The organism is Pseudomonas sp. URMO17WK12:I7, from assembly GCF_003269045.1.
Taxonomy (GTDB): Bacteria; Pseudomonadota; Gammaproteobacteria; order Pseudomonadales; family Pseudomonadaceae; genus Aquipseudomonas; species Aquipseudomonas putida_J.
The window spans coordinates 55,596-112,087 of sequence record NZ_QLTL01000016.1; the positions used below are offsets into that span (position 1 = coordinate 55,596).

Below are 56,492 nucleotides of genomic sequence, written 5' to 3' on the forward strand. Positions count from 1 at the left end.
GAGGGCGTCGCTGCCCAGGGTCAGGCGTTCGCCCTCGACAGTGAGGATCTCGACCTTGAGCAGGTTGTGCACGGTCAGGCCGTATTTCAGGCAGTGCACGCCACCGGCGTTTTCCGCGACATTGCCGCCGATCGAGCAGGCGATCTGCGAGGAAGGGTCGGGCGCGTAGTACAGGCCATGGGGCGCGGCGGCCTGGGAGATGGCCAGGTTGCGCACACCGGGTTGCACCCGGGCGAATCGGCCTTGCGGGTTGACTTCAAGGATGCGGTTGAAGCGCGCCATCACCAGCAGGATGCCTTTGGCCAGCGGCAGCGCGCCCCCCGACAGGCCGGTGCCGGCACCGCGAGCCACCACCGGCACGCCACGCTGGTGGCAGAGCTTGAGCAAGGCCTGCACCTGTTCCAGGCGTTCGGGCAGCACCACCAGCAGCGGTACGGTACGGTAGGCCGAGAGGCCGTCGCACTCATAAGGCTTGAGGTCTTCCGCGCGGTGCAGGACTTCCAGGTCGGGGAGGGCATCACGCAGCGCCTGCAGCAGCGCGGGCAGATCCACGGCGGGCAGCGCTCCGTCGACACGTTCGTCGTAGAGAATGTTCATCGGGCTCACTCAGCGTCAGTTTTTGTTGTTGTTGGCAAACCGATCACCCTTGCAGCCTGCGCGCCTGGGCGGGATGGGTCGAGGCCTTGGGGTACTGGTCCTACCAGTTTTTCCGCGAGGTGCTGGCTATCCATGGGTTTGAGCGGCTAGATTGGAAGGGTCAATGGCAGTGGTCCTACCAGTTGGAGTCTGCACATGGGAGTTGAAGGCAAGGCCAAGGTCGCGGACCAGGTGGCCGAGCGGGTCGAGCGGCTGATCGTCGAAGGCGTGCTCAAGGTCGGCCAGGCCTTGCCGTCGGAGCGGCGCCTGGTCGAAAAACTCGGCTGCTCGCGTTCTGCGCTACGTGAAGGCCTGCGCATCCTGCGCGGGCGCGGCATCATCGATACCGAGCAGGGGCGAGGCTCGTTCGTTGCCGACCTTACCGGGCAGGCCAGCGGCACGCCATTGATGCACCTGTTCAGCTCACAACCGCGCACGCTGTTCGACCTGCTGGAGGTGCGTGCCTTGCTGGAGGCCGAGTCGGCGCGCCTGGCGGCCTTGCGCGCCACCGATATTGACCGCCTGCTGATCCGCCGGCGCTATGAAGACATGCTGGAGGCCCACGCTGCTGCCGAAACCCTCGACCCCCGCGAGCACGCGCGCCGCGACCATGCGTTTCACCGGGCAATCAGCGAGGCGTCGCACAACCCGGTGCTGGTGCATACCTTGCAGTCACTGAGCGACCTGACCTTGAGCACGGTGTTTGCCTCGGTCAACAACCTGTATTGCCGGCCGGCGCAGAAGCGCCAGATCGACCGCCAGCACGCACGGTTGTATCACGCGGTGATGGAGCAGTTGCCCGAGCAGGCGCAGCGGGCGGCGCGCGAGCATATCAACGGGATTGGCGACAGCTTGCGTGAGATCGAGCAGGAAGAGCAGCGCCTGGTCAGGGCGACGATGCGCATGGATGGTTGGGGTTGATACCAGCCTGTACCGGCCTCTTGCGGCTAAAGCCGCTCCTACAGGTCAAGCGCACCCCTTGCAGGAGCGGCTTTAGCCGCGAGAGGCCGGTACAGGCAGTGGATTACTGTGCCAGGTGCCTGATCATCGCCACGGTCAAATAAAGCCGCGGCGCAATGCTGCCCAGTTCGATGTATTCATCGTCCCCGTGCAACCCGGCCCCGACCACTCCCAGCGTTTCCAGCACCGCGGGCTTGTCGCTGCCCGGCACATAGGCATACCCGGCGTCGGTACCGAAACGCATGGCAATCGGCTCGATCTTGTAACCAGCCTCCGCGTACAGCCGCTGCGCTGTCTCGGCCAACGCGCTCGAAGCCTGGTTGCGTGCCAGCGGTGGTCGGCCTTTTTCGACCACGACACTGGCCTGGGTGTCGGCCACCAGTTGCTTTTTGACAATGCGCTGGGCGTCGGCCTGCACCCGGTCAGTTTCGCCCAGGTCCGAGTAGCGCATGTCCGCTTCGGCCGTGGCCAGTGCCGGAATGATATTGGCCTTTTCACCAGCCTTGGCCAGCGTCCAGTTCACCGTGGTGCCTTTGCTGGCATCGCCAAGGTCCTTGAGCTGGAGCAACTGGTGCGCGAGCTCGGTCAGCGCATTGCGACCTTCCTCCGGCGCAGAACCTGCGTGAGAGGCACGGCCCTTGACCTCGAGCTTGAGCCGGTTGATGCCGTTGGTGGCGACAGTCACCGCGTCTTTGTCCGGCGGCTCGTAAGAAAACACGTAGTCATGCTTGCGGGCCAGTTCGGCAATGATCTGCTTTGACCCCGCAGACCCCATTTCTTCATCCGGGTTGAACAGCACCGTGAGCGTGCGGTAGCCCTTGAACTGCTGATCGTTCAGTAACTTCAGTGCGTGCAGGATCATCGCTACCCCGCCTTTGGCATCGGCGACACCCGGGCCAAAGGCGCGTGTGCCTTCGACCCGGAAGGGGCGTTTGGCGACCGTGCCGGGCACGAACACGGTGTCGTAGTGCACCATCAGCAGGAAATCCTTGCTGCCGGTGCCTTTGAACGTACCGACGATATTGTCGCCCACAGAAGGTTTGGCGGGCCGTACCTGCACTTCGGCGCCCAGCGCCTTGAGGCGCTTCACCAGCTCGGCACTGACCTGCGTCAGGCCCGCTTCGGTTCCGGTACCGGTATCTACCGAGACCAGCCCCTGGAGGGTCTGCACGTACGCTGACTGTTCGTTTTCGGCCTGCTTGAGCAGGTCCTCGGGGGTGAATTCGGCGGCAGTTGCCTGGGTACAGGCGATCAGTAGCGCCAAGGCGATGGCGTGGGGAGGGCGAGGCAATGGCATGGGGTCTTCCTTGTCATGGTGAGTCCTTGAGCCTAGCCATCAAGCTCGATGTTGCCCATGGTCAATCCTCTTCCACAGGCACACCGGCGCTGTTGCAGCCGCAGGTGCGCCCGTGGTTGAGGTTCAATGATGAGCGATCGAGTCATCCTGGGACAGGATTGCCTGGGCCAGCTCTTCGTCACTGGCCTGCAGGCCAGGATTGTCCTTGCGGGCCTGCTCCAGCGCCGACTCCACGTAGGCGCCACGAATGGCACCGCCACTGGCAACGAATGCAGACAGCTCGTCACGGGCGGGGATGATTCGTTTATCGTCTTTGAACGTCGAATACAGCGAAGCGGAAACACCCGCCGAGGTGGCGACGTCGCCCGCATCGACGCGGGCCAGGGCAGCACCGGCAGGCAGCAGGAGCAGCAGCGCAGGGGCGAGGAGTAGGTGGCGCATGTCGTGTTCTCCAGTAACGTGAAGCACAAGGAAATAAACCACTCAGTGTTTAAGAGGGCGGGCGCGTGCTGGGAGTTCCCTGTTTTCTGCCGGAGCGTCGTTACGCCTTACACCTTGCTGCCCAGCAAGCGCTGCAACGAGGCGTCGAAATCACGCAGGGCATCAGCCTTGGTGGCCTGTTCATCGTCCAGCATCCGCGCCACATCGTTGACCTCCTTGTGCGCGCGCCCTTCGGCGCGGCCGATGTAGGTCAGCTGGCTGTCGAAGAAGCGCGCCACCACCCGGCTCTCGATGTCGGCCGTGGCCAGGCGGCTTTCGCTGTCCAGCAGCACGATCACGTCCGGATGGTCGGCGAGCAGGCTGTCCAGGTCTTCATAGAAGGCTACCTCGGCGAACTGCTGGGCCAGCGAGCGTGCCAGCCAGTCGTAGGCCTGGCTGCCACCGCTGAGGGTGGCCACTGGAATGCTGCGCGACGGCTGCCTGGTTGCCGCCTCGCCACGGTGCTGCTGCAAGTAGCTGAGGGTGCTTTCGGCATTGCGCCCGAGCAGCACGGCGACGTGCTGCCCCGGGGCCAGCGCGACGCTGGAAATGGCCGTGGCCGAGTAGAAGTGCCCGTAGGGCTGGGCACCCTGCTGGCTAGCCGGCGCGGCACAACCGCCAAGGGCAGCGAACAGGGCGAGCAGGGCAGCGAGCATGCCGGTTTTCATGGGTAGCGCCTCATCGATCAGTGAATGCCGCCATCTTCCGCCCGCAGCGGCGGCGGCGGAACTTGATGACATTCATGGTGGCTATCGATGAAGTCGATGAATCAGCTCGGGCGGGCCATGTACTGCAGGATGCGCTCGCGCAGCCAGCGTTCGGCCGGATCGTTGTCGTGGGCGCCGCTCCACACCATCGACAGCTCGGCCTCGGTGATTTCGAACGGGGCCGGGTCGGCGCGCAGGCTGCCATCGTCGGCCAGGGCGCAGGCGGCGTAGTCCGGCACGGTGGCGATCAGCTCGGTGTTGCGCAGCAGGGCACGCAGGCTGCCGAACTGCGGCACGGCCAGCACCACTTTGCGGCAGCGGCCGATACGCGCCAGGTCGAGGTCGATGTTGCCGCTCATGTCACCGGAGAACGACACCATCACATGGGGCCGCGCGCAGTACTCGTCGAGGGTCAGCGGGCCCGGGCGGTCGTCGGCGCGCAGCACGCGCACGCCGATATCGCGCAGTTTGCGGCGTTTGGCAGTGGCCGGCAGGTCGGTGGTGTAGCTCACGCCCACGGAAATCTCGCCACTGGCCAGCAGCCCCGGCATCAGCAGGAAGTTGGCGCGGCGTACCACCACGCTGATGTCGGGCGCTTCTTCGCGCAAGGCCTGCAGCAGGGCCGGGAACAGGCCGAACTCGGCGTCGTCCGAAAGGCCCAGGCGGAACTGGTTGCAACTGTTGGCCGGGTCGAAGTCGCGGGCGCGGCTGATGGCCGACGAAATCACGTCCATGGCCGGGCCCAGCTCGGCGAAGATCTGCATGGCCCGGGGGGTGGGTTCCATGGCCCGGCCGCTGCGGATCAGCAGCGGGTCGTCGAACAGCTCGCGCAGTCGGGCGAGGGCAGCGCTGACGGTGGACTGGGTGATGAACAGCTTTTCGCCGACGCGGGTCAGGTTGCGTTCGATCATCAGGGCTTCGAAAAGCACCAGCAGGTTCATGTCGACGCGGCGCAGGTCGTTGCGGTTCATGGGGCTTGGCTCACCGGGGGCAGAGGGGTTGGCGGTGTATTGAAGCACGGCGGCAGCCATTGCGCCTTGTATGGATGTGCCGGGGCTATCAACCTGGAAGAGCCACTCTATTAGAACTCTGCCCAAGCTCGACTAGTCTTTCCCTGGCCCTGCCAAACACACGTGCGGGCGGCGTGCCAGCACCTGGGTGCAAGACCACGCCGCGCTTGATGTGACAGCTTCGCAAGCCCCGTGTCGGTACGTGACCGACCCGACCTGATGAGGGGTAGGCATGAGCCCATGAGCTCGGCTGAAACAACACCTGGTATACACCGGAAATCTGGATAACCGACCCAAAGGTAACAGCAGATGTCGAACGAATCGAAATGCCCGTTCCATCAAACCGCAGGTGGCGGCACCACCAACCGAGACTGGTGGCCTGACCAGCTCAACCTGAGGATCCTCCATCAACACTCGTCAAAGTCCAGCCCTGACCCGGACTTCGACTACGCCAAGGCGTTCAAGAGCCTCGACTTCCAGGCCCTGAAAAAAGACCTGACCGCCTTGATGACCGACTCCCAGGACTGGTGGCCAGCCGACTTCGGCCACTATGGCCCGCTGTTCATCCGCATGGCCTGGCACAGCGCCGGCACCTACCGCATCGGTGATGGCCGTGGCGGCGCCGGCTCCGGCCAGCAGCGTTTCGCCCCGCTCAACAGCTGGCCGGACAACGTCAGCCTGGACAAGGCCCGGCGCCTGCTGTGGCCGATCAAGCAGAAGTACGGCAACAAGATCTCCTGGGCCGACCTGATCGTGCTCACCGGTAACGTGGCGCTGGAATCCATGGGCTTCAAGACCTTTGGTTTCTCTGGCGGCCGCGCCGATGTGTGGGAGCCGGATGAAGACGTGTACTGGGGCTCGGAAAAGGTCTGGCTGGGTGGCGACACCCGCTACGGCAAGGAGCAGCAGAAGGCCCAGCCGCCAGGCCAGGGTGACCTGGTGGCCGAACCGGCCAAGCACGGGGAAGAACAGAACCGCAACCTGCAAGCCGAGCGCAACCTGGAAAACCCCCTGGCTGCTGTGCAGATGGGCCTGATCTACGTGAACCCGGAAGGCCCCGAAGGCAACCCGGACCCGGTGGCGTCAGGCCGGGATATTCGAGAAACCTTCGGCCGCATGGCCATGAACGATGAAGAAACCGTGGCGCTGATCGCCGGCGGCCACGCCTTCGGCAAGACCCACGGTGCCGGCCCCGCCGACAACGTCGGCCCCGAGCCTGAAGCGGCAGGCCTGGAACTGCAGGGCCTGGGCTGGGCCAACAAGTTCGGCAGCGGCAAGGGCGGCGATGCCATTACCAGTGGCCTGGAAGTGATCTGGACGTCGACGCCGACCCGCTGGAGCAACGAGTACCTCAATAACCTGTTCAATTTCGAATGGGAGCTGACCAAGAGCCCGGCCGGTGCCAACCAATGGCGGCCGAAGGAGGGCAAGGGCGCGGGCACCGTGCCGGATGCTCACGACCCGGCCAAGAAGCATGCGCCATCGATGCTCACCTCCGACCTGGCCTTGCGTTTCGACCCGATCTACGAGCCGATTGCTCGGCGCTTCAAGGACAACCCGGACCAGCTGGCCGACGCCTTCGCCCGCGCCTGGTACAAGCTGATTCACCGCGACATGGGCCCGCTGGCGCGCTACCTGGGCCCGGAAATGCCCGATGAGGAACTGCTCTGGCAAGACCCGCTGCCCAAAGCCGACCAGCCCGCGTTGGGTGAGCAGGATATCACTGCGCTCAAGGCCAAGGTCCTCGGCTCGGGCCTGAGTGTCGGCGAGCTGGTGTCCACGGCCTGGGCTGCTGCTTCGACCTTCCGTGGTTCCGACAAGCGCGGCGGTGCCAATGGCGGCCGTCTGCGCCTTGAGCCACAGAAAGGCTGGGCGGCCAACCAAGGCACCGACAAGGTGCTGGCGGTGCTGGAGAAAATCCGCGCCGAGTCTGGCAACAAGGTCTCGCTGGCCGACCTGATCGTGCTGGCAGGTACCGCCGCCGTGGAAAAAGCCGCCAAGGATGCCGGCTTCAGTGGCAGTGTGGGCTTCCGCCCAGGCCGGGTGGATGCCTCCCAGGCGCAGACCGACGTCGAGTCGTTCGCCGCGCTGGAGCCCCTGGCTGACGGCTTCCGTAACTTCACCAAGGCCCGTTACAGCGTCAAGGCCGAGAAGCTGTTGCTGGACAAGGCCCAACTGCTGACCCTCACCGCCCCGGAAATGACCGTGCTGATCGGTGGCCTGCGCGTGCTCGGCGCCAACCATGGGGGCAGCAAGCAAGGCGTGTTCACCGACAAGCCAGGCACCCTGAGCAACGACTTCTTCCGCAACCTGCTGGACATGGGGGTGGAGTGGAAGCCGACCTCGGCGGACAACGAAAGCTTCGAAGGCCGCGATCGCAAGACCGGGCAGGTGAAGTGGACCGCTAGCCGGGTCGACCTGGTGTTTGGTTCGCATGCGCAATTGCGGGCATTGAGCGAGGTGTATGGCAGCAGCGATGGCAACGACAAGTTCGTCAAGGACTTCGTGGCGGCTTGGGTGAAGGTCATGGAGCTTGATCGTTTTGACTTAAATCGCGGGGTCTAGAGGTGATGTTGTCATAAAGCTGGCATTACTCGCGAAAAGTGCCTCTGCGCGCCCTCCGGCTCCCACGTCTGCGGAGGGCATCCAGCGACCATAAACCTTGGCGATCATGGTCCAGTCCTTGTGACCCATTTGCTGGGCTACCCACATCGGGTTTTCGCCAGCGCTGAGCATCATCGAGGCGTATGTGTGGCGACTCTGGTAAGGGCGGCGCCACCTTACGCCCGCTTTTTTCATGGCGAGAACCCATATCACGCGATAGATATAACCGGCGTGACGCCACGGCTCTCCAGTGATGGTGTTCAGGAACACATGCTTTCCGGCCAGGAAGGTCAGTTCAATGGAGAAGCGCACCTTCATCGGGATGATTGAGGCGGGATAACCCCTGTGGAAGGAGGCTCTGGATGCCATGCGGGCAAATCACCAGGCACAGGATGAAGGGAAGCCCGCTGAGGAGGTCGAGCGGCTGCACCTGCTGGCCGAGTCGCTATTCCAAGTGGTCTGCGATTACCAACTGCGGGTGGTGGCCAAAGCGCGCGGTAAAGATCTGCCACCGCCTCACTGAATTTGTTCAGCGGGTAGTCCGGCAAGCAGGCTACCCTGCTGGTGCCTAGAGTTTGTACTGGATGGTGTAGGACTCATCATCTCTAGGCTCTATGGTGATCGGCAAGCCGAATAGCTTCCCGCCACATTCACTGATTACGCAGCGGTATACGGCCCCCTGCTTGAGCTGAGCCCACAACCCTTCGTCGTGTATGACGATTCCGACGACCCGGTTTTGGGGATCCTCTCGAACTTGAGCAACTTGATAATCAAGGTCACACCCGAAATCAGGGGGAGTCAATTCTGGATCGTAACCGATCAGAACCCCATGTCGCTTCAGATCGTCCCTTATCCGCTCAACCACCTCATCTGCTTCTTGTTTTATCATGATCGTCACCTCGTGATAGCCCACTCAAGACTTTAGCTGACCTGGCTGGTTTTCGGGGGGGCATGAGCGAATCCAGCGACTTTCCCTCGTTCTTGACGCTACCCACCCTTGCGCGACACAAGGCCTCTCCCACAGCTCTTTGCACCTCTTTGGAAGGTGCTGAGGCCTGCGGGAGCAAATCTTTTGCCCAATTTCTCAAAGCTGGCGCGGCTTCCACCAGTACAGCGCACGCCGGAACGCCGGCGGTAGCGCCAATTCCAGGTCGGATAGATACAAAAGCGTCCTCGTCGGTTCTGTTGCAATGCTTTCCAGGCGGCCGGCCTGAACAGCGTGCTCACAACCACAAGGAACACCGACCATGCAAATGCCCCAGACCCTGAAAATCCGCAATGGCGAAAAGGTCAAACCGACCTTCTCCGCGCAGGAGTACGCCGCCCGTCATGCCCGCCTGCGGGCCTACATGGCCGAACAGGACATCGAGGCGGCCATCTTCACCTCGTACCACAACGTCAACTATTACAGTGACTTCCTCTACTGCTCGTTCGGCCGCCCCTACGCCCTGGTAGTCACCCACGACAAGGTGGTGTCGATCAGCGCCAACATCGACGGCGGCCAGCCTTGGCGGCGCACGGTGGGTACCGACAACATCGTCTATACCGACTGGCAGCGCGACAATTACTTCGTCGCCATCCAGCAGGCCTTGCCGCTGGCCTCGCGCATCGGCGTCGAATACGACCACCTCAACCTGCAGAACCACGCCAAGCTTGCTGCCTGCTACCCAAGGGCCGAGCTGCTGGACATCGGTGCCGCATGCATGCGCATGCGCATGATCAAGTCGGCCGAGGAACAGGCGCTGATCCGCCATGGCGCACGGGTTGCCGACATCGGTGGGGCGGCAGTGGTCGAAGCACTGCGTGACCAGGTGCCTGAACATGAAGTGGCGCTGCATGCCACACAGGCGATGGTCCGCGAGATCGCCCGCAGCTTCCCTGACAGCGAGCTGATGGACACCTGGACCTGGTTCCAGTCCGGGCTCAACACCGACGGCGCGCATAACCCGGTCACCAGCCGCAAGGTCAACAAGGGCGACATCCTCAGCCTCAACTGCTTCCCGATGATTGCCGGGTACTACACCGCGCTGGAGCGCACCTTGTTCCTCGACCATTGCCCGGACGATCACCTGCGCCTGTGGCAGGCCAACGTCGAGGTCCATGAGGCCGGCCTGAAGCTGGTGCGCCCGGGCATGCGTTGCTGCGACATCGCCCATGAACTGAACGAGATCTTCCTGCGCCACGACCTGCTGCAGTACCGCACGTTTGGCTATGGCCACTCCTTCGGCACACTGAGCCACTACTACGGCCGTGAGGCCGGGCTGGAACTGCGCGAAGACATCGACACGGTACTGGAACCGGGCATGGTGGTGTCGATCGAGCCAATGATCATGCTGCCCGAAGGGCGACCGGGGGCGGGTGGTTACCGCGAACATGACATCCTGATCGTCAATGAGAGCGGTGCCGAGAACATTACCAAGTTCCCGTTCGGGCCAGAGCACAACATCATTCGCAAGTAACCACCGGCGTGGCCTCTTTGCCGCCGCTGCAGCGAAGAGGCCAGCCTGCAAAACAACAACAATCCCTGTATGACCAACAGACCCTGCCTCCAATTAGAAGAATCAGAGGGTATTCGTCATGTCCAGCACCACCTTCAATGCTCCCACCCTCGACGGCGCCGCCCCCGGTGCCGAACGCCAAGCCCTGCGCAAGGCCGCACGTGCCAGTTTCATGGGCAACTTCGTCGAATGGTTCGACTACGCTGCCTACGGTTACCTCGCCACCATCATCGCCGCCACGTTCTTCCCGCAAACGGACAAGACCAGCGGCCTGCTGGCAACCTTCGCGGTATTTGCCCTGTCATTTCTGGTGCGCCCGCTGGGCGGCGTGGTCTGGGGCCACTTCGGTGACCGCCATGGGCGGCGCAATGCCTTGTCGTGGTCGATCCTGATCATGTCGCTTTCGACATTCTGCATCGGCCTGCTGCCGGGCTACGCACAAATCGGCTTGTGGGCGCCCTGCCTGTTGCTGCTGATCCGGCTGGTGCAGGGCTTTTCTGCCTCGGGGGAATACGCCGGGGCGGCGGCATTTCTTGCCGAATATGCGCCGCCAGGCCGGCGCGGGCTGTACACCAGCATCGTGCCGGCCAGCACGGCTGCGGGTTTGCTGTTTGGCGCGGCGTTCGTCGCGGTGCTGCATGAGCTGTTGAGCAACGAAGACCTGCAACGCTGGGGTTGGCGCCTGCCGTTTCTGCTGGCTGCGCCGTTCGGGTTGGTGGGCCGGTACATCCGCATGAGCCTGCAGGACTCGCCGAAGTTTCTGGAAATGGAGCAACGCCTGGAACGCAAGGCCTGCATGACCCCTGCGCCGATCCGCGAGCTGCTGGCCAACCACCGTCGCAGCCTGGCCATCGGCATCGGTGTCACCTGCCTCAATGCTGTGGCGTTCTACCTGTTGCTCAGTTACATGCCGACCTACCTGTCCAGCGAAATGGGCATGAGCGAGCGCGACTCGTTCATTGCCTCGACGGTGTCACTGGCCACCTACATCGGCCTGATCTTCCTGATGGGGCGGTTGTCCGACCAGTTCGGCCGCAAGGCCATGCTGGTGGTGGCTTCGTTGCTCTTTCTCGGCCTCACCGTGCCGCTGTTCAAGCTGCTGGATGGCCAATCGCTGTTGGTGATCCTGGCAATCCAGATCTTTTTCGGCGCAATGCTGGCCATGAACGACGGCACCTTGCCGTGCCTGCTCGCCGAAATCTTCCCGACCTCCGTGCGCTTCATTGGCTTTGCCTTGAGCTTCAACCTGGCCAATGCGCTGTTTGGCGGCACAGCGCCGTTCATTGCCACGTGGCTGATCCAGGCCACCGGCAGCAAGCTGGCGCCGGCCGGTTACCTGCTGGCGGCGGCGCTGGTGGCCTTGCTGGCGATGTTGATGTGCCGCGAGACAGCACATTCGGCCTTGGAGGATTGAGGCCATAAAGCCGTCAGTGCAACGAAGCCTGCCGCCGCTCGCCCAGCGGCGACAGGCCAAAGAAGCGGCTGTAGCTTTTGGAAAAATGTGCCGGTGAGCTGAACCCGCAGGCCAGTGCCACCTCGCGCACCTGCACGTCGCTGCGCAACAACAGTTCCCTTGCCCGTGACAGACGTAACTCCAGGTAATACTGGCTAGGGGTGCGCTGCAGGTATTTGTGGAACAAGCGCTCCAGCTGGCGCACGGTCACATCGTTGAGGCTGGCCAGTTCCTCCAGCCCCAGGGGTTCCTCCAGGTTCGCCTCCATGATCGCCACTACCTGGCTCAGCTTGGGCTGGGCACTGCCGAGCAAGGTTCGCAATGGCACACGCTGGCGCTCGCGCTCCCCCCGTACACGGTCGCACAGCAACAGCTCGGCGGCCTTGGCGGCAATGCCCTGGCCGCCAGCCTGACGGGCGACCAGCTGCAGCATCATGTCCATGGCCGCCACCCCACCGGAACAGGTGAAACGGTCGCGGTCCAGCTCGAACAGCTGGCTTGAAATGATGATGTCGGGGAAATGCTCCTGCAGCGCCTGCAGGTCTTCCCAGTGGATGGTGCAACGGTAGCCATCGAGCAGTTCGGCCTTGGCCAGCAGGTAGCTGCCGGTGCAGATTCCGCCCAACGGCAGGCGTTGGCGGGCCAGCTGGCGCAGCCAGTCGATCAGTGTCCGGGTGCCACTGCGGCTGCGGTCGATCGGGTTGGCGCCGACCACGAACAGGGCATCCAGCGCCGGGGCGTCTGCAATGCTGTGATCGGGCAGCACGCGCATGCCATTGCTGGCTACCACCGGCTCCGGGCTGGCGGCAATCAGCACGGTACGGTACAAGGGGAGGCGCGCTGCCAGGTTGGCCATGCGCAGGGTTTCCACTGCCGACGCCAGGCCAATCGTCGTGAAGTTGGGCAACACCAGAAATCCAAAGGTTCTGGTCGGGGGCGTTACGCTGGGAGTAGCGGGGTGGACCATTGCGATCTTCCTGTGCAAGCTGAGGCGTTGTTCGTCAGGGGCAGTGGAAAAACAGGCCTCGCGCGTTTCTTGTTGTTATAGGTCGTTGCCGGGCTGATCTTACACCCCGAGCGCAACGGCCAGGAATGGACCTGATTGCAGAGAGAAGGTGATCGTACGTGAACCCCGAATCCATGCTGGCGGCGCTGCCAGGCGTCGCCATTGCCCCTGAGGCGATCCAGGTGTTGCCCGATGCTGCGGCTTACCGCACCTGCCTGCTCGAACGCATCGCCACGGCGAGACGGCGCATCGTCATCGTCGCCTTGTACCTGCAGGAGGACGAAGCTGGCCAGGAAGTGCTCGATGCCCTGTATCAGGCCAAGGCCGAGCGGCCGAGCCTGGAAATCGTCATCGTGGTCGACTGGTTCCGCGCCCGCCGTGGCCTGCTGGGGGCCGGGCGCCAGCCGGGCAACGCCGCCTGGTACCAGGCCCAGCGCCAGTTGCGCGGGCTCGACGTGGTGATCCATGGCGTGCCGGTGCAAACCCGCGAGCTGTTTGGCGTGCTGCACCTGAAAGGCAGCGTGATCGACGATTGCGTGATCTATACCGGCGCCAGCCTGAACAACGTCTACCTGCACCGGTTCGACCGTTACCGGCTGGACCGTTACCACCTGTTCCAGTCGCCGGCACTGGCCGATGCCATGGTCGACCTGGTCCGGCGCCTGTTGCACCACACCGCCACGCCGCGCCTGGACCTGCCCGCGCCACCCGCTACCCGTAGCCTGCGCGGCGATATCCGGCGCTTGCGCGCCCGCTTGCGGCGCATGGCCTATGAGGCGCCCGCCGCCATGCCAGGGCAGGGGCTGCGGGTGATCCCGCTGCTTGGCGTCGGCCGTGGCAACCCGCTCAACCGTGCATTGTGCGCGCTGCTGGCTGCGGCACGTGCGCAGATCATCATCAGCACGCCGTACTTCAACCCGCCACGGGTGGTGATGCGCGAGATCGACCATGCCCTGGACCGTGGCGTACGCATCGAGCTGATCGTCGGCCACCGCACCGCCAACGATTTCTATATCGCCCCGGGCGAGCCGTTCAGTGCCAGCGGCGCCCTGCCGTACCTGTACGAGGACAACCTGCGCGCCTTTGCCCGGCGGCGCCACGCCGCCATTGCCAGTGGCCAGTTGCAGATACGGATCTGGAACGACCCGGGGCATACCTTCCACGCCAAGGGCGTGTGGGTGGACCAGCGTTATTCGCTGCTGACCGGCAACAACCTCAACCCGCGCGGGTTCAACCTGGACCTGGAAAACGGGCTGCTGATCGATGACCCGCAAGGGCAGTGGCTGGTGCCGCGGGCGGTGGAGCTGGACGGTATTCGCCGGCATGCGCCGCAGATCGGCACGGCGGATGAACTGGGCGAGAAGGCCGAGCACCCCAAGGAAGTGCGCAAGTTCCTGCGCCGCCTGCGCTACAGCCGGCTGGAGCCATTGATCAAACGGGTACTCTGAGGTCGCCTGCCCGGCCTTTTCACGGGGCCAGTGCAGGCGTGCTGTGCAGGCCCCAGACCAATCCCGCTCACCTGCCACAGGCTATCATCTACCTGGGCTAAGCCATGGGCATGATGGCGGGAGCAAGACGACGGATCGCGTCGAGTCTGCATGGGGGCATTCATTTGAATGCAGCGCGACGGTTCGCCCCTCTGAAAAGTCATCTCAAGCGCATACAATCAGCCCTTTTCCACGTTAACCAGAAAGGCCAATCCGTATATGGCGCTTGATCCACCCACGATGCTGACGATCACCATCGCCCTGGCCGCTGCGGCGGCGCTGTACCTGGCGATCGAGTGGCGCAGTGTCCGCGAACCTTCGCTGCTCTTCTGGAGCGCCGGTTTCGCCACCATCACGGTCGGTTCGACCCTGGCCCTGCTGCGCGGCATAGGCCTGCTACTGATCGGTATCTGGTTCGCCAACGGCTTGCTGGTGGTCGCCCACGCGTTCTTCCTGATAGGGGTTGTGCGTTTCACCCAGGCCCGGCTGTCGTGGGCGTGGCTGCTGATCGTGCTGGTATGGTTCGGCTTGCTGCTGCTGCCGGTGGGGCCGCAGTGGTCGAAAGTGATGCTGATGGTCAACTCGCTACTGGTGGCGTTGCTCACGCTCAAGGCCAGCTTGCTGCTGCGCCCCCATGGCAAGTCGCTGAGCGTGGGGGCGGTGCAACTGCGCTACGTGCTGCTGATCCATGGCCTGTTCTATGTGGCCAAGGCGATCGTGGCGGTGACACCGGGCACACTGATCGACCTGGCTACCTTTGGCGGCCTGATCATCCAGATTTCCCTGGTCGAAGGGGCGATGGCGATCATGCTGATCGCGCTGTCGATGACCGGTACCGTGCGTTACCGCCGTGAAGAGCGCATCGCCCGGCTGGCCGCGCGCGACCCGCTCACGGCACTGTACAACCGCCGAGCCCTGGAGGTGCGCGCCACGCACCTGTTCAAGGCGGTCAGCCCGAAGCAGCCCGGGGCGTTGCTGCTGATCGATATCGACAACTTCAAGCTGGTCAACGACCTGCATGGGCATGTAGCGGGTGACCGGCTGTTGATTGCCTTGAGCGAGATGATTCGTGCGGTACTGCCGGAGCGGTCGTTGGCAGCGCGTCTGGGTGGCGATGAGTTCGTGATACTGCTCAGCGATGCCAGCAGCGAGAAGGTGGTGGAACTGGGCAGCCAGTTACGCGAGCAGTTCCAGCTGTATGCCAGGGAGGCGGTGCCCACCCCGCAGGCGGTGACCCTGAGTATTGGTGCCAACCTGTTCGACCAGCCACCGGCCAGCCTGGCGGCGCTGATCGAGCAGGGGGACGTGGCGTTGTACCAGTCCAAGCGCGGGGGGCGTGACAGTATTCGCCTGGTGGACCGGACCTTGGTCAGTGCTGTGAAATAGCAGGGGGCCGCTGTGCGGCCCTTTCGCGACATGAGGCCGCTCCTGCAAGGGACCGTGATCCGTTGTGGGAGCAGGCTTGTCGTTGCGGCGCAGTGCCGCGAAAGGGCTGCAACGCAGCCCCGGCGATCTCAGGTCACTACTTGGTAGCAAGGCACATAGGCCGCACCACCCGGCAACTTCATCCGGTGCTGGTCGACAAACGCCTGCAACAGGCGCCCTAACGGCTCCAGCACCGCCGCATCCCCACGGATCTGATACGGCCCGTGTTCCTCGATCAGGCGAATGCCCTTGTCCTTTACGTTCCCCGCCACGATCCCGGAAAACGCCCGGCGCAGGTTGGCCGCCAGTTCGTGGGGCGGCAAGTCACGGCGCAATGCCAGTTCGGCCATGTTGGCGTGGGTCGGGTCGAACGGGTGCTGGAAGCCCTCGGCGATCTTCAGCAGCCAGTTGAAGTGGAAGGCGTCGTTGCGCTCGCGGCGGAACTGCTTGACCTCCTTGAGCCCCTCGACCATCTGCCGGGCCACTTCGGCCGGGTCATCGATGATGATCTGGTAGTGGCGCTGCGCAGCCTCGCCAAGGGTAGCGCCGACAAAGGCATGCAGCTGTTGCAGGAAGGGTTCGGCGCTGCGCGGCCCGGTCAGCACCACCGGGAAGGGCAGGGCATGGTTGTCCGGGTGCATGAGGATGCCGAGCAGGTAGAGGAATTCCTCGGCGGTACCGGCGCCGCCGGGGAAGATGATGATGCCGTGGCCGACACGGACGAAGGCCTCCAGGCGCTTCTCGATGTCCGGCAGGATCACCAGCTCATTGACAATCGGGTTCGGCGCCTCGGCGGCGATGATGCCCGGCTCTGTCAGGCCCAGGTAGCGGCTGCCGTGCATGCGCTGCTTGGCATGGGCGATGGTCGCGCCCTTCATCGGGCCCTTCATCACGCCCGGGCCGCAGCCGGTACAGACGTCCAGCTTGCGCAGGCCCAGTTCGTGGCCGACCTTCTTGGTGTACTGGTACTCCTCGCTGCTGATCGAGTGGCCGCCCCAGCACACCACCATCTTCGGCTCCACGCCGGGGCGCAGGGTGCGGGCGTTGCGCAGCAAGTGGAAGACGTAGTCGGTGATGCCCTGGGAGCTTTCCAGGTCGATGCGCTGGCTGGCCAGCTCGCTTTCGGTGTAGACGATGTCGCGCAGGGCGCTGAACAGCATCTCGCGGGTGCTGGCGATCATTTCGCCGTCGACGAACGCGTCGGCTGGCGCGTTCAATAGCTCCAGGCGCACGCCGCGATCCTGTTGGTGAATGCGGACTTCGAAGTCCTTGTACGCCTCGAGAATGGTCTTGGCGTTGTCGACATGGGCGCCGGTATTGAGAATGGCCAGGGCGCACTGGCGGAACAAGGTGTAGAGGCTACCGGTACCGACTTCACTCAGTTGCTGGACTTCACGTTGCGACAGCGTCTCCAGGCTGCCTTTGGGGCTGACGGATGCATTGATGACATGGCGTTGGGGCATCTAAGTCGTTCCTGTGCAGGTAAAAACATCCTTGCAAGACAACACCATACCGATCAATGCGCGTCAACCTAAAAGGCGTTGCACGCCCAAGGTGATTGCCAGGCCACCCACGACCAGCCATACGTTGAGAACCGCCCCCGTGATCAGCGCCTTGGGCCCGGCCTGACGAATCTGGCTCCAACGGGTCTCCATGCCCAGCGCGGTCATGGCCATGGTCAGGGCGAAGGTGTCCAGGCTGTTGACCGCCTGGGTCACGCTGCCGGGCAGCACCTGCAGCGAGTTCACCAGCACCAGTGCAAGGAAGCCGAAGGCGAACCAGGGCATGGCGATGCGGCCGTTGCCTTGTGCCTGGCCTGGCCGGCGCGAACGGCTGATCCACAAGCCTACCACCAGCAGCACCGGCACCAGCAGCATCACCCGGGTCATCTTGACGATGGTGGCGATGTGCGTGGCTTCAGGGCTGACGTTGCTGGCCGCGCCCACCACCTGGGCCACTTCGTGAATGGTGCCGCCCAGGAACAGGCCGGCCCCCATTGTGTCCAGGTGCAGCCAGCCGGCGTTGATCGCCAGCGGGTAGAGGAACATCGACAAGGTGCCGAACAGCACCACGCTGCCCACCGCCATGGCGCTCTTGTGCGGGGCGCTGCGCAGTGCCGATTCGAATGCCAGCACGGCGGCGGCGCCACAGATCGCACTGCCGGCCGCGGTGAGCAGGGCAGTGTCGCGGTCCAGCTTGAACAGTCTGGTGCCGCACCACAGGCCGATCAGCAGGGTGCTGGTGACCACCAGCAGCGACACGGTCAACCCGGACCAGCCGACTTCGGCGATTTCTTGCAGGCTGACGCGCAGGCCGAAGAAGGCCACGGCGATGCGCAGCAGCCCGCGGGCCGAGAAATTGATGCCGGCTGCCCAGCTGGCCGGCACGCCATCGCGCAGGGCGTTGCCGTACAGGGCACCAGCGACGATGCCCACGATCAGCGGGCTGATGCCCAGGCTGGCGATGGCAGGCAGGGCCGCCAGCTGAGTGACGGCAAGTGCGAACAGTGCAACGAACAGGATGCCATTGAGCCGCCCTCGGGTGGAGAGGGTGGGCGCCAACGCGGGGTTGGAAGTTGCCGTGGCCATGTGAGTCCTCCGGGAAAGTGTTTCGACATGGCCTACGTTAATCTGGTTATAAGCTTATAAAAAATCGTAATTTAGGATGGCAAATATCCGAATTACTGATACTTTTAACAAATGACCCCGGAACAACTGATAACCTTCGCCACCGTAGCCGAGCACGGCAACATCAGCCATGCGGCCCAGGCCCTGCATCTGTCGCAGCCGGCAGTGTCCGGCCAGCTGAAGTTGCTGCAGGAGGACGTTGGCGAGCCCCTGTACCAGCGTGCCGGCCGTGGCGTGCGCCTGACCGCTGCCGGCGAGCAACTGCTGGCCCATGCCCAGCGCCTGCGCGATACCTTTCGCCAGGCCCAGGCACTGTGTGAGGCCATGCGCGGGCTGGAACGCGGCACCTTGCGTATCGGTGCCAGCACCACACCGGCCAGCTACCTGCTGCCTTACCTGATCGCCGATTTCCATGCGCGTTTTCCAGAGGTGCTGGTGACCACCTCCCACGGTAATACAGCGGAAATCGTCGCGGCGCTGGGCAGTGTCGATATCGCCTTGATCGAAGGGCCGCCCGGGCAGGAGCTGCCACTGGGCACGGGCGTCACGGCATGGCGGGAGGATGAGATCGTGGCGATCGTGCCCAGTGGTCATCCGCTGGCTGGCGACAATGAGCAGACATTATCGTCGCTGGGTGCCTTTGCGTTGGTGCTGCGGGAAAGTGGCTCGGGGGTGCGCCAGATCGTCGAGCGGGCGTTTGCCCGACAGGGCGTTGCCATGCGCGTGGCGCTGGAAATCGCCGGGGTGGAAGGGGTGAAGGAGGCGGTGCGGGCTGGGATGGGAATTGGCTTTGTCTCGGCCATGTCGATCCGCCATGAGGACGGCGTATTGCGGCAACTGAGGATTGCGCCGGAGCCGTTGGTGCGGCGGTTTTCCATCCTCTTGCCCCATGCCGCCACGCCGTCGCGGGCGGCAGCAAGGTTCATGGAGCTGTGCACGGGCCAGGCCACTGGCGCGGCATAGCCCGTGCCTGCTGCCGGCAACAGCGGCAGCAGGCATGGGCCAGCGGTTACTGGATGTTGGCCTTGGCCGGCGTGGCCTGGTTGTACTTGATCGACGCTACGCTGTTGCATAGCCCGACCAATGTCTGCCAGTCCTGGTTGGCCAGGTTCAGGTTGCGTTGCAGCTCGGGCAGGTTGAGGGTGTCAACATTGCCTTTGCAGTTGTTGAGGTCGGTCAGAACGGTATTCAGCTCGCCCTCCAGCTCCTCCCACACCTTCAGTAACAGGCCGATCAGCGAGCCTGCCGCCTTGGACAGTTCGATCAGCGTGTTCAGCTGGTCATTCAAGGCTGCCAGGCTGGCAGATTGCTGGGTCACCGCGTTCATCCGCGCTGTGTCGGCCTGGATCTCGCTGTTCAAGGTCTTGATCTTGATTTGCGCAGCCACCATCGTGGCGATCCCTGCCGCTGCGCCGACAATGCCGAAGGCCAGGCCGAAACCGAGGCTGAAGATGGCGATCACGGCACCGGCGAAGAAGGCTACGCCAGCACCAATGGCCGAAGCGGTTTCAACCACTTGCCAGGTCTTGACCTGCTTGCGCATTTCTTCGATCTTGGCCCGATACTGCGCAACCTGGTCGCGGTTGACCTCCTGCTGCTTGGTCGAGTCGGTGACGGCCTTGGCGAGGACCTGGCTGTCGGCGATCAAGGTGTTGGAGTAGTCGGTAATCGACTGATGCACCGACACCGCGCTTTGGCTGAAAGCGCGAAGCTGCGAAATCAGCCCGCTGAACTGCTGCTTGAGCGCGCTGATGGCCTGGGCATTGCCCGGGTCGGTCTGCAGCACCGCGACCAGCGAGTTGATCGTCGACATGCTGACGTTGAAGGCAATGCCATAGCCGGCAATGGCATTCGGGATACTCACCAGGTTCGCGGATATCCCGTACCAGGCGTTGGCGTGGATCTGCGCGTTGCTGAACGCAGTCTGGAAGGTGCTGTACCAAGTGGGTGCCGGGCTGATGGTCGGCAGTTGGGTGTTGGTGATGCCGAGCACATAGGCCATCACATCGTTATTGGCATTGAAGGCATCTGCCAGCTGCTGATCGATGGGCAGGTCGTTGGACGCCCTCGGCGCGGCAGAGACGCTGCCCAAGGCAGCGATGCTGACGACGTTCGACAGTGGGTTGAGGGTGAACGGGAAAAACTGTTTCTTCAGTGCATCCATGACACTTCTCCTTGAACAGTGAACCGAACGACCGGTACTGATTGTCGGGGTGTTGTGTGTGAGGCAGCTTCCTTCTGGCCGGCACGGGGGAGTGCCGGCAATCCACTCCCAGAGGCCCGAACAGGCTTGGATAGCGATCTCATTTAAGCAGTGCCAAGGGTCACGGCAAGGTGATATCAGGTGAGTTTTTCGCTCTCGAACGGTTAACGAAAAAGCACAAGCAGACAGAACAGCGTCTTAGCGTTGGTGCCTGCACAAGGCCTGCAAAAGCGGTGCTTTTTCGACGCAATCGGTGTGCATGCAAGATGGCCTGCCCAGGCCGGGTCAATTCACCTTGAACACATGCTTCAGGTAAGCCACGAAGTTCTCGTCCCGGCACTGGGTCTTGCCTGGGCTGTCGGAGATCTTCGCCACCGGTGCGCCATTGCAGTCGGTCATCTTGATCACGATGTTCATCGGCTCCACCCCCGGGATGTCGCAAGTCAGCCGGGTACCGATGCCAAAGCTCACATTGATCCGCGCATGCAAGGCCCGGTACAGGCCCAGCGCCTTGGCGAAGTCCAGCCCGTCGGAGAAGATCAGCGTCTTGCCCTTGGGGTCGATCCCCAGCCGCTCGTAGTGGGCGATGGCCTTTTCCGCCCAGACCAGTGGGTCCCCGGAGTCGTGGCGCAGGCCATCGAACAGCTTGGCGAAGTACAGGTCGAAGTCGCCCATGAAGGCATCCATGGTGATGCAGTCGGTCAAGGCAATGCCCAGCAACCCACGGTACTCGCGCACCCAGCCTTCCAGTGCGGCAGCCTGGCTGTCGACCAGGCGCGGGCCGAGTTGCTGGTGTGCCATGAACCATTCGTGGGCCATGGTGCCGAGCGGCTTGAGTTCATACTCGCGGGCCAGGTGCACGTTGCTGGTGCCGACGAAGCGGCCGGGGAAGTCGTGCTTGAGGATGTGCACCACTTCTTCCTGCACCCGGTAGGAAAAGCGCCGCCGCGTGCCGAAGTCGGCCAACTGGAAGCCGGCCAGTTCCTCGGCACTGGCCTCGGCCTTGAGCCAGTCGAGCTTTTGGTAAAGGCGTTCGCCCACCTGTTCGATCACCACATCACGGTAGCGGTTGCGGTTACGCACCTCGCTGATGATCGCCAGCAACGGGATTTCGTAGAGGATCACGTGCAGCCATGGCCCGCGCACGCGAATCGCCAGCTGCCCGGCAGCATCCAGGCCGACCTGCACATAGCGCAGGTTGAAGCGGAACAGGCTGAGAAAACGGATGAAGTCCGGCTTGAGGAACGGGATCTTTTCCAGATAGGCCAACTGGTCGTGGGTGACGGTGACTTCGGCCAGCTGCTCTATCTGATAGCGGATCTGCGCCAGGTAAGGCGAGAGGTCTTCGCCATTGCGGCAGCGAAACGCCCATTCCACCTCGGCGTTGGGGTAGTTGTGCAGCACCGCCTGCATCATGGTGATCTTGTAGAAGTCGGTATCCAGCAGGTTCTGGATGATCCTTGGTCCAAACACGCTTTCGCTCATGGGCGGTCTTCCTTGATCAGAGAGAGCTGGTGGTCGAGCGCCGCTTCATCGCCGCACAGGATTACGCCTTCGGCGGCCAGCGCACCGCAGGCGCTGATGGCGCCTTCCTGGGTGAGGGCGCGGCAGGCTGGCAGGTACAGCAGTACCTTGAAGCCTGCCTGGCGCAGTTGCCGGGCAGTGGTCTTGACGCAGTAGTCCAGGGCCAGGCCGCCGACGATCACTGCGCCCACTCCCTGCACCTTGAGGTATTCGATAACCCCCGTGGAGCGGCGTTCGGCCAGATCGTGATAGCAGGCACCGTAGGGGTGCAGGTCGGGCTCGACACCTTTCCAGACGAAGTAGTCGTATTCGATGGGGGCGGGCAGGCCGGGCAGCAGCTCGAAGCCAGGGGTACCGGGCACGCAGTGGCTGACCCAGGTCAGGTCGGCGTTGGCCAGGGCCAGCGGTTGCAGCATCTGGCCGGGTTCGGCCACCACCCAGGCAGCGTTGGCCGGGTGGGCGTCCTTGCTGCCCAGGCGCAGGTCGGCACGCAGAGCCATGGCGTTGAGGTCCGGGGCGATCTCGTTGCCTTCCGGCACTGGCAACTCCTGAGGGGCATTGGCGGTAAAGCCGTTTTGCGCGTCGACATCGAAACTGGCGATCTTCATGGCGGGTCTCCTCGCTGGAATGGCTATATAATTCACCTGGTGTATTAAGTATGTCAAGTGACAATTGCTTAGCTGTTGCGGGTTGCCCTACTTAGCTGCTCTGGTGGATTATTGCGCTGATGAACAAGGAGTCCCCGGTGAGTACAGTCGAAGTTTTGGCCAGCGTCGATATCGTCGCCTTGCGCCTGGCCCCTGATGCACAGCATCTGCAAGTGTTGTTGCACCGTCGTGAGCGTGAGCCCCATACCGGCCAGTGGGCCTTGCCCGGGGTGATCGTCAATGGCCGCACCCCGGATACCAGCCTGGAGGGCGCTGCCGAACGCGCCCTGCGCGAAAAGGCCCTGGTGCTGCCACGCTACCTCGAACAGGTGGGCACCGAAGGCAATGCTTTCCGCGACCCACGTGGCTGGTCGCTGAGCACCTATTACCTGGCATTGCTTGACCCGCAACAGCAGGTCGAGGGTGACCAGCTGGCGTTTTTCGACCTGGACAGCGTGATGGACCGCAAGGTGCTGCTGCCGTTCGACCATAACCTGCTGGTCGAGCGTGCGCGCGAGCGGTTGGCAGCAAAGACGGTGTACAGCAGCTTGCCGCTGTACCTGCTGGGGCAAAAGTTCACCGTGCTCGATGCACTGGGGGCGGTGCAGGCGTGCCTGGGCCAGGCGGTGAACAACACCTCGCTGCGCAAGCGCCTGGAGCGCCTGCGCGAGCTGGGTTGGGTGAGGGATACCGGGGAGAAGAACCAGCCCAGGCTGGGCCGGCCGCAGCAGTTGTATCAGTACACGCCGCAGGGCGAGCGGGTGTTCATGTTCGACCGCAGCCTGTTGCCTGAAGGCGCTTGAGCGACGCTTTATTTGTGGGCGCGCTCCTACAGACGGTCGCGTTCTGTCAGGTCAATGCGCGCAGCGGCTGGTATCGCCTTGTTTCAACGGTGCCTTGCGTGCTGCCGCCAAAACAATGTGGCGCGCGCAAACACTCCCGATCGGCGCGCTGCGGGTCATTAAAACGGGGCGTTTTATCGTTATGTGCCCGGGCGAACTGCCCGGTGCAAAAAGGCGCCACAGCGTTGGAGTTGTGAAGCGAGGCTGTTTTACTCGCGAATACCACACCAGCCAGCCCACGGTGCGGGGCCGGTCGATGTATGTATTATTTTTGTAGACACGGTTTGCAAGCCGATTGCGGGCGACGCGTGCTTGTCTGATCGCGACATCGGTTGTTGCCTTGCTGCGCCGCGTTACTCGTCGCCATAGTTCATGATCGACAGCAGGCGAATCGGCACCTGCACCAGTTGCTCCGGGCCGTGCGGGGTTTCGCCATCGAAGGTCAGGCTGTCGCCGGCCTGCATACGGTACAGCTGGTTGCCGTGGCGGTAGACCAGTTCACCTTCCAGCAGATGCAGGAATTCGGTGCCGGGGTGGGCGAAGGTCGGGAACTCCTCGCTGGCATCGTCCATGGTCACCATGTATGCCTCGAAGTTCTTTTTCGGCCCCCTGGCGTGATTGAGCAGATGGTAGGTATGGCCCTTCTCGGTGCCACGGCGCACCACTTCCAGCCCTTCACCGGCCTTGACGAGCAAGGCATTGCCATCGGGCTGGTCGTACTGGCTGAACAGCTTGGCCATCGGCATGCCCAGCACATCGCACAGGCGGCTCAGGGTATCGAGGCTGGTGGACACCTGGGCATTCTCGATCTTGCTCAGCATGCCCTGGCTGATGCCGGCGATGCGTGCAACATCGGCGAGCTTGAGCGACTGGGCCTGGCGCTGGCGCTTTATCTGCAGGCCCAGGTACTGCTCCAGGCGAAGGCGCGGTTGGGTTTCGGTTGGCATCGAGTGTCCTGCACGGTTTCAGTTCAAGAATAAAGTTTTCGCACTGGGAAAGTGCGAGGCGCAGCTGCTGTGGCTGCTTCTTTCCTCAGGTGAAACCAAGTTTCCCATAAATAGGGCATAAAAAGCTGCATGGGATGTGGGCTGTCTGTGCGGGCCCCTTCGCGGCTAAAGCCGCTCCTAGCGGGCTTGCGCGGTCCCTGTGTAGGAGCGGCTTTAGCCGCGAAGAGGCCCGTACAGGCAAAACACACCCGCGTCCTGGAAAGAGTTGGCAAGCACATTGCATTCCTGTGAGGAAAGTAAGTTTCCCATGCGGAATTAGTGCCCCTCACCAGGAGTGATCAACCCATGTTGCCAGCAGAAACCCAGCGCACCCTCGACCAGTACGGCATCAAGTATGTGTTGGCGCAGTTCGTCGATATCCATGGTTCGGCGAAGACCAAGTCGGTGCCGGTCTCGGGCCTAAAGATGGTGGCTGAAGAGGGCGCCGGCTTTGCCGGGTTCGCCATCTGCGGCATGGGCATGGAGCCTCATGGCCCCGATTTCATGGCCCGTGGCGACCTGTCCACGCTGATCCCGGTGCCTTGGCAGCCGGGCTATGGCCGGGTCGTGTGCGTCGGTCACGTCAACGGCCAACCCTGGCCCTACGACAGCCGTCATGTGTTGCAGCAACAGGTGCAGCGCCTGGCCGACAAAGGCTGGACCCTGAACACCGGCCTTGAGCCCGAGTTCAGCCTGTTCCGCCGCGACGAAAGCGGCAAGCTGCAACTGGTGGACGCCTCCGACAACCTCGACAAGCCCTGCTACGACTACAAGGGCCTGTCGCGCTCGCGGCTGTTCCTCGAACGCCTGACCGAGGCGCTGCAGCCCGTCGGCTTCGACATCTACCAGATCGACCATGAAGACGCCAACGGCCAGTTCGAGATCAACTACACCTACAGCGACGCCATGGAGTCGGCCGACCGCTTCACCTTCTTCCGCATGGCCGCCGGCGAGATCGCCAACGACCTGGGCATGATCTGCTCGTTCATGCCCAAACCCGACCCCAAGCGCGCCGGCAATGGCATGCACTTCCACCTGTCGCTGGCCAGCAGCAGTAACAAGAACCTGTTCCACGACCCGTCCGACAGCAGCGGCATGGGCCTGTCGAAGCTGGCTTACCACTTCGCTGCCGGGCTGCTGGCCCATGGGCCGGCGCTGTGTGCCTTCGCCGCGCCGACGGTCAACTCGTACAAGCGCCTGGTGGTCGGTCGCTCGCTGTCCGGCGCCACCTGGGCTCCGGCCTTCGTCGCCTACGGCGCCAACAACCGCTCGGCGATGGTGCGCATCCCTTACGGCCGGCTGGAGTTCCGCCTGCCGGACGCTGGCTGCAACCCGTACCTGGTCACCGCTGCGATCATCGCCGCCGGCCTCGACGGCATCGACCGCCAGCTGGACCCGGGCGAGATGTGCAACGAGAACCTCTACAACCTGAGCCTGGAAGAGATCGCCGCACGCGGCATCAAGACCTTGCCGCAGTCGCTCAAGGAAGCCGCCGACGCCCTGGAGGCCGACCCGCTGTTCCGTGAGGTGCTCGGCGCCGAGATCGTCGACGAGTTCATCAAGCTCAAGCGCATGGAGTGGGTGGAGTACTGCCGCCACGTCTCCGACTGGGAAATCCAGCGCTACACCGAATTCTTCTGACCGCCAACCCTATCCCTGGGTAGCGGTAAATGCAGCGGCTACCCACTGCCTAGAAGGAGTATCACCATGTGTGGAATCGTAGGTCTGTACCTGAAGAAGCCAGCGCTGGAAGCCCAGCTCGGCAAACTCTTCGAACCCATGCTCGAAGCCATGACCGACCGTGGCCCGGACAGCGCAGGCTTTGCCATCTACGGCGACGAAGTGGCTGATGGCTGGGTCAAGCTGACCCTGCAGGCGACGGACATCAACTACCCCTGGGCGGCCTTGATGGGCCAGCTGGAAGGGCGTTTGGGTTGCTCGCTGGACTGGTTCCAGAACGCCAGCGCCGCCGTGCTCAAGGTGCACACTGGCGAGGCAGCGGCCCGCCAGGCCCTGAGTGAACTGGCCCCCGAAGTGCGCATCATGAGTGCCGGGCAGAGCATCGAGATCCTCAAGGGCATGGGCCTGCCGGCGGAAATCTCCAGCCGCTTCGGCCTGGCTGGCATGAAAGGCAGCCACATCATCGGCCATACCCGCATGGCCACCGAAAGTGCCGTGACCCTGGAAGGCAGCCACCCGTTCTCCACCGGCGCCGACCTGTGCCTGGTGCACAACGGCTCGCTGTCCAACCACTTCCGCCTGCGCCAGGAGCTCAAGCGCGAAGGCATCAGCTTCGAGACCGACAACGACACCGAAGTGGCCGCCGGCTACCTGGCCTGGCGCCTGCAGCAGGGCGACAGCCTGGCTCAGGCCCTGGATGGCGCGCTGCAAGACCTGGACGGGTTCTTCACCTTCGCCATCGGCACCCGCAACGGCTTTGCCGTGATCCGCGACCCGATCGCCTGCAAGCCGGCCGTGCTGGCCGAGACCGACGACTACGTGGCCATGGCCTCCGAGTACCAGGCCCTGGCCAGCCTGCCGGGTATCGACAAGGCCAAGGTCTGGGAACCGGCGCCGGCCACACTGTACGTCTGGGAGCGCGAAAGCGCCTGACCTTCCACCGAATCACTGGAGACATTCATGAAGACGATCGACCTTTCCAGCGCCTCGGTGCGCGTACTCAACCAGTCCCTGCACGGCGATGTGCAGGATCGCGAATGGCGGGTGACCCACCCCGACGGCAAGCACAACCTGGCCGTGGGCATCAATGCCGCGGTGTCGGTGGATATTGAAGGCCACGCCGGCTACTACTGCGCCGGCATGAACCAGCAGGCCAGCGTCACCGTGCACGGCAACGTCGGCGTGGGCGTGGCCGAGAACATGATGTCTGGCTCGGTACGGGTCAAGGGCAGCGCCTCCCAGGCAGCCGGTGCCACCGCCCATGGTGGGTTGCTGGTGATCGAGGGCGATGCTGGCGCGCGTTGCGGCATCTCGATGAAAGGCGTGGACATCGTGGTCGGCGGCAGCATCGGCCACATGAGCTGCTTCATGGGCCAGGCCGGGCGCCTGGTGGTGTGTGGCGATGCCGGCGATGCGCTGGGCGATTCGCTGTACGAGGTGCGCATCTATGTCAGGGGTTCGGTGCAGTCGCTGGGCTCGGACTGTATCGAAAAAGAAATGCGCGCCGAGCACCTGCAAGAGCTGCAGGAGCTGCTGAACAAGGCCGGCCTGCAACACAAGGCGGCCGATTTCAAACGCTACGGCTCGGCCCGCCAGCTCTACAACTTCAAAGTCGACAACGCCAGCGCGTACTGATCCAGGAGCATTCCCATGAGCGAGCAATTCCCCCCGGTACTGCGTGAGTCGGCCACCTTCGATCGCCTGACCATCCAGGAAATCCAGCGTGCCGCCGAAACCGGCATCTACGACATTCGCGGTGGCGGGACCAAGCGCCGCGTGCCGCACTTCGATGACCTGCTGCTGCTGGGCGCCAGCGTGTCGCGCTACCCACTGGAAGGCTACCGCGAAAAATGTGGCACCGACGTGGTGCTGGGCAACCGCTTTGCCAAAAAGCCGATTCACCTGAAGATCCCGGTGACCATCGCCGGCATGAGCTTTGGCGCGCTGTCGGCCAATGCCAAGGAGGCCCTGGGCCGTGGCGCGACTATTGCCGGCACCAGCACCACCACCGGCGACGGTGGCATGACCCCGGAAGAGCGCGGCCAGTCGCAGCACCTGGTGTACCAGTACCTGCCGTCGCGCTACGGCATGAACCCGGACGACCTGCGCAAGGCCGACGCCATCGAGATCGTCCTGGGCCAAGGTGCCAAGCCGGGTGGTGGCGGCATGCTGCTGGGCATGAAGGTCACCGAACGGGTGGCTGGCATGCGCACCTTGCCGATCGGCGTCGACCAGCGCAGCGCCTGCCGCCACCCGGACTGGACCGGCCCGGACGACCTGGCGATCAAGATTGCCGAGATCCGCGAGATCACCGACTGGGAGAAGCCGATCTACGTGAAGATCGGTGCCAGCCGCCCGTACTACGACGTCAAGTTGGCAGTGAAGGCCGGCGCCGACGTGATCGTGCTCGACGGCATGCAGGGCGGCACTGCGGCCACCCAGGAAGTGTTCATCGAACACGTCGGCATTCCGATCCTGCCGGCCATTCCCCAGGCGGTGCAGGCGCTGCAGGAGATGGGCATGCACCGCAAGGTGCAGCTGATCGTCTCCGGTGGCATCCGCAATGGTGCCGACGTGGCCAAGGCCATGGCCCTGGGCGCCGATGCCGTGGCCATCGGCACGGCGGCGCTGATCGCCCTGGGCGACAACCACCCGCGGCTGGACAGCGAGCTGAAGAAGATCGGCTCGGCCGCCGGCTTCTACGACGACTGGCAGAACGGCCGCGACCCGGCCGGCATCACCACCCAGGACCCGGAACTGGCCAAGCGCCTGAACCCGGAAGAGGCCGGCCGCCGCCTGGCCAACTACCTGCGGGTGCTGGTGCTGGAGGCGCAGACCATGGCCCGCGCCTGCGGCAAGTCGCACCTGCACAACCTCGACCCCGAGGACCTGGTGGCACTGACCGTCGAGGCGGCGGCCATGGCCCGGGTGCCGCTGGCCGGTACTGCCTGGGTGCCGGGCCAGGCGCAGTACTGATTCGATATTTTGGGGCCGCTTTGCGGCCCTTTCCGACCGGTCCGGCGCCCCGGCAAGGCCGCTCCCACAGGTATCGCGCAAGGTTCAGACGTTGTGCATTCCCTGTGGGAGCGGCCTTGCCGGGGCGCCGGACCGGTCGAAAAGGGCTGCGAAGCAGCCCCAGATGCCCCCATTCGCAAAGGAGTGACTCCATGAAGCTTGCCCTTGCTGTTGTGCTGTTGGCATTGACGCCGTTGGCCCACGCCGCCGAACCCACCCTGGACACCGGCAACACTGCCTGGATGATCTGCGCGGCGATGTTCGTGCTGATGATGTGCATCCCGGGCCTGGCGCTGTTCTATGGCGGCATGGTGCGGGCGAAGAACTTCCTCTCGGTGTTCACCCAGTTGTTCGCCGTGGCCGGGGTGATCGGCATCCTCTGGGTGCTGTTCGGTTACAGCCTGGTGGTCGACACCAGCGGCATGGTCGAAGGGCAGTTGACCTTCAACAGCTTCATCGGCGGCCTGGACAAGGCGCTGATGCTGAACATCGGCCACGACAGCCTGGTGGGCAGCATCCCGGAAGGGGTGTTCGCGGTGTTCCAGCTGACCTTCGCGATCATCACGCCAGCCCTGATCGCCGGTGGGTTTGCCGAGCGCATGAAGTTCAGTGCCTCGCTGCTGTTCATGGCGGCCTGGTTCGTCCTGGTGTACGCGCCCATCGCCCACATGGTGTGGGGTGGGCCTGGGGCGCTGATGGTCAACTGGGGTGTGCTGGACTTTGCCGGCGGCACGGCAGTGCATATCAACTCCGGTGTGGCAGCGCTGGCGGCGGCGTTGATGCTGGGCAAGCGCAAAGGCTATCCGCAGACGGCCATGCCGCCGCACAACCTCGGCTTCACCCTGGTGGGCGCCGGGCTGCTGTGGGTCGGTTGGTTCGGCTTCAACGTCGGCTCCGGGCTTGCGGCCAACGAAGGGGCAGGGGTGGTGATGCTGGCGACCATGGTCGCGGCCTGTGCCGGGATTGTCGGCTGGTTGCTGACCGAGAAGATCATGCATGGCCGGCCGACGGCCCTGGGGGCAGCATCCGGTGCATTGGCCGGGCTGGTAGGCATCACGCCGGCCTGCGCTTTTGTCGGGCCATTGGGTGCGGTGGTGATCGGCTTGCTGACCGGCGCGATCTGCTTTTTCGCCGTGACCCGGCTCAAGCAGGCACTGGGGTACGACGACAGCCTCGATGTGTTCGGGCTGCATGGGGTTGGCGGGATGGTCGGGGCGTTGCTGACTGGGGTATTTGCTGCGCCGTCGCTGGGCGGCTATGTAGAAGGGGCCTCGCCGATCGGGCAGGCCTTGGTGCAGCTCAAGGGCATGGCGTTCACCTTTGTTTACTGCTTTGTGGTGAGCTGGGCGATTCTCGGTGCCATCAAGCTGACCGTGGGGCTGCGGGCCAGCCGGGAAGAGGAAGAGCAGGGGCTGGACCTGGCCGAGCACAATGAGCGGGCTTACAACCTCTGACAGCGTGTTTCGCCGGTGCTGGCCTTTCGCGGATAAATCCGCTCCTACAAGGGATCGCCCATCCCTGTAGGAGCGGATTTATCCGCGAGAAGCCAGTACAGGTTGAATCAGTGCCCCATCGCCAACTTGGCACCCATCTGCCGGCGGCGGTAGGCGCTGTCACGCGAGGCTAGCCACCCGTACAGCGGCGAAGTGACGGCCAGGCCCACCAGCCACGACAGATCGGCCCCGTTGATGTGCTCGGAGATCGGCCCGACGTACAGCGGCGTGTTCATGAACGGGATCTGCACCACGATACCCACCGCGTAGGCAATCAGTGCCTGCGGGTTGTAACGGCCGTAGATACCGCCATCGACCTTGAAGATCGACTGGATGTCGTAGTCGCCCTTGTGAATCACATAGAAGTCGATCAGGTTGATCGCCGTCCACGGAACCAGCACCACCAGCAGCACCAGCACCATGTCGACGAAGTGGCCGATGAAGTCGGCCGAGGCGAACACCGCGACCACACAGCAGGCTGCCAGCACGATCAGCGACAGCACCGCACGGCTCTTGGCGGTGGGGATCCAGCGGTAGGCGAAGGTCTGCACCAGGGTGATGATCGACAGCACCGCACCGTACAGGTTGAGGGCGTTGTGGCTGATCACGCTGAGCAGGAACAGCACCAGCATCACCGGGCCCAGGCTGCCGGTAGCGAGCTTGACCGCGTCCATGGTGTCGACGCCAGCCGGGATCGCCAGCACCGCCACGGCGCCGAAGATGAACGACAGGCTCGAACCCAGGGCCGCGCCCAGGTAGGTGGTCCAGAAGGTCGAGCTGACTTTCACATCAGCCGGCAGGTAGCGCGAGTAGTCCGACACGTAGGGGGCGAAGGCGATCTGCCACAGCGCCGCCAGTGAAACGGTGGCAAGCCAGCCGGCCAGGTTGAAGCCGCCGCGGGTCAGGAAGTCGTCACTTTGCACATGGCTGAAGATGTAGCCGAAGCCGACCACGATACCAATGCCCAGCACCCAGGTGCCAATGCGGTTGAGCACATGGATGAAACGGTACCCGATGATGCCGATGATGCCTGAACCCAGCGCACCGATGACGATGCCCACCGATACCGGTACGGCCTCGACCACGCCATGCAGCGACTTGCCGGCCAGCACGATATTGGAGGCGAAGAAGCCGATGTACATCACGCCGGCAATCACCACCACCAGCAACGCGCCAAGGGTGCCGAACTGCGCGCGGCTCTGGATCATCTGCGGGATGCCCATCTGCGGGCCCTGGGCCGAGTGCAGTGCCATCAGCACGCCACCGACCAGGTGGCCGACCAGGATGGCGACGATGCCCCACACCAGGTTCAGGTGAAACAGCTGCACGCCCAGCGCGCCGGTGACGATGGGCAGCGGCGCGATATTGCCGCCGAACCACAGTGTGAACAGATCCCTTACCTTTCCATGGCGGTCTTGCGGCGGCACATAGCCGATGGTGTGTTTTTCAATGAGGGGTGCCGAATTGGCTGCACTGGTCATGACTGACTCCAAGGCAAGGTGGGGCATCGGGTGCTGCCCGGATGCGTGCCGGCGAAGGGCGACGCGTTCTTGTTGGAGCGATGATGCGGGGCGCGGGGATAACGAGAAATTAGTAAATATGTGCCCATAAACCTTAAAAAACCTAAGGCTGACAAAAGGTTAAGCGGTGGACGGTAGCAAGGAGGGTGCCAGCTGGCTGGAGGGCTTGAGGTAGAGGGGGTGGGCGTTGTGTGAGCGGCGGAGGGTGAGCGTTGGTGGTGCACAGTGTGCATTAACAGGGCAAGGCAGATGTGTTGCCTGTGCTGGCCCTTTCGCGGGTAAACCCGCTCCCACAGGTACAGCACAATTTTCAATATCTGCGGTGAACCTGTGGGAGCGGGTTTACCCGCGAAAGGGCCCGTACAGGCAATACAACTACATCGGCAACAACCGGTCCTGAATCACTTCTTTCATCACCAGGGTCGAGCTCAGGCGCTTTACATTGGGAATGCTGGTCAGCTGCTCGTCATACAGCTTCTGAAATGCCGGCAAGTCCTTGGCCACCACATGCAGCAGATAATCCGGGTCGCCGAACAAGCGCTGGGCCTCGACGATCTGCGGTATCGCCGCCAACGCCGCCTCGAAATCCGCCACGGGCTGGCGGGTCACCTCGCGCAGGGTCACGAACACCAGCGCAGCGAAGTTCAGCCCCAGCGCGCTTGGCGCCAGGCGCGCGTGGTAGCCAAGGATGGCACCGGACTCCTCCAGCGCCTTCAGGCGCCGATGGCAGGGCGACAGACTCAGCCCTACACGGTCGGCCAGCTCAGTCACCGAGAGGCGACCGTCTTTTTGTAGCTCGGCAAGGATCTTTCGGTCTGTTCTGTCCATCTAGAAGAATCTTCCAACATGAATGGCAATAGGGGAAATATACGAAAGAAAATCCCCCGGCGGAATCCGTAGGCTTTCTTCACCACCCAAACTGTGTGTAAGGAAGACTCAAGTGGCAATCAGTGTGCTGACGGCGTTCTGGGCCGTGTCGTTGCTGTTCGTGATCACCCCCGGTGCCGACTGGGCCTATGCCATTTCTGCGGGCATGCGCGGGCGTTGGGTGATGCCTGCCGTGGCAGGCATGTTGTCGGGGCATTTTCTTGCCACCCTGGTGGTGGCGGCAGGGGTGGGCAGCCTGCTGGCCGGTCACCCGCTGGCGATGACCCTGCTGACCCTGGCCGGTTGTGCCTACCTGCTGTGGTTGGGTGGCAACCTGCTGCTGAGCCCGGCGGCGCCGGAGGCGGGGCAGGCCAACGTGGGCGATTCGGGGCCGCGTTGGGCGCTCAAGGGCCTTTGCGTAAGCGGGCTGAACCCGAAAGTGTTCCTGTTGTTCCTGGCCTTGCTGCCGCAGTTCACCGACCCGCAGTCGAGCTGGCCGGTGCCCCTGCAGATCCTGCTGCTGGGGCTGGTGCACCTGTGCAGTTCGCTGGTGATTTACTCGCTGGTCGGCTACGGCGCCAAGGCCGTGCTGAGCAGCCGGCCCGGTGCAGCTCGATGGGTAGGGCGGGTGTCGGGGACGGCCATGGTTGCGGTGGCGCTGGGGTTGATTGTCGGCCAGCTGCACTGAACGCAGCGCCACTGATCGTTCGGCCAAATCCTGCGGAACGAACTGCTGATTGCCGATCTCCTATCCAGAGATGGATGGAAATGTGCCCGGGACTTCCCAGACATGAGATCGCTTCAGCAACACCACAAGGACACCGTGACCGCGCCGCCGAGCTTCCTGCTCAATGGCGGCAGTATTGGCAGCCTGCTGCAGTCGATGGACTGGAGCAGCTCGCCACTGGGCGCGCCACACACCTGGTCGCCGCACCTGCAGGCGGTGATGGCCACGCTGCTGCCAGCCCAGGCGCAGTTCGTGCTGTTCTGGGGCGATGCCTATGTGGCCCTGTACAACGATGCCTACGCCCCGACAATCGGCACCAAGCACCCGCAGGCCCTCGGGCGGCCAGCGCAGGAGCACTGGAGTGAATTGTGGGACGACCTCGAGCCACTGCTGCGCGGCGTGCGCGAGACTGGCCAGACCTTCTGGGCCAAGGACCGCCCCTTCTATATAGAGCGTCGAGGCCTGGGCGAAACCGTCTATTTCGATGTGTCCTATTCCGCCGTGCACGAAGCCGACGGCAGCGTCGGCGGTGTGTTGTGCCTGGTGGCCGATACCACCGAACGGGTGCGCTTCCAGCAGCGCCAGGCGTTCTTGCTGGAACTGGGCCGAACCTTGCCGGGGCTGGGCGAGGCGGAGCGCATCGAGGCCTACGCAGTGCAGCGCCTGGCCCAGGAACTGGGCGCTTCTCGTGTCTTTTTCGGCGAAGATCAGGGTGATGGCAATGGTTTTCGGGTGGCCCAGGAGTGGGTCGACGGCCTGCCTTCCTGGGTCGGTCAGCATGACTACGCCAGCGTCGGAGCGTCGTTGCGTGAGCAGCTGGCTGCGGGCAAGGTGGTGCAGCAGGCCTATGAGGCCCAGCTCGATGGCTTGTGTGCCACGCTGCACGTTCCCGTGCTGCGTGCCGGGCGCCTCGAAGCGATGCTGGGCGTGCATTTCCATACCCCTCGCCAGTGTTTCGAGGGCGAATGCCAGTTGATCGAGGAAACCGCCAAGCAAACCTGGGCCGCAATCTCCCACGCCCGCGCCGAACGGGCCTTGCACCTGCTCAACGAAAGCCTTGAGGACCGCGTCGCGGCGGCGCTTGCCGAGCGCGAGGCCGCCATGCTGCAGCTGCACGAGGCGCACAAGCTGGAGATGATCGGGCAACTGACCGGCGGCATCGCCCACGACCTCAACAACATGCTCACGCCCATCATCGCCTCGTTCGAGCTGCTGCGCCGTAACCCGCAATCGGAGCGCGTCCCGCGCCTGATCGAAGGCGGCCTGCAGGCGGCCGAACGGGCGCGCAGCCTGGTGGCGCGCCTGCTCAGTTTCGCCCGGCGCCAGACCCTCAAGCCGCAGCCCTTGTCGCTGGCGGCCTTGGTGGCCGACATGCGCGAGCTGATGGCCCGCTCGCTGGGGCCGACCATCGAGGTGCAGGTGCAGATAGACCCGGCACTGCCCGCAGTGGTGGCCGACCCTCACCAACTGGAGCTGGCGGTGCTCAACCTAGTGGTCAATGCCCGTGATGCCATGCCCGACGGCGGCATGCTGAATATCACTGCCGGGCTCGACAGCGCCGGCCCGCCCAAGGCGGACAGTGTGAGCGCGGCGCGCCAGATCTGGCTGCAGGTCCGTGACAATGGCTGCGGCATGACTGAAGAGCAACTGCGCCGCTGCATCGAGCCGTTCTATTCGACCAAGGGCGTGGGCAAGGGCACCGGGCTGGGTCTGCCGATGGTCCAGGGCCTGGCGTTGCAGTCGGGCGGCAGCTTTGCCATCGAGTCGCAGCCGGGGCAGGGCACCACGGCTACCCTTTGGTTGCCGCTCAGTGATGTGGCGGCACCCTGCAGGGACATTGAGTTGCCCGAGGCGCCGCAGGCCGATCGGCCGTGCCGGGTACTGCTGGTGGATGACGAGGAGATCGTGCGCCATGCCACCGCCGCCCAGCTGCGCGACTTGGGTTATGACGTAACCGAGGCTGGCAATGCGGCGGCGGCCTTGCATCTGCTGGGCAAGGGCTGGCTGCCGGATGTGCTGGTCACCGACCATGTCATGGCCGAGATGACCGGTGTGCGTCTTGCCCAGCAATTGCGCGAGCGGCAGGCGGATCTGCCGGTGCTGATCATCACCGGCTACGCCAACCTCACGCCGCGGGAGCTCAAGGGCTTCGAGGTGCTGCGCAAGCCTTACCGGCAGGCGGAGCTGGCGCAAAGTGTGGCCAGGTTGTTAGCCCGCTCGCGCTGATCGCCGGGGTGCAAAGCGGCATCGGCAATCAAGCGTCGAGCACTTTGCCAAGCATCTGGCACACCTGCTCCGCAGAATAGGGCTTGGCCAGGAAGGCAAAACCCTGGTGCCCGCCCTCGGCGATCGCCTCGCTGTAGCCCGAGGTCAATATCACCGGCAGCTGCGGGCGCTGCTTGCGCAATTCCCTGGCCAGGGCCAGCCCCCCTATCCCTGGCATGACCACGTCGGAAAACACCGCGTCGAAATTGCCATTCGGCCCGTTCAGCTGGGCCAGTGCCTCTTCGGCCGAGCAGGCCCAGCTGATGTGGTAGCCATGGTCATGGAGAATCTGCGCGGTAAAGTTGCCGACATCGGGGTTGTCCTCAACCACCAGGATGCGCCGCCGCTCGCCCACCGGTTGGACCTGCGTGCCGCTATCTGCGTCGCCCGGCAGCTGCGCGGCCGGCGCGGGCGCTTGCGGCAGGTACAGGGTAAAGCTGGTGCCCTGGCCCTGTATGCTGTTGACCTTGACGTCGCCCCCGGACTGCTTGGCGAAACCGAACACCTGGGACAGGCCCAGCCCGGTACCCTCGCCAGGCGCCTTGGTGGTGAAGAACGGGTCGAAGATGCGTTCCAGCAGCTCGGGGGCGATGCCGACACCGCTGTCGGTCACCGAGATTGCGGCAAACACCCCGGGCTGCTCGGGCATGTGCTGGTCGGCCAGCAAGCGTAGCCGCAGCGTACCTTCACCGGCCATGGCATCGCGGCCGTTGAGCATCAGGTTGATCACTGCTGTTTCCAGTTGGCTGAGGTCGGCGCGGATATGGCAAGGTGCTTGGGGCAGTTGCAGCTTCACGTGGACCCGCGCCCCCGTGGCGGTATCGAACATGTCGGCCATTGCCTCCAGCCGTGGCCCGGCTTCGAACACCTGCGGGCTGAGGGCCTGGCGCCGGGCGAAGGCGAGCAGTTGGCCGGTGAGCTTGGCGCCACGGTCGACCGAGTCGGCCATGGTCTTGAGGTAGCGCTCGCGCCGCTCGCCATCGAGGTTGGGGCGCTGCAGGAAGTGCAGCGACGAGCGGATGATGGTCAGCAGGTTGTTGAAGTCGTGGGCCACACCGCCGGTCAACTGGCCGATGGCTTCTAGCTTCTGGGTCTGGCGCAGCACAGCTTCGGTATGCAGCAGCTGGGTGGTGCGCTCTTCGACCCGGTGTTCCAGGGTGGCGTTGAGTGCCTCCAGCGTCGCCATCGCCTCGCGCACTTCGGCATTGGCCTGAACCCGCTGGATATGCGCCCAGCAACGTTCAGTCACTTCGCTGATCAGCGCTTGTTCATAGTCAGTCCACACCCGTGGCACACGATCGTGGATGGCCATCAGCGCGGTCAGCCTGCCGCCTTTGATCAGCGGCATGCAGATGGTGGCAGTGATGCCTATGGCCTGAAATGTCGCCGCCTCGTCAGCGGCCAGTTCGCGCAGGTTGTCATTGATTACCAGGGGCAGGCCGCTGCGTAGCCGGCTGACCGCCAGCCGGCCGAAGTCATGCAGGTGATACTGGCCGACCAGGCGGGGAGAGCCGGGCGCCACCGCATCGCCGCAGATGGTGAAGCCGTCCTGGTCAGGCGCCATCACCGCATAGGCGCAGCTCGACAGGCCAAGATGCTCGACCAGCATGCCCGTGGTGATGGCCAGGATCTGGTCCGGATCGGTGGCTTCGGTCACGGCGCGGCCGAGGTTGTCGAGAAAGTTCAGGCGCTGGTTGGTGACCACGCTTGAGGTGGTTTCGGTGACCGTGTCGAGCATGCCCAATACCTCGCCATCATGGCCGCGAATGGGGCTGTAGCAGAAGGTGAAGTAGGCACGCTCGGGGCCACCGTTGCGGTTGATTGTCAGCGGGAAGTCTTCGATGTACACGGCCTCGCCGGCCATGGCGCGGTCGGCCATCATGCCGATGTCGGCCCAGGCTTCCTGCCACACTTCGCTGAAGGGTTTGCCCAGGGCCAAGGGCTTTTGCCCAAGGATCGGGATGAACGCGTCGTTGTGCAGGGTGAGCAGGGCCGGGCCCCAGAGTATGGCCTGCGGGAAGCGCGAGGCCAGGCACAGGGCCACCGTGGTTTTCAGGGCGTCGGGCCATTGATCAAGCGGGCCCAGGGGGGTAGCTGCCCAGTCATGGTTGCGGATGCGCTCGGCCATCTGCCCGCCGCCGTCTAGCCATTTTGCCATGTACGCTGCCGGTCCTCTTGCATAAGGCCTTTAGGGTGCACCGAGAATAGACGGTTGGCGAGGGTTTTATGCTCGCTTGCGCTGGCCTTTTCGCGGGCACGTCGGGGCCAGTGCAGGTCAGCGCATGAAGTGCACCTTGCCTGTGTCGTCGTTACCCATATAGATGCCATACACCCCGGCCTGGCGCTCGAGGATGTAGCGCTCGAGAATCTGCCGGATCGCCGGGTAATAGATTTCATCCCAAGGTATCTCGTGCGGCGCGAAGAATTTGTACGCCAGCGTTTCCGGCCCGTACTGCCCGGTCTCTTCGGTGGCGATGGCGCGGAAGATGATGTACACCTCGCTGATTTTCGGCACGCTGAAGATCGAGTAGGGCGAGACGATGTCGGCGCGCACGCCGCTTTCTTCCCACACCTCGCGCAGCGCCGCCTGCTCGGTGGTCTCGCCGGCTTCCATGAACCCTGCCGGCAAGGTCCAGGTGCCGGGGCGCGGGGGGATGGCGCGCTGGCACAACAGGTACTTGCCATCGCGCTCGATGATGCAGCCGGCGATGATCTTTGGGTTGATGTAATGAATGTAACCGCAGCCGGTGCAGTGCAGGCGCTCGTGGGTGTCGCCTGTGGGAACGCCCCGGGCCAGTTCCGTGGTGCAATGCGGGCAGTAGCGCGGGGCGTTGGGCATGTCAGCGGCCTATAAGGGTCTTATATACGTGGATCCTTCAGGGCCAAGGGTTCGACCATGTCGCGCACCTTGGTGTTGTCGTCCTGTTTCTGGCGCAGGTAGTCCAGGGCTACCTTGGCGGCGGCGCGTACGTGGTCGACCGAGGCCTGGTGAGCCACAAGCGGGTCGCCGCCCTTGATCGCCTCGACGATCTTTTCCATCTCACGGTTGCTGGCACCGCGGCGGTTTTCTTGCGATACCGAGGTGGCGCGAAGGTAGCTGATGCGTGCCTGCAACTGGCGCAGCTGCTGCGCTGCGACCTGGTTGCCGGAGCCTTCCAGGAGCACGTCGTAGAAGCCTTGCACCGAGTCCAGCACCTGCTGCAGCTCGCCTTCTTCCAGGGCTTCGCGGTTGACCTCGAGGGCGCGCTCCAGTGCACGGATGTCCTTGGCCTTCGCGTTGAGGGTGAACAGCTGCACGATCAGGCCTTCGAGCACGCAACGCAGCTCGTAGATATCGCGGGCGTCTTCCAGTGTGATGATGGCCACGCGCGGCCCCTTGGCGTCGGCGAATTCCACCAGGCCTTCGGATTCCAGGTGGCGCAGGGCCTCACGCACCGAGGTACGGCTGACGCCGAGGCGGTCGCAGAGGTCGCGCTCGACCAGGCGGTCACCCGGCAGCAGGTGGAAGTTCATGATCGCGCCGCGCAGCTTGTCGAGCACGATTTCGCGCAGGGTAACGGGGTTGCGGTTGACCTTGAAGCTGTCGTCGAGGGGCTGGCGTTTCATCAAGTGCGCTCTGAATGAGGCTGCCCGGCCGCAACCGCAATAGCACCACGAACCATCGGTGCTCCTTGCGTGGGTTCGAACAGCCCGCTGTTAACGGGTTGACTCCGCATCGGCTTCAGCGAACGCTTCCCGGGCCAGGCGGAAACTGTCCACCGCCGCGGGCACGCCGCAATAAATGCCGACCTGGAGCAGGATCTCGCGAATCTGTTCACGGCTCAGGCCATTACGCAATGCGCCGCGAATATGCAGCTTGAGCTCGTGGGGCCGGTTGAGCGCGGAAATCATGGCCAAGTTTATCATGCTGCGCTCTTTCAGCGAGAGGCCTTCGCGGCCCCAGACGTGGCCCCAGCAATACTCGGTGACCAGCTCTTGCAGCGGCTTGGTGAACTCGTCGGCATTCTGGATCGAGCGGTTGACGTATTCCTCGCCCAGCACCTGGGTGCGGATCTGCAGGCCTTTGTCGTACTTTTCGTTGCTCATGCGCAGTACTCCGAATGAAAAAAGGGGCCGCAACCGAGGGTGAGAGGGTGGGCGCGGCCCCTGAAAAGAGGGGCTGATATCTTGGGGCTGCTTTGCAGCCCTTTCGCGACACAAGGCCGCTCCTACAAAGGACCGCAATCTCCTGTAGGAGCGGCCTTGTGTCGCGAAAGGCCCAAAACCTTAAAGGTCAGCCCAGGGGCGGCAGGGCGCCCAACTTGCCCTTGTGGTAGACCATTGGTGTTACCGGCTCGGCCGGCAGCACCAGGTTCTTCACCGCGCCGACAATGATCGCGTGGTCACCGCCGTCGTATTCGCGCCACAGTTCGCACTCGATGATCGCCGTGGCCTTGGTCAGCAACGGGTTGCCCAGCGCGCTCAGTTGCCACTCGACACCTTTGGCCTTGTCCTTGCCCTTGCCGGCAAAGGCATAGGCCTCGGCGGTCTGGTCGGCAGACAGCAGGTGGATCGCGAACTGCTTGCTGTCCCGCAGGATCGGGTAGGTGTCCGAAGCGTAGTTGGGGCAGAACAGCACCAGCGCCGGGTCGATCGACAGCGCGCTGAACGCGCTGGCGGTGATGCCGACGATGCCGCCGTCGGCGTCCAGGGTGGTGACCACGGTGACGCCGGACGGGAACGAGCCCATCACGTCTTTGTAGATGCCTGGTTCGATCATCTCGTGCTACCTCTTAGCGCATCACAAACGGGTCGGGCATCGGCGCGGTGGACAGGTTGATCCACACGGTCTTCAGCTCGGTATAGGCCAGCACCGAATCGATGCCGCTCTCGCGGCCGTAGCCGCTGTTCTTGAAGCCGCCGATCGGCGCCATGGCCGACACGGCGCGGTAGGTGTTGACCCAGATGATCCCCGAACGCACGTCGCGGGCCAGGCGGTGGGCGCGGCCCAGGTCGCGGGTCCAGATGCCGGCGGCAAGGCCGAACTGCGAGTCGTTGGCGATGGCCAGGGCCTCTTCCTCGGTCTTGAAGCGGATCACGGCGGCGACCGGGCCGAACACCTCTTCCTGCATGATGGTCATCGAGTTGCTGTCGCACTCGAACAGGGTCGGCTCGTAGAACCAGCCTTCACCTTCGACTTCGGCACGCTTGCCGCCCATGTGCAGCTTGGCGCCTTCGGCCTTGGCCGCAGCCACCAGGCCTTCGACCACGGCCAGTTGCTGGGCGGTGGCCATCGGGCCCATTTCGCTGGCATCGTCCTGCGGGTTGCCGATGCGAATGCGCTTGGCGCGGGCAATCAGGCGCTCGACGAACTCGTCGAAGATCTCGTCCTGCACCAGCAGGCGCGAGCCGGCCACGCAGCTCTGTCCGGAGGCGGCATAGATGCCGGCCACGGCGCCGTTGATGGCGCTGTCCAGGTCGGCGTCGGCGAAGATGATGTTCGGCGACTTGCCGCCCAGCTCCAGCGACAGCTTGGCGAAGTTCTCGGCACTGCTGCGCACCACGTGGCGAGCAGTGGCGGCGCCGCCGGTGAAGGCGATCTTGCGTACCAGCGGGTGGCGGGTCAGCGCCGCGCCGGTGCTTGGGCCGTAGCCGGTGACCACGTTGACCACACCGGCCGGGAAGCCGGCTTCCAGGGCCAGGCGGGCCAGCTCGAGGATGGTCGCCGAGGCGTGCTCGGACGGTTTGAGCACGATGGTGTTGCCGGCGGCCAGCGCCGGGGCCAGCTTGATCGCGGTCAGGTACAGCGGGCTGTTCCACGGGATGATCCCGGCCACCACGCCGATGGGTTCGTGCACGGTGTAGGCGAACAGGTCCGGCTTGTCCAGCGGCAGGGTGCCGCCTTCGAGCTTGTCGGCCAGGCCTGCGGTGTAGTGGAAGAACTCCGGCAGGTAACCGACCTGGCCGCGGGTTTCGCGGATCAGCTTGCCGTTGTCACGGCTTTCCAGCTGGGCCAGGTGTTCCTTGTTCTCGGCGATCAGGTCACCCAGGCGACGCAGCAGCTTGCCACGCGCGGTGGCGGTGATGCTGCGCCACGCCTTGCTGTCGAAGGCACGCTGGGCGGCCTGTACGGCCAGCTCGACATCGGCTTCATCGGCGTCGGGCAGTTGCGCCCAGGCTTGGGCTGTGGCCGGGTTGAGGCTGTCGAAGGTCTTGCCGCTCTGGGCATCGAGCCATTGGCCGTCGATGCACATCTGGAAACGAACGAGGGTCATGCAACAATCCCCTTGGCGGATTCGGTGAGGGTGCGGGCTTGGGCGAGGAAGTCCAGGAGCATCTTGTTGACTTCACGCGGTGCTTCCACAGGCATCATATGCCGTTGCTCGGCCAGGACCACGCTTTGCGCACCAGGGATGCTGGCAGCGAGCTGGCGGGTCATGGCCGGGGTGGAGCCCGAGTCGAGTTCGCCGGTGGCGATCAGCGTCGGCACCTGGATGCTGCCCAGGTCGCCTGCGCGGTACATGTCCTGGGTGGCGAACAGCGAGTAAGTGGTGTGGTAACCCTGCGGGTCGTTGTTGGCCAGCACTTGGCGAATGGCGGCGACCTGCGCCGGGTTGGCAGCCTTGTATTCACGGCTGAACCAGCGGTCGAGCGCGGCGTCGACGTTGGCGTCGGGGCCGAGCTGCGCAGCCTGGGCGGCGCGGGCGATGACGCCGGCACTCTGCTCGGGGGTGCGGTTGAACACGCTGTTGAGCACTACCAGGGCAGCCAGGCGCTGCGGGTAGTTGAGGGCAAAGGCGCGGGCGACCAGGCCACCCATGGAAAAGCCGATCACGATGGCTTGTTGAAGCTGCAGGTGGTCGAGCAGTTCGGCGAGCTGGGCGGCGTAGCCTTCCAGGCCGGTGTCGGCGGCGGGCAGTGCGCTCTGGCCGTGGCCGAGCATGTCGTAGGCGATGACGCGGTAGTCGTTGGCCAGGCCAACGATCTGACCGCCCCACATTTCCTTGTTCAGGCCTACGCCGTGGATCAGCACCACGGGTTGGCCCTGGCCGACGGACAGGTAGCTGGTGCCGGCAGGTGTACGTTCAGCGACAGGCTGAATCATGGAGGGCGCTCCTTGAAGGTCGGGCGCGGCGGGTAAGCTCGCCGCGCCCCGGCCCGTCTTGGTTGTTGTTATTGAGCGTTGGCTTTTTCGGCAGCCAGTTCTTCCAGGTCGATGTAGCGGTTGCCGATGCGCGGGTGCAGGCGGCCACCGTCGGCTGCGCCCAGGACCACGACGATTTCATCGGCGCGCGGGGCGTCTTCGATCTGCATTTCCAGGGTGATGTAGTGCGAACGCAGGCCTTCGTCGTCCTTCTGCATCATCGGGATCTGAATCGAAGTGCCTGGGCCACCGCGCTTGTTGGTGAAGCTCAGGTAGCTCTTGGCCTGTACCGCTTCGCGGTAGTGGTTGCCGAAGCGCAGGGTGTGGATCACCGCCGAGGCGTGCTCGATCTCGCCATCGGCGCCGACCACAGCGGCCTTGCCGTAGGCTTCGATCTTGTCGGCACCGCCGATAGCAGCGGTCAGGCGCTCGACCATCAGGGCACCGAGCTCCGAGCAGTTGGCGCGGATTTCCGGCTTCAGATCTTCAACGAAACCGCGACCGGCCCATGGGTTCTTGATCACCACGGCCAGGCCGACCATGGTCACCGGCTTGTCGGTGGCCTTGCCGCCTTCGATGCGGGTCTCTTCGGAGTAGGTGACGATCTTGCGGATTTCGAAACTCATGGGTGGCTCCTGGTGAGGGTTATCAGCTCTTGTTGTCTGATGGTATACCATAATATTTGTTGTGCAAGAGGTGTCTGGAAATTTCTATTGCCGGGGGACGAAAGGTGGGTTGATGCCTTGAATCTTGCGCTGCCTGTGCTGGCCTCTTCGCGGGTGAACCCGCTCCCACAGGTAACGCGCAGGCCTTGAAAGCTGCGGTGAGCCTGTGGGAGCGGGTTCACCCGCGAAGAGGCCGGTGCAGGCTGTCACTGAACTTCAAAAAAAGCCCGCTCACGCGGGCCCACAGGGGCCCACGGGAGCGGGCGCGTCCCGCAATGTCTCAGGCAATGGGAATTCAGGCGAACGCTGGCACCACTTCCTTGATGAACAGCTCGAGCGACTTCTTCTTCTCGGCGTGGGGCAGGCTGTTGTCGCACCAGAAGCTGAACTCGTCGACACCGAGCTCCTGGTAGTACTTGATGCGGGCGATGATCTCTTCCGGCGTGCCGATCATGGTGTTCTTGCGGATGTTCTCCAGCTGGAACGCCGGTACTTCGGCGAACTTGGACTCAGGGCTCGGCTCGAGGAAGCCGTTGACCGGGGTGGTCTTGTTGCCGAACCAGGCATCGAAGGTGCGGTAGAAGCGCGAGATGGCCTGTGCGCCGATTTTCCAGCCTTCCGGCTCCGACGGGCTATGCACGTGGGTGTGGCGCAGCACCATCAGTTGCGGGCGCGGCACGTCCGGGTTGTTGTCCAGGGCGGCCTGGAACTTGTTCTTCAGGTCCAGCACTTCCTCGTCGCCTTTCATCAGCGGGGTGACCATGACGTTGCAGCCGTTGGCCACGGCGAAGTTGTGCGAGTCCGGGTCGCGGGCGGCGATCCACATCGGCGGGGTGGCGTTGAACGGCTTTGGCACACTGGTGGAGGTGGGGAACTTATAGACTTCGCCGTCATGGGCGTAGTCGCCTTCCCACAGCTTGCGCACCACCGGGACCATTTCGCGCAGGGCCTTGCCGCCGTCGGTGGCCGGCATGCCACCTGCCATGCGGTCGAACTCGAACTGGTAGGCGCCACGGGCCAGGCCCACTTCCATGCGGCCGTTGCTGATCACGTCGAGCAGGGCGCATTCGCCGGCGACGCGGATCGGGTTCCAGAACGGCGCGATGATGGTGCCGGCGCCCAGGCGGATCTTTTCGGTGCGCGCGGCCAGGTAGGCCAGCAGCGGCATCGGGCTTGGCGAGATGGTGTATTCCATGGCGTGGTGCTCGCCGATCCACACGGTGCTGAAACCGCCGTGCTCGGCCATCAGGGTCAGTTCGGTCAGGTCTTCGAACAGCTGGCGGTGGCTGACCTGTTCATCCCAACGTTCCATGTGCACGAACAACGAAAATTTCATGGGGCATTCCTCAACGCTTGAAAGTGTCTGTCGCCAGGCAGGGTTGGCGCCAGGTGTCTCGATTCAGAATAGGCTTCAGGCAAAGGCCGGCAGGCTGGCCATCTTGCCGCGGCAGTAGACCATCGGCCGGGGGGCTTCCTCGGGGACGATCAGGTTGTGTACCTTGCCGACCATGATGGCGTGGTCGCCACCTTCATATTCGCGCCACAGTTCGCACTCGATGACGGCGGTGGCGCCGGCCAGGATCGGGTTGCCCAGCTCACTCAGGCTCCACTCGATGCCGCTGGCCTTGTCCTTGCCTTTCTTGGCGAACGCGTAGGCTTCGGCCTGCTGTTCACCGGAGAGCAGGTGAATGGCAAAGCGCTTCTGCTTGATCAGCACCGGGTAGGAGTCGGAGGTGTAGTTGGGGCAGAACAGCACCAGCGGCGGGTCCATCGACAGGGAGGAGAAGGCGCTGGCGGTCAGGCCGACGACCGAGCCGTCGTCGTCCAGGGTGGTGATGACGGTAACGCCGGACGGGAAGGAGCCCATGACGTTCTTGTAGAGGGTTGCGTCGATCATCTGGTGTACCTCTAAACGGCTGCGGTGGTCCGCGGTTTTTATCGTTGATGTGTCTGATGGTATACCGTAATACCTATTTTGCAAGCGGAATTTTCAAGCCCGGCTATGGCGCGATGAACGGCTCAAGGCCACGTGAGCCGGGGCTTTGAGTGGTGGGGCGGTTTGTCGCAGGGGTTCGGCAGGCAGATCAGCGGGCGTTTTTTACTACGGATCAGTGTTGTCAAAAGTTTGGAATACCATAATATGGTCCGCAGCTGAGAGGCCGCCTAGATGCGGTTTCCTTACAAAGATAAAAACGACCTTTCGAGCTGAATCCTATGTCCCAACCGTCATCGCAACACCAGTTTGTCGAGAATCACACGGTCGATTACGTTCCACCTGCCGAGCGCCACGGGAAGGCGCGCGACCTGTTCACCCTCTGGTTCAGTACCAACATCGCGCCACTGCCAATCGTCACTGGCGCCATGGTGGTCCAGGTGTTCCACCTGAACCTGCTGTGGGGGCTTGTCGCAATCGTGCTGGGTCATCTCATCGGGGGCGTGTTCATCGCCCTGGCCTCTGCGCAGGGACCGCAGCTGGGCATTCCGCAGATGGTCCAGAGCCGTGGCCAGTTCGGCCGTTACGGCGCGCTGCTGATCGTGTTCTTCACTGCGCTGATCTATGTCGGCTTTTTCATCTCCAACATTGTCCTGGCAGGCAAGACCATCCATGGCATCGCCCCGAGCGTGCCGATGCCGGGCGCGATCGTCATCGGTGCGCTGAGTGCGACGGCCATCGGCGTGATCGGCTACCGCTTCATCCATATCCTCAACCGTATCGGCACCTGGGTGATGGGTTCGGCACTGCTGGCCGGTTTCATCATGATGTTCGTCCAAGAGCTGCCGGCCGACTTCTTCAGCCGTGGCGCGTTCAACCTTTCGGGCTTCATCGCCACGGTGTCGCTGGGCATCATCTGGCAGATCAGCTTCTCGCCGTACACCTCCGACTACTCGCGCTACCTGCCGCGTGAAGTGGGCATCGCCAAGCCGTTCTGGGCGACCTACTTCGGCGCTACCCTTGGCACCATCCTGTGCTTCAGCTTCGGTACGATCGCGGTGCTGTGCGTGCCGGAAGGCACCGATGCGATGGATGCGGTCAAGCAGGCCACGGGCTGGCTGGGCCCGATCCTGATGGTGCTGTTCCTGCTCAACATCATCAGTCACAACGCCCTCAACCTGTATGGCGCGGTGCTGTCGATCGTCACCGCGATCCAGACCTTCATTGCCCAGTGGACACCGAGCATCAAGCTGCGGGTAATCCTGGCATCGGTGATTCTGGTGGGCTGCTCGATGGTGGCGTTGAACGCCTCAGCGGGCTTCATCGGCCAGTTCATCGGCCTGATCCTGGCGCTGCTGCTGGTGCTGGTGCCGTGGGCATCGATCAACCTGATCGACTTCTACCTGATCAAGAAGGGCCAGTACGACATTGCTTCGATCTTCCGAGCTGACGGCGGCGTCTATGGCCGCTTCAACCACCACGCGATCATTGCCTATGCCTGCGGGATCCTGGTGCAGCTGCCGTTTGCCAACACATCGTTGTATGTGGGGCCGTATTCGAACATTGTCGAAGGGGCTGACCTTTCTTGGCTGTTCGGTCTGATTGTGACGGTGCCGCTTTACTACTGCCTGGCGACTCGCGGCAGGGCCGCCGAGAAGGCAGGGCGTGTTGTAAGTGTCAACGACTGATAGATTGGTGTTGCTATAACAGGGGCCGCTTTGCGGCCCTTTCGCGACACGAGGCCGCTCCTACAGGGAAACGCAAACACCTGTAGGAGCGGCCTCGTGTCGCGAAAGGGCTGCAAAGCAGCCCCGGCTATTTCAGATCAGACCTTGAACTGCGCGACCATGCCATTCAGATCCACCGCCAGGCGCGAAAGGTCCTGCGCCGCCGCACTGGTCTGATTCGCCCCCGCCGATGTCTGCATCGCCAGGTCGCGAATGTTCACCAGGTTGCGATCCACTTCCCGCGCCACCTGCGCCTGTTCCTCGGAGGCACTGGCGATCACCAGGTTGCGCTGGTTGATCGAAGCGATCGCCTCGGCAATTACCTCAAGCGCATCTCCTGCACCTTGCGCCACTTCCAGCGTGTCGTTGGCCCGGCCCCGGCTGCTGTGCATCGCCGACACTGCCCGTTCGGTGCCGTTCTGGATCCCGGCGATCATCTGCTCGATCTCTGCCGTCGACTGCTGGGTACGGTGGGCGAGGGCACGCACCTCATCGGCCACCACGGCAAAGCCGCGGCCCGCCTCACCCGCACGAGCGGCTTCGATCGCCGCGTTGAGCGCCAGCAGGTTGGTCTGCCCGGCAATCGCGCCGATCACATCCAGCACCCGGCTGATCTCGTTGGCGTTGCTGGCCAGCTGTTCGATCTCGCTGGAGGTGCCAGTCACGTCATTGACCAGATGCTGAATGGAGGCCAACGCCTGGTTGACCTGGTCACGGCCATCGCGGGTGGTCTGGTCGGCACCTTTGGAGGCGTCGGCCGTGCTCACGGCGTTGTTTGCCACTTCTTCCACGGCGGCGGTCATCTGGTTGACGGCAGTCGCAGCCTGGTCGATTTCTGCGCTCTGCTGGTGCAGGCCGCGGCTGGTGTCTTCGGTGACGGTGTGCAGCTCTTCCGAGGCCGAGGCCAGTTGGTCGGAGGAGGCGGCGATCTTGCGGATGGTGTCGCGCAGGTTGCCTTGCATGCGGCTCAGGGCGCGCAGCAGCAGGGCTGGCTCGTCATGGCCAAGTACGCGGATGTCTTGGGTCAGGTCACCGGTGGCGACGCGCTCGGCCACGGCCACGGCATCGGCCAGGGGCACCACGATGCTGCGGGTGAGCAGGGTGGCGATGGCGGCCAGGGCGAGCATGATGATCACCAGCGAAGCGATGATCGCGGTCAAGGCTTCGTCGGCCACATCGCTGCTGCGCTGCGAAGCGTCCTCGGCGCCTTTGCCGTTGTAGGCGATCAACGCGGTCATGGCTTTCATCATGGTGTCGGCGTACTGGGTGAGAGGGCCACTGATCTGTTGCTTGGCCTCATCCATGCGGCCGGCGGCGATGGCCTGCAGCACGCGGTTCTGCAGGTCGAGGTATTGCTGGTGGGCTGAATTGAAGGCGTTGAACAGGGCGCGGTCATCGGCGGCGATGATGGTGTCCTCGTAATCTTTGAGGCTACCTTTGAGCCGCTCGTTGATGCCATTGGCCAGGTCGATGTTGCGGGCGCGTTCGGCGGGGTTGTCATCAAGCGCTGCGCGCAGGGTGATGGCGCGGGCGCGGCCGAGGTCGGTGCTGATGTCGCCGAGGGCGACCACGGCGGGCATCCAGGTGACACGGATTTCGTCCGTGGCAGTGTCCATCTGCCGGGTTTCATAGAGTGTAATAAGGCCCATGGCCAGGACCAGTGCCCCCAAAAGGGCAAATACGCTGGTAGCGCGGGTGCCGATCTTCATATTCCGTAACTGCATGGAATGCTCCTTGACGTTGGCGTGCAGGCGTCAAGAGCATGGACGTGTAGCCGGGTCACCGGGGATGGCGCCAGGCTCTCGATGCGCTGCGGATTTAAGTGTGTGCCTCACCCTCTTTAATCTGTTTTTTATTTGAATGATGCCATATGGCCATCAATATTGACCAGTCATTCAATGTAACGACAAGTTCCGACAAATCCGTCAATTTCTGACGGACTTGTCAGGATTTTGCGCTTAAACGATCGCGATCATGGGGTCAGCCGCAGCCAGCGCCAGTGCCCGATCGGCGGCCGGCGGGTAGATCCACACCGAGTTGATCTGGCGCTTCAGGTTCTTGCCTTCCTGGCCCTGCAGCTTAAGTTCGCGCTCCCAGCCTTCGCTGTAAGCCGCGCCCCATTCGCCCAGATCGAGGCAGGTCACGTACTTGGGCTGGCGGTATACCACCGGCGCCACGCCGAGCAGGTCGGCCATGGCGTTGTTGCCCGCGTGGCGGCCCATGGGGATGGCGTGCTGGCAGGTCATCAGGGCGTGGTTGCCCACTTCGTCGACGGCGGCCCAAGCGGTGTCGCCACTGGCGTAGATGTGCTCCTGGCCGATGACGTTGAGGTGATCGTCGACCTTGAGGCGGCCGAAGTGGTCGCGCTCGCCTTCCACCTGCGCAGTCAGCGGGCTTGCCTTGACCCCAGCGGTCCAGATCACGGTCTTGCTGGCGATGTACTCGCCGTTGTTCAAGGTCACGCCACCGGCATCCACCGCCACAACCGAAGTGCCGGTCAGCCATTGGGCACCAGCCTGTTGACTGGCTGCGACGATCGACGGAGTGATACCTGCGCCCAGTGCCGCGCCGACGTGGGTGCCGCGATCGATCACCAGCACCCGTATCGCTGCGTCGCTGCCAAGGATGGCACGCAGCCGGACCGGGATTTCAGTGGCGGTTTCGATACCGGTGAAGCCACCCCCGCAGACCACCACGGTATTGCGTGCCGGCGAGGCGGGCCGGGTAGCCAAGGCGACCAGGTGCTGCTCGAGCTTCACGGCCGACTCCATCTGGTCGACATCGAAGGCATGTTCGGCCAGGCCCGGAATGGCAGGGCGTGCCACCTGGCTGCCGGCAGCGAGGATCAGCCGGTCGTAGCCGATCTGCCGGGCTTCGCCGTTGGCGTCGGTGTAGCGGACGCTGTGGCCCTCGGCATCGATGGCTTGGGCATTACCGGCAATGAAGCGCACGCCGACCGCATCGAACAGTTCACCTACCGGTGCCTTCAGGTTGTGTACGTCGGCTTCGTAGAACCGCGGGCGGATGCGCAGTTCCGGTTGCGGGGCGAGCACGCTGATGCTCAGGTCGTCGCGCTGCGCCTGGTCGAGCAGGCGGGCGGCACTCAGGGCGCTCCACACACCGGCAAAGCCGGCACCGATGATCAGGATGTTCGATTTCATGAAAGTGCTCCGCAAGGTTGAAGAGGGCTTCGAGAGCGTTGGCTGTGCCGCTCGAATAACTGCGACTGTATTGATCGTAGTTTAAAGCGGCAAGCTTTTTTTGCGACGGGGCAGTTCGCGGCGCGCGGTCGAAACCGGGCTAATGCCTGTTCTTGATAGCTTGCAGGGGTGAAGTCTGAGCGATGAATGGCGACGAAGAATGCCAACCGGCTTTGCGCAGCTTCGTCGATAGGCGTACTATTTGCGACAATGTTGGTCGGAGATCTGCGTATGTCGCTTTACAGTGCTGGCGTCGAATATGGCATCCATTGCCTGCTGTACCTCGTGGATGAGCGAGGTGATACCCGTGATTCCAGCGTGCGCGACCTGGCGGAGCTGCAGGGCGTGCCGCAGGAATACCTGGCCAAGGTTTTCACCAAGCTCGCCCGGGCCAGGCTGGTGGTGGCCACGGAAGGCGTGCGCGGCGGTTTTCGCCTGGCGCGGCCGTCGGACGAAATCACCGTGCTGGATATCGTCAACGCCATCGACGGGCCGAAGAAGATCTTCGATTGCCGCGAGATCCGCGAGCGTTGCACCTTGTTCGAAGGTTCAGCGCCAGGCTGGGCGACCGAGGGTACCTGCGCGATTCACGCGGTGATGCTGGGGGCGCAGAAGCGCATGGAGGAAGCATTGGCGCAGCAGACCATTCTCGACCTGGCGCGGCGTTTCGGGCGCAAGGCACCAGCCGAGTTCGGGCAGCAGGTCAACGACTGGATGAGCGAGCGGCGTGATGGCAAAGGGGCAGGGGACATTCCGGTGAACCAGGTCTGAAACTATCGCCTGCAGTGGCCTCTTCGCGGGTAAATCGGATCGCCGCTCCCACAGGCATTGCACAAGTATCGAAATCTGTGGCGAACTTATGGGAGCGGCGGTGCGGCGATCCGATTTGCCCGTGAAAGGGCCGCTACAGGTCAACGCCGTTCATGTTGGCGACGATAGGCCCCCGGCTGCACCCCCATGGCCTTGGCAAATGCGCGGGTAAACGCCGCCACCGACTGATAGCCGGCCTGCGCGCCCACCTGCTCCACGGTATTGCCCGCCTGCAGCAAGCGGCAGGCATGGCGCATGCGCAGCGCCAATAGCACCTGCCCCGGCGACTGCCCGGCCAGCTCATTGAAGCGCTTGAAGAATGCCGAGCGCGACAGCCCAGTGCAGGCCGCCATGCTTTCCAGTGTCCAGGCCTGCCCTGGCTGTTCGATCAGTTGCTCCAGCAACCCTGCAAACGCCGGTTGGCGGGCGAGAGCGACCAAACCGCCCAGCGACTGCCCGGTGTGCACCTGCTGGCGCAGCACATACAGGAACAGCAAGTGAGTCAGGCGCTCCAGCAGCGTTTGCGAGGGCGTGCGCTGGCACTCCTCAAGGATCAGCCCGAACAACGCCCGCGCCGCCTGCCCGGCCGGCTCGTCGGCGCGCATCACGATCCAGTCGGCCAGCCCCTCTACGATCAGCGCTGACAACCCCGCGCGGAAGTCGAAGAACCCGCATACCAGGCCCACACCATCGCTCGCCGTCGCATCCAGCGCCTGCATTTGCCGGCGTGGCTGGGCGCAGGCGGCAATCGGGTCCTGGTCGCTGGACAGCCGGTAGCCCTGGTCGCGCAACAGGAACACGGCATCGCCGGCCGCCAGCCGCACGGCCCCGGCCTGGCCATCGATGTGCAGCCAGCAATGCCCCTGCACAACCAGGTGAAAGCTGGCGCGGCCCATGCCCTGGGTGCTGGCATGCCAGCCGCCGCAGTAGCGGCCGACATGAAACAGGCTGGCGTCGAGTTCGACGCTCTCTAATAACCAATCGACAAGAGGGCTGGATGAAATCATCTAATGCAAAGACTCAGGAGCAAGGAAAGGCGACTGATGAATATGGAGGGTAATTCTTATAACCAACAGACTGTAGGGACACACATCAAAAGGAGACCACTCCATGACCTCGCGCATTACTCTACACACTCTGCAGAGCGCCCCGGAAGCGGCCCGTCCATTCCTCGAAAACGCCCAGAAAAATTCAGGCTTCATTCCCAACCTGCTCGGCGTGCTGGCCAATGCCCCGGCGGCACTGGAAACCTACGTCACCGTCTCGGCGCTCAATGGCAAGGCGGAGCTGACCCTGGCCGAGCGTGAAGTGGTGCAACTGATCGCCGCCACCCAACACGGTTGCGACTTCTGCGTCGCTGGCCATACCGCCGTGGCCCTGAACAAGGCCAAGCTGCCTGCCGAAGTGGTCGAAGCCCTGCGGGCCCGTGGCGAACTGCCGGATGCTCGCTACGAGACCTTGGCCGAATTCGCCCGTGAAGTCATTGCAACCCGGGGCAATGTCAGTGACACCACCTACCAGGCCTTCCGCGCAGCCGGTTTCACCGAAGGCAACGCCCTTGAAGTGATTCTTGGCGTGAGTCTCGCAACCCTGTGCAACTTTGCTAATGTGTTCGCCCAGACGCCGCTCAACGACGAGCTGAGCAAGTACCGCTGGCAGCCAACTGCGTAATTCTTGCGCCTGGCGCTGGTGGCGCCTGCGATTTCAAAAGGAGTAGGGACATGCTTGATGCTGCATTTCGTCAATGGCTGGATGCCAATGCCGAGGCAATCGACCAGGGCCAGTGCGACCCACAACTGGTGCTGGCGCACATCGCCGAATCGCAACTGCTGCGCATCGGCGTCGACCCGGCACTGGGCGGCAACGGTGGCGCGGTCACCCATGCGGTCGAAGCCATCGCCGCCATCGCCAGCCGTTCACTGGCCGCAGCCTTTGTCTGCTGGGGCCAGCGCGCGTTCATCGAATACCTGCTGCAAAGCCCCAACCAGGCCCTGCGCGAGCGCTTGCTGCCCGGCTTGCTGACTGGCGAGCTGGCCGGTGCCACCGGTTTGTCCAATGCCATGAAGTTCCTCTCCGGGATCGAGGCGTTGCAGGTGCGTGGCCGCCCAGACGCGGCGGGCTGGACGCTGGAAGGCCGCCTGCACTGGGTGACCAACCTGCGCAAGAGCGGTTTCGTGGTGGCGGCGGCCATCGAGGACGACGCCGGTGGTTCGCCCTTCGTGCTGGCCATCCCCTCCGAGAGCCAAGGGCTGGAGCGCTCCGACGACCTGCAACTGATGGGCCTGCAATCGAGCAATACTGCAGCGCTGGCGTTCCACCAGGTCGAGCTGGGCCGCGACTGGCTGCTGCACGAAAACGCCCGCGAGTTCCTGCCCAAGGTGCGCCCGGCGTTTCTCGCCTTGCAGTGCGGCATGGCCATCGGCCTGGCACGGCGTTCGCTGCACGAAGTGCATGAGCATCTGCACGGGCGCCTGTCGTTCCTCGAAGAGCACCGTCAGGTACTCAAGGAGCGCCTGGAGAACACTGTGGCCGAGCTCAAGCAAGGCCTGCTCGAAGGCCGCTTCCAGGGCCAGCCGGCGGCGCTGTTCAAGCTGCGCATCACCCTCGCCGAGTGCGCTGCCGACGCGGTGCAGCTGGAGCTGCAAGCCAGCGGCGGCAAGGCGTACCTGGATGAGTTCGGTGCCGGCTTCGCCCGCCGCTGGCGCGAGTCGGCGTTCGTGCCGATCGTTACCCCAAGCCTGGTGCAGCTGCGCGCCGAGCTGCACCGCCAGGCCGCCAGCGCATGAGCCAAGCGTTGCTCGAAGCCCGGGAAGTCAGCCTGGGCTACCCGCGCGAGGGCGGCTGGCAGGAAGTGCTGGCGCGCTTCGACCTGCAGCTGGCGCCAGGGGAGGTGGTGACCATCCTCGGCCCCAGTGGCGTAGGCAAGTCCAGCCTGCTACGGGTGCTGGCCGGTCTGCAGCAGCCACGCGGTGGCAGCGTGACCCTGCGTGGCGAGCCGCTGCAGGGGCCGCACCCGCGCCTGGCGGTGGCCTTCCAGGACCCGAGCCTGCTGCCTTGGCTGAGCCTGGAAAAGAACGTCGCCTTCGGGCTGGATTTCGCCCGCCAGCCCAAGCTGGCTGCGGCCGAACGGCGTGCGCGCATCGACCATGCAATCAGCGCGGTAGGCCTGGCCCATGCGCGCACCCAGTATCCGGCGCAGTTGTCCGGCGGCATGGCCCAGCGCACTGCACTGGCCCGCTGCCTGGCACGCCAACCTGAAGTGCTGCTGCTCGACGAGCCGTTCGGGGCGCTTGACGAGGTAACCCGTGCCGACATGCAGCAACTGCTGCTGCAACTGATCGCCACCCATAACACGGCCGCCGTGCTGATTACCCACGATATCGACGAGGCCTTGTTGTTGTCCGACCGGGTGCTGCTACTGGGTAACCACCCGGCGCACATCCTCGGCCAATGGCACATCGACCTGCCGCAACCGCGTACGCAGCGGGTCGAGGAGCTGGGCGCGCTGCGAATCGACATCCTCAAAACCCTTCGGCGGGCCAGCCGCACCGCTGCACCTTCCCCTACCTCGTTGCCTTCGGAGCCTGCACATGTGCATGGATGACTGCTGTTCCTCCACTTCGCGTCGTGATTTCCTCAAGCTCAGCGCCATGCTGACTGCCGCCGGGGCCGTGCCGCTGCTGTCCAGCCTGCAGGCTCGCGCCGCCGCCGAACCCGACGCGCCCGTGCGCATCGGCTACCTGCCGATCACCGACGCCACGCCGCTGCTGGTGGCGCACAACAATGGCCTGTTCGAGGCCGAGGGCATCAAAGCCGAACGGCCGGTGCTGCTGCGCAGCTGGGCGCAGGTGATCGAGGCGTTCATCTCTGGCCAGGTCAACGTCATTCACCTGTTGTCGCCGATGACCGTGTGGGCACGGTATGGCAGCAAGGTGCCGGCCAAGGTCGTGGCCTGGAACCATGTGGGTGGCTCGGGCCTGACCGTTGCGCCAGACATCACCGACATGAAGCAGCTGGGCGGCAAGACCGTGGCCATCCCGTTCTGGTACTCGATCCACAACGTGGTGCTGCAGCAGATGCTCAACGACAACGGCCTGACCCCGGTGTCGAAGCCCGCCAATGCCCAATTGGCGGCCAACGAGGTCAACCTGCTGGTGCTGCCGCCGTCGGACATGCCACCGGCACTGGCCAGCAAGCGCATCGCCGGCTACATCGTCGCCGAACCGTTCAACGCCCTGGCCGAGAACCTCAAGGTCGGCCGCGTGCAGCGCTTTACTGGCGATGTCTGGCGCAATCACGCTTGCTGCGTGGTGTTCATGCACGAACACGACCTGAACAACCGCCCCGAGTGGTCGCAGAAGGTGGTCAACGCCATCGTCAAGGCCCAGCAATGGACCCGCGACCACCGCGCAGAAGCGGCGGCGCTGCTGTCCAAGGCGGGCCCCAACAAGTACACCCCCCATGAACCCGCGGTGCTGACCAAGGTGCTGGCGCCGGCTGCCGAAGACCGTGCCGGCTACATCGCCAGTGGTGCCATTCAGCACCAGCAGTGGGACGAAAAGCGCATCGACTTCCAGCCATACCCGTACCCCAGCTACACCGAGGAGCTGGTCAAGCGCCTGAAAAACACCCTGATCGAGGGCGAGAGCAACTTCCTTGCAGGCCTGGACCCGGCGCAGACCGCGCGCGACCTGGTCGACGACCGCTTCGTGCGCAACGCGATCGCTGCCGTCGGCGGCCCTTCGGTGTTCGGCATTGCCGAGAACTTCCAGCGTAGCGAGGAGTTCGCGGTCTGATGCGCAAGCATGTCGTACATGCCGGCCTGGGTCTGGCCGGCCTGCTGGGGTTGCTGTTCCTGTGGTGGGCGGGTGTGCAGCTGTTCGGCGAAGCCGATGGCCTGTCGGCGCGCTTCTCGCCACAGGCGACCCTGGCCAGCCTGGTCGAGTTGCTCGGCCAGGGCGAGGTCTATGGGCATGTCTGGGTGAGCCTCAAGCGCATTTTGGTCGGCTTGTTGCTGGCGTTGCTGATCGGCGTGCCGTTGGGGCTGCTGGTCGGTAGCTACCGTCATCTGGAGG

Annotated in this window: 52 protein-coding genes (2 of these 52 cut by a window edge); 23 read left to right on the top strand and 29 right to left on the bottom strand. The window is 63.8% G+C overall.

Annotated features, from left to right (window positions below):
- Positions 1-597, bottom strand: the beginning of a protein-coding gene (gene glcD, locus H040_RS21470; RefSeq protein WP_027918551.1) for a glycolate oxidase subunit GlcD. Its footprint begins 903 nt before the window's first position; the window shows 597 of its 1,500 coding nt (coding positions 1-597); it begins with the start codon at positions 595-597; the stop codon falls past the left edge of the window.
- A gap of 195 nt (positions 598-792) precedes the next feature.
- On the opposite strand from glcD, the gene glcC reads away from it, so the two are divergent.
- Positions 793-1,557: a transcriptional regulator GlcC gene (glcC, locus tag H040_RS21475; protein ID WP_027918552.1), complete on the top strand. Its 765-nt coding sequence runs from the start codon at positions 793-795 to the stop codon at positions 1,555-1,557.
- Between the two features lie 103 nt (positions 1,558-1,660).
- On the opposite strand, the gene H040_RS21480 is transcribed toward glcC, so the two are convergent.
- The 4 genes from H040_RS21480 to H040_RS21495 form a co-directional block, all read right to left on the bottom strand.
- On the bottom strand, positions 1,661-2,893 hold the full coding sequence (locus H040_RS21480; protein WP_027918553.1) for a M20/M25/M40 family metallo-hydrolase: 1,233 nt from the start codon (positions 2,891-2,893) through the stop codon (positions 1,661-1,663).
- Between the two features lie 123 nt (positions 2,894-3,016).
- A complete protein-coding gene (locus H040_RS21485; protein ID WP_027918554.1) occupies positions 3,017-3,334 on the bottom strand; it encodes a DUF2388 domain-containing protein in 318 nt (105 codons plus the stop codon).
- A gap of 107 nt (positions 3,335-3,441) precedes the next feature.
- Complete coding sequence (locus tag H040_RS21490; RefSeq protein WP_027918555.1) at positions 3,442-4,041, bottom strand: hypothetical protein; 600 nt, start codon at positions 4,039-4,041, stop codon at positions 3,442-3,444.
- A 101-nt stretch (positions 4,042-4,142) separates the two neighbouring features.
- Positions 4,143-5,051 (bottom strand): LysR family transcriptional regulator, encoded by a 909-nt coding sequence (locus tag H040_RS21495; protein WP_027918556.1) that lies wholly within the window; start codon positions 5,049-5,051, stop codon positions 4,143-4,145.
- A 348-nt stretch (positions 5,052-5,399) separates the two neighbouring features.
- On the opposite strand from H040_RS21495, the gene katG reads away from it, so the two are divergent.
- A complete protein-coding gene (gene katG / locus H040_RS21500) occupies positions 5,400-7,655 on the top strand; it encodes a catalase/peroxidase HPI (protein ID WP_027918557.1) in 2,256 nt (751 codons plus the stop codon).
- Here the strand turns inward: katG and H040_RS21505 are convergent.
- Positions 7,638-8,063, bottom strand: a complete 426-nt coding sequence (locus H040_RS21505; protein ID WP_371260244.1) for a hypothetical protein — start codon at positions 8,061-8,063, stop codon at positions 7,638-7,640. The genes katG and H040_RS21505 overlap by 18 nt on opposite strands.
- Between H040_RS21505 and H040_RS21510 the strand changes: the two genes are divergently transcribed.
- Positions 8,062-8,217, top strand: a complete 156-nt coding sequence (locus H040_RS21510; RefSeq protein WP_256208055.1) for a hypothetical protein — start codon at positions 8,062-8,064, stop codon at positions 8,215-8,217. The genes H040_RS21505 and H040_RS21510 overlap by 2 nt on opposite strands.
- A 45-nt stretch (positions 8,218-8,262) precedes the next feature.
- Here H040_RS21510 and H040_RS21515 read toward each other — a convergent pair whose 3' ends face one another.
- Positions 8,263-8,583: a hypothetical protein gene (locus H040_RS21515; protein ID WP_027918558.1), complete on the bottom strand. Its 321-nt coding sequence runs from the start codon at positions 8,581-8,583 to the stop codon at positions 8,263-8,265.
- A gap of 358 nt (positions 8,584-8,941) precedes the next feature.
- Here H040_RS21515 and H040_RS21520 point away from each other — a divergent pair, with 358 nt between their 5' ends.
- A complete protein-coding gene (locus H040_RS21520; RefSeq protein WP_027918559.1) occupies positions 8,942-10,153 on the top strand; it encodes a M24 family metallopeptidase in 1,212 nt (403 codons plus the stop codon).
- Between the two features lie 118 nt (positions 10,154-10,271).
- Complete coding sequence (locus tag H040_RS21525; RefSeq protein WP_027918560.1) at positions 10,272-11,606, top strand: MFS transporter; 1,335 nt, start codon at positions 10,272-10,274, stop codon at positions 11,604-11,606.
- Positions 11,607-11,619: 13 nt separating this feature from the next.
- On the opposite strand, the gene H040_RS21530 is transcribed toward H040_RS21525, so the two are convergent.
- A complete protein-coding gene (locus H040_RS21530; protein ID WP_027918561.1) occupies positions 11,620-12,612 on the bottom strand; it encodes a GlxA family transcriptional regulator in 993 nt (330 codons plus the stop codon).
- 158 nt (positions 12,613-12,770) lie between these two features.
- Here H040_RS21530 and pssA point away from each other — a divergent pair, with 158 nt between their 5' ends.
- Both pssA and H040_RS21540 read left to right on the top strand, forming a co-directional pair.
- Positions 12,771-14,099 (top strand): CDP-diacylglycerol--serine O-phosphatidyltransferase, encoded by a 1,329-nt coding sequence (gene pssA, locus H040_RS21535; RefSeq protein WP_027918562.1) that lies wholly within the window; start codon positions 12,771-12,773, stop codon positions 14,097-14,099.
- Positions 14,100-14,357: 258 nt separating this feature from the next.
- Complete coding sequence (locus H040_RS21540; RefSeq protein ID WP_081784275.1) at positions 14,358-15,524, top strand: GGDEF domain-containing protein; 1,167 nt, start codon at positions 14,358-14,360, stop codon at positions 15,522-15,524.
- 128 nt (positions 15,525-15,652) lie between these two features.
- On the opposite strand, the gene ppnN is transcribed toward H040_RS21540, so the two are convergent.
- The gene (gene ppnN / locus H040_RS21545) at positions 15,653-17,026 is read right to left on the bottom strand and encodes a nucleotide 5'-monophosphate nucleosidase PpnN (RefSeq protein ID WP_027918564.1); all 1,374 of its coding nucleotides are present in this window, start codon (positions 17,024-17,026) and stop codon (positions 15,653-15,655) included.
- A 63-nt stretch (positions 17,027-17,089) separates the two neighbouring features.
- Entirely contained in the window at positions 17,090-18,151 is a 1,062-nt protein-coding gene (locus tag H040_RS21550) for a YeiH family protein (protein WP_027918565.1), read from the bottom strand.
- Positions 18,152-18,262: 111 nt separating this feature from the next.
- Here H040_RS21550 and H040_RS21555 point away from each other — a divergent pair, with 111 nt between their 5' ends.
- The gene (locus tag H040_RS21555; protein WP_027918566.1) at positions 18,263-19,153 is read left to right on the top strand and encodes a LysR family transcriptional regulator; all 891 of its coding nucleotides are present in this window, start codon (positions 18,263-18,265) and stop codon (positions 19,151-19,153) included.
- A gap of 46 nt (positions 19,154-19,199) precedes the next feature.
- Here the strand turns inward: H040_RS21555 and H040_RS21560 are convergent, their stop codons facing one another.
- The 3 genes from H040_RS21560 to H040_RS21570 all read right to left on the bottom strand — a co-directional run bounded on the left by H040_RS21560 (position 19,200) and on the right by H040_RS21570 (position 22,525).
- The gene (locus tag H040_RS21560) at positions 19,200-20,354 is read right to left on the bottom strand and encodes an HBL/NHE enterotoxin family protein (RefSeq protein ID WP_027918567.1); all 1,155 of its coding nucleotides are present in this window, start codon (positions 20,352-20,354) and stop codon (positions 19,200-19,202) included.
- A 324-nt stretch (positions 20,355-20,678) separates the two neighbouring features.
- Positions 20,679-21,878, bottom strand: coding sequence for a nicotinate phosphoribosyltransferase (pncB, locus tag H040_RS21565; protein ID WP_027918568.1), 1,200 nt, complete (start codon positions 21,876-21,878; stop codon positions 20,679-20,681).
- The gene (locus H040_RS21570) at positions 21,875-22,525 is read right to left on the bottom strand and encodes a nicotinamidase (RefSeq protein ID WP_027918569.1); all 651 of its coding nucleotides are present in this window, start codon (positions 22,523-22,525) and stop codon (positions 21,875-21,877) included. Before H040_RS21570 ends, pncB begins: the two co-directional genes overlap by 4 nt.
- A gap of 137 nt (positions 22,526-22,662) precedes the next feature.
- Here H040_RS21570 and H040_RS21575 point away from each other — a divergent pair, with 137 nt between their 5' ends.
- A complete protein-coding gene (locus tag H040_RS21575; protein WP_027918570.1) occupies positions 22,663-23,367 on the top strand; it encodes an NUDIX hydrolase in 705 nt (234 codons plus the stop codon).
- A 392-nt stretch (positions 23,368-23,759) separates the two neighbouring features.
- On the opposite strand, the gene H040_RS21580 is transcribed toward H040_RS21575, so the two are convergent.
- The gene (locus tag H040_RS21580; RefSeq protein WP_027918571.1) at positions 23,760-24,353 is read right to left on the bottom strand and encodes a helix-turn-helix domain-containing protein; all 594 of its coding nucleotides are present in this window, start codon (positions 24,351-24,353) and stop codon (positions 23,760-23,762) included.
- A 345-nt stretch (positions 24,354-24,698) separates the two neighbouring features.
- Here H040_RS21580 and glnT point away from each other — a divergent pair, with 345 nt between their 5' ends.
- From glnT to H040_RS21605, 5 genes are all read left to right on the top strand, one after another.
- A complete protein-coding gene (gene glnT, locus H040_RS21585) occupies positions 24,699-26,033 on the top strand; it encodes a type III glutamate--ammonia ligase (protein WP_027918572.1) in 1,335 nt (444 codons plus the stop codon).
- A gap of 66 nt (positions 26,034-26,099) precedes the next feature.
- A complete protein-coding gene (locus H040_RS21590) occupies positions 26,100-27,005 on the top strand; it encodes a class II glutamine amidotransferase (protein WP_027918573.1) in 906 nt (301 codons plus the stop codon).
- A gap of 27 nt (positions 27,006-27,032) precedes the next feature.
- Positions 27,033-27,707 carry a protein glxC gene (locus tag H040_RS21595; protein WP_027918574.1) on the top strand — a complete coding sequence of 225 codons (675 nt, stop codon included), beginning with the start codon at positions 27,033-27,035 and terminating at the stop codon, positions 27,705-27,707.
- Positions 27,708-27,722: 15 nt separating this feature from the next.
- Positions 27,723-29,048: an FMN-binding glutamate synthase family protein gene (locus H040_RS21600; protein ID WP_016715698.1), complete on the top strand. Its 1,326-nt coding sequence runs from the start codon at positions 27,723-27,725 to the stop codon at positions 29,046-29,048.
- A gap of 191 nt (positions 29,049-29,239) precedes the next feature.
- Positions 29,240-30,541 (top strand): ammonium transporter, encoded by a 1,302-nt coding sequence (locus tag H040_RS21605; protein WP_027918575.1) that lies wholly within the window; start codon positions 29,240-29,242, stop codon positions 30,539-30,541.
- A gap of 107 nt (positions 30,542-30,648) precedes the next feature.
- On the opposite strand, the gene H040_RS21610 is transcribed toward H040_RS21605, so the two are convergent.
- A complete protein-coding gene (locus H040_RS21610; RefSeq protein WP_027918576.1) occupies positions 30,649-32,061 on the bottom strand; it encodes a purine-cytosine permease family protein in 1,413 nt (470 codons plus the stop codon).
- A gap of 414 nt (positions 32,062-32,475) precedes the next feature.
- Entirely contained in the window at positions 32,476-32,928 is a 453-nt protein-coding gene (locus H040_RS21615) for an Lrp/AsnC family transcriptional regulator (protein WP_027918577.1), read from the bottom strand.
- Between the two features lie 112 nt (positions 32,929-33,040).
- Between H040_RS21615 and H040_RS21620 the strand changes: the two genes are divergently transcribed.
- On the top strand, positions 33,041-33,655 hold the full coding sequence (locus H040_RS21620) for a LysE family translocator (protein WP_027918578.1): 615 nt from the start codon (positions 33,041-33,043) through the stop codon (positions 33,653-33,655).
- A gap of 102 nt (positions 33,656-33,757) precedes the next feature.
- Entirely contained in the window at positions 33,758-35,920 is a 2,163-nt protein-coding gene (locus H040_RS21625; RefSeq protein ID WP_027918579.1) for an ATP-binding protein, read from the top strand.
- A 28-nt stretch (positions 35,921-35,948) separates the two neighbouring features.
- Here the strand turns inward: H040_RS21625 and H040_RS21630 are convergent, their stop codons facing one another.
- The 10 genes from H040_RS21630 to H040_RS21675 all read right to left on the bottom strand — a co-directional run bounded on the left by H040_RS21630 (position 35,949) and on the right by H040_RS21675 (position 45,644).
- Positions 35,949-38,117 carry a GAF domain-containing hybrid sensor histidine kinase/response regulator gene (locus tag H040_RS21630; RefSeq protein ID WP_027918580.1) on the bottom strand — a complete coding sequence of 723 codons (2,169 nt, stop codon included), beginning with the start codon at positions 38,115-38,117 and terminating at the stop codon, positions 35,949-35,951.
- Positions 38,118-38,234: 117 nt separating this feature from the next.
- The gene (locus H040_RS21635; protein ID WP_027918581.1) at positions 38,235-38,798 is read right to left on the bottom strand and encodes an NUDIX hydrolase; all 564 of its coding nucleotides are present in this window, start codon (positions 38,796-38,798) and stop codon (positions 38,235-38,237) included.
- Positions 38,799-38,818: 20 nt separating this feature from the next.
- Positions 38,819-39,565, bottom strand: coding sequence for a GntR family transcriptional regulator (locus tag H040_RS21640; protein WP_027918582.1), 747 nt, complete (start codon positions 39,563-39,565; stop codon positions 38,819-38,821).
- A 90-nt stretch (positions 39,566-39,655) separates the two neighbouring features.
- The gene (locus H040_RS21645) at positions 39,656-40,045 is read right to left on the bottom strand and encodes a carboxymuconolactone decarboxylase family protein (RefSeq protein ID WP_027918583.1); all 390 of its coding nucleotides are present in this window, start codon (positions 40,043-40,045) and stop codon (positions 39,656-39,658) included.
- 187 nt (positions 40,046-40,232) lie between these two features.
- The gene (locus H040_RS21650; RefSeq protein ID WP_027918584.1) at positions 40,233-40,718 is read right to left on the bottom strand and encodes a flavin reductase family protein; all 486 of its coding nucleotides are present in this window, start codon (positions 40,716-40,718) and stop codon (positions 40,233-40,235) included.
- Positions 40,719-40,731: 13 nt separating this feature from the next.
- Entirely contained in the window at positions 40,732-42,213 is a 1,482-nt protein-coding gene (locus H040_RS21655; protein WP_027918585.1) for an aldehyde dehydrogenase, read from the bottom strand.
- Positions 42,210-43,043, bottom strand: a complete 834-nt coding sequence (locus H040_RS21660; RefSeq protein ID WP_027918586.1) for an alpha/beta fold hydrolase — start codon at positions 43,041-43,043, stop codon at positions 42,210-42,212. Before H040_RS21660 ends, H040_RS21655 begins: the two co-directional genes overlap by 4 nt.
- A 68-nt stretch (positions 43,044-43,111) precedes the next feature.
- The gene (locus H040_RS21665) at positions 43,112-43,708 is read right to left on the bottom strand and encodes an amino acid synthesis family protein (protein WP_003256068.1); all 597 of its coding nucleotides are present in this window, start codon (positions 43,706-43,708) and stop codon (positions 43,112-43,114) included.
- 334 nt (positions 43,709-44,042) lie between these two features.
- Positions 44,043-45,083 carry an LLM class flavin-dependent oxidoreductase gene (locus H040_RS21670; RefSeq protein WP_027918587.1) on the bottom strand — a complete coding sequence of 347 codons (1,041 nt, stop codon included), beginning with the start codon at positions 45,081-45,083 and terminating at the stop codon, positions 44,043-44,045.
- Positions 45,084-45,158: 75 nt separating this feature from the next.
- Positions 45,159-45,644: a flavin reductase family protein gene (locus H040_RS21675; protein ID WP_027918588.1), complete on the bottom strand. Its 486-nt coding sequence runs from the start codon at positions 45,642-45,644 to the stop codon at positions 45,159-45,161.
- 317 nt (positions 45,645-45,961) lie between these two features.
- On the opposite strand from H040_RS21675, the gene H040_RS21680 reads away from it, so the two are divergent.
- Positions 45,962-47,368 carry a purine-cytosine permease family protein gene (locus H040_RS21680; protein WP_027918589.1) on the top strand — a complete coding sequence of 469 codons (1,407 nt, stop codon included), beginning with the start codon at positions 45,962-45,964 and terminating at the stop codon, positions 47,366-47,368.
- Between the two features lie 137 nt (positions 47,369-47,505).
- Here the strand turns inward: H040_RS21680 and H040_RS21690 are convergent, their stop codons facing one another.
- Positions 47,506-49,131: a methyl-accepting chemotaxis protein gene (locus tag H040_RS21690; RefSeq protein WP_027918590.1), complete on the bottom strand. Its 1,626-nt coding sequence runs from the start codon at positions 49,129-49,131 to the stop codon at positions 47,506-47,508.
- 234 nt (positions 49,132-49,365) lie between these two features.
- Positions 49,366-50,568, bottom strand: coding sequence for an NAD(P)/FAD-dependent oxidoreductase (locus H040_RS21695; RefSeq protein WP_027918591.1), 1,203 nt, complete (start codon positions 50,566-50,568; stop codon positions 49,366-49,368).
- Between the two features lie 270 nt (positions 50,569-50,838).
- Here H040_RS21695 and H040_RS21700 point away from each other — a divergent pair, with 270 nt between their 5' ends.
- On the top strand, positions 50,839-51,378 hold the full coding sequence (locus tag H040_RS21700) for an RrF2 family transcriptional regulator (protein WP_027918592.1): 540 nt from the start codon (positions 50,839-50,841) through the stop codon (positions 51,376-51,378).
- Between the two features lie 140 nt (positions 51,379-51,518).
- On the opposite strand, the gene H040_RS21705 is transcribed toward H040_RS21700, so the two are convergent.
- Positions 51,519-52,424, bottom strand: a complete 906-nt coding sequence (locus tag H040_RS21705) for an AraC family transcriptional regulator (protein ID WP_027918593.1) — start codon at positions 52,422-52,424, stop codon at positions 51,519-51,521.
- A gap of 103 nt (positions 52,425-52,527) precedes the next feature.
- Between H040_RS21705 and H040_RS21710 the strand changes: the two genes are divergently transcribed.
- The 5 genes in view from H040_RS21710 to H040_RS21730 are tightly spaced (at most 50 nt apart) and all read left to right on the top strand, a layout consistent with a single transcriptional unit that may run on beyond the window.
- Positions 52,528-53,088, top strand: coding sequence for a carboxymuconolactone decarboxylase family protein (locus H040_RS21710; protein ID WP_027918594.1), 561 nt, complete (start codon positions 52,528-52,530; stop codon positions 53,086-53,088).
- Between the two features lie 50 nt (positions 53,089-53,138).
- Entirely contained in the window at positions 53,139-54,203 is a 1,065-nt protein-coding gene (locus tag H040_RS21715; protein WP_027918595.1) for an acyl-CoA dehydrogenase family protein, read from the top strand.
- Positions 54,200-55,021 carry an ABC transporter ATP-binding protein gene (locus tag H040_RS21720; protein ID WP_027918596.1) on the top strand — a complete coding sequence of 274 codons (822 nt, stop codon included), beginning with the start codon at positions 54,200-54,202 and terminating at the stop codon, positions 55,019-55,021. The genes H040_RS21715 and H040_RS21720 overlap by 4 nt, the downstream gene beginning before the upstream one ends.
- Complete coding sequence (locus H040_RS21725) at positions 55,008-56,213, top strand: ABC transporter substrate-binding protein (RefSeq protein ID WP_027918597.1); 1,206 nt, start codon at positions 55,008-55,010, stop codon at positions 56,211-56,213. The genes H040_RS21720 and H040_RS21725 overlap by 14 nt, the downstream gene beginning before the upstream one ends.
- Positions 56,213-56,492, top strand: partial view of an ABC transporter permease gene (locus H040_RS21730; protein ID WP_027918598.1) — the beginning only. The gene runs 476 nt beyond the window's last position; the window shows 280 of its 756 coding nt (coding positions 1-280); it begins with the start codon at positions 56,213-56,215; the stop codon falls past the right edge of the window. Before H040_RS21725 ends, H040_RS21730 begins: the two co-directional genes overlap by 1 nt.

Excerpts from the sequence above, each read along its gene's own strand:
- glcC (WP_027918552.1), top strand. The coding sequence starts at position 793 with ATGGGAGTTGAAGGCAAGGCCAAGGTCGCGGACCAGGTGGCCGAGCGG.
- H040_RS21480 (WP_027918553.1), bottom strand. The coding sequence starts at position 2,893 with ATGCCATTGCCTCGCCCTCCCCACGCCATCGCCTTGGCGCTACTGATC.
- H040_RS21485 (WP_027918554.1), bottom strand. The coding sequence starts at position 3,334 with ATGCGCCACCTACTCCTCGCCCCTGCGCTGCTGCTCCTGCTGCCTGCC.
- H040_RS21490 (WP_027918555.1), bottom strand. The coding sequence starts at position 4,041 with ATGAAAACCGGCATGCTCGCTGCCCTGCTCGCCCTGTTCGCTGCCCTT.
- H040_RS21495 (WP_027918556.1), bottom strand. The coding sequence starts at position 5,051 with ATGAACCGCAACGACCTGCGCCGCGTCGACATGAACCTGCTGGTGCTT.
- katG (WP_027918557.1), top strand. The coding sequence starts at position 5,400 with ATGTCGAACGAATCGAAATGCCCGTTCCATCAAACCGCAGGTGGCGGC.
- H040_RS21510 (WP_256208055.1), top strand. The coding sequence starts at position 8,062 with ATGCGGGCAAATCACCAGGCACAGGATGAAGGGAAGCCCGCTGAGGAG.
- H040_RS21505 (WP_371260244.1), bottom strand. The coding sequence starts at position 8,063 with ATGGCATCCAGAGCCTCCTTCCACAGGGGTTATCCCGCCTCAATCATC.
- H040_RS21515 (WP_027918558.1), bottom strand. The coding sequence starts at position 8,583 with ATGATAAAACAAGAAGCAGATGAGGTGGTTGAGCGGATAAGGGACGAT.
- H040_RS21520 (WP_027918559.1), top strand. The coding sequence starts at position 8,942 with ATGCAAATGCCCCAGACCCTGAAAATCCGCAATGGCGAAAAGGTCAAA.
- H040_RS21525 (WP_027918560.1), top strand. The coding sequence starts at position 10,272 with ATGTCCAGCACCACCTTCAATGCTCCCACCCTCGACGGCGCCGCCCCC.
- H040_RS21530 (WP_027918561.1), bottom strand. The coding sequence starts at position 12,612 with ATGGTCCACCCCGCTACTCCCAGCGTAACGCCCCCGACCAGAACCTTT.
- H040_RS21540 (WP_081784275.1), top strand. The coding sequence starts at position 14,358 with ATGGCGCTTGATCCACCCACGATGCTGACGATCACCATCGCCCTGGCC.
- ppnN (WP_027918564.1), bottom strand. The coding sequence starts at position 17,026 with ATGCCCCAACGCCATGTCATCAATGCATCCGTCAGCCCCAAAGGCAGC.
- H040_RS21550 (WP_027918565.1), bottom strand. The coding sequence starts at position 18,151 with ATGGCCACGGCAACTTCCAACCCCGCGTTGGCGCCCACCCTCTCCACC.
- H040_RS21555 (WP_027918566.1), top strand. The coding sequence starts at position 18,263 with ATGACCCCGGAACAACTGATAACCTTCGCCACCGTAGCCGAGCACGGC.
- H040_RS21560 (WP_027918567.1), bottom strand. The coding sequence starts at position 20,354 with ATGGATGCACTGAAGAAACAGTTTTTCCCGTTCACCCTCAACCCACTG.
- pncB (WP_027918568.1), bottom strand. The coding sequence starts at position 21,878 with ATGAGCGAAAGCGTGTTTGGACCAAGGATCATCCAGAACCTGCTGGAT.
- H040_RS21570 (WP_027918569.1), bottom strand. The coding sequence starts at position 22,525 with ATGAAGATCGCCAGTTTCGATGTCGACGCGCAAAACGGCTTTACCGCC.
- H040_RS21580 (WP_027918571.1), bottom strand. The coding sequence starts at position 24,353 with ATGCCAACCGAAACCCAACCGCGCCTTCGCCTGGAGCAGTACCTGGGC.
- glnT (WP_027918572.1), top strand. The coding sequence starts at position 24,699 with ATGTTGCCAGCAGAAACCCAGCGCACCCTCGACCAGTACGGCATCAAG.
- H040_RS21590 (WP_027918573.1), top strand. The coding sequence starts at position 26,100 with ATGTGTGGAATCGTAGGTCTGTACCTGAAGAAGCCAGCGCTGGAAGCC.
- H040_RS21595 (WP_027918574.1), top strand. The coding sequence starts at position 27,033 with ATGAAGACGATCGACCTTTCCAGCGCCTCGGTGCGCGTACTCAACCAG.
- H040_RS21600 (WP_016715698.1), top strand. The coding sequence starts at position 27,723 with ATGAGCGAGCAATTCCCCCCGGTACTGCGTGAGTCGGCCACCTTCGAT.
- H040_RS21605 (WP_027918575.1), top strand. The coding sequence starts at position 29,240 with ATGAAGCTTGCCCTTGCTGTTGTGCTGTTGGCATTGACGCCGTTGGCC.
- H040_RS21610 (WP_027918576.1), bottom strand. The coding sequence starts at position 32,061 with ATGACCAGTGCAGCCAATTCGGCACCCCTCATTGAAAAACACACCATC.
- H040_RS21615 (WP_027918577.1), bottom strand. The coding sequence starts at position 32,928 with ATGGACAGAACAGACCGAAAGATCCTTGCCGAGCTACAAAAAGACGGT.
- H040_RS21625 (WP_027918579.1), top strand. The coding sequence starts at position 33,758 with ATGAGATCGCTTCAGCAACACCACAAGGACACCGTGACCGCGCCGCCG.
- H040_RS21630 (WP_027918580.1), bottom strand. The coding sequence starts at position 38,117 with ATGGCAAAATGGCTAGACGGCGGCGGGCAGATGGCCGAGCGCATCCGC.
- H040_RS21635 (WP_027918581.1), bottom strand. The coding sequence starts at position 38,798 with ATGCCCAACGCCCCGCGCTACTGCCCGCATTGCACCACGGAACTGGCC.
- H040_RS21640 (WP_027918582.1), bottom strand. The coding sequence starts at position 39,565 with ATGAAACGCCAGCCCCTCGACGACAGCTTCAAGGTCAACCGCAACCCC.
- H040_RS21645 (WP_027918583.1), bottom strand. The coding sequence starts at position 40,045 with ATGAGCAACGAAAAGTACGACAAAGGCCTGCAGATCCGCACCCAGGTG.
- H040_RS21650 (WP_027918584.1), bottom strand. The coding sequence starts at position 40,718 with ATGATCGAACCAGGCATCTACAAAGACGTGATGGGCTCGTTCCCGTCC.
- H040_RS21655 (WP_027918585.1), bottom strand. The coding sequence starts at position 42,213 with ATGACCCTCGTTCGTTTCCAGATGTGCATCGACGGCCAATGGCTCGAT.
- H040_RS21660 (WP_027918586.1), bottom strand. The coding sequence starts at position 43,043 with ATGATTCAGCCTGTCGCTGAACGTACACCTGCCGGCACCAGCTACCTG.
- H040_RS21665 (WP_003256068.1), bottom strand. The coding sequence starts at position 43,708 with ATGAGTTTCGAAATCCGCAAGATCGTCACCTACTCCGAAGAGACCCGC.
- H040_RS21670 (WP_027918587.1), bottom strand. The coding sequence starts at position 45,083 with ATGAAATTTTCGTTGTTCGTGCACATGGAACGTTGGGATGAACAGGTC.
- H040_RS21675 (WP_027918588.1), bottom strand. The coding sequence starts at position 45,644 with ATGATCGACGCAACCCTCTACAAGAACGTCATGGGCTCCTTCCCGTCC.
- H040_RS21680 (WP_027918589.1), top strand. The coding sequence starts at position 45,962 with ATGTCCCAACCGTCATCGCAACACCAGTTTGTCGAGAATCACACGGTC.
- H040_RS21690 (WP_027918590.1), bottom strand. The coding sequence starts at position 49,131 with ATGCAGTTACGGAATATGAAGATCGGCACCCGCGCTACCAGCGTATTT.
- H040_RS21695 (WP_027918591.1), bottom strand. The coding sequence starts at position 50,568 with ATGAAATCGAACATCCTGATCATCGGTGCCGGCTTTGCCGGTGTGTGG.
- H040_RS21700 (WP_027918592.1), top strand. The coding sequence starts at position 50,839 with ATGTCGCTTTACAGTGCTGGCGTCGAATATGGCATCCATTGCCTGCTG.
- H040_RS21705 (WP_027918593.1), bottom strand. The coding sequence starts at position 52,424 with ATGATTTCATCCAGCCCTCTTGTCGATTGGTTATTAGAGAGCGTCGAA.
- H040_RS21710 (WP_027918594.1), top strand. The coding sequence starts at position 52,528 with ATGACCTCGCGCATTACTCTACACACTCTGCAGAGCGCCCCGGAAGCG.
- H040_RS21715 (WP_027918595.1), top strand. The coding sequence starts at position 53,139 with ATGCTTGATGCTGCATTTCGTCAATGGCTGGATGCCAATGCCGAGGCA.
- H040_RS21720 (WP_027918596.1), top strand. The coding sequence starts at position 54,200 with ATGAGCCAAGCGTTGCTCGAAGCCCGGGAAGTCAGCCTGGGCTACCCG.
- H040_RS21725 (WP_027918597.1), top strand. The coding sequence starts at position 55,008 with ATGTGCATGGATGACTGCTGTTCCTCCACTTCGCGTCGTGATTTCCTC.